Genomic DNA, 57,671 nt, shown 5'->3' on the forward strand with positions numbered 1-57,671 from the left:
CGATTATGCGGGATACTTACACAAATTGTAAAGATTAACTTACTCTGTTTATATTCTGACTGTCTGGTTATATCTCAGTGGATATGTAAAATTAATAACAGCTGGTGATCATTCAGTAGTTGACTATAGAAAATTCGCCAGCCGGTCACAGACACGCATCTTTACAGGGCGTGTCTGCGTTTTTTGTTGTGATGTATATAGTAGTACTGGTGAATTATGAGCAATCTGAATCCATGCCTGGCGTGTGGTGCCTGTTGTGCATTTTTCCGCGTCTCTTTTTACTGGGCCGAAGCAGATGATGCAGGCGGCACTATTCCGGCTCATCTTACTGAGCAAATATCCCCTTACCACCGATGTATGATCGGTACTAACCAGAAGGATCCGCGTTGTGTTGCCCTGGCTGGAACGCCTGGAAAAAACGCATCTTGCACCATATACAAGAATCGCTCATCGACATGCCGAGAATTCGCCATGTCTGGCGAGGATGGGGAGATTAATGAGGCATGTAATCGCGCCCGCGCAAAATATGGGCTGCCGCCAATTTAAAAACATTTTTCATTTTTAATGAGCGCTATAAAACTGCGTATCCATGATTATATTCTGATGTAACATGCCCAGTGCCCGAGTATCAAGAATTAAAAGTCATATATTCCTGATACCGGGCAACGTTTTGCTGAAACCTGTAATTTTAAAAATACAGGTTTCAAAAACTATTCTTGATGTTTCACGTAATAATTAACAGGCATTACATTCTGATATAAACGATATAGCATATATTTATTTTAGACTGTAAACCATTACGCTTTTCGAACAGTATTCACCCGCTGGATGAACCTTTGCCGTTACTCATGAGATAATAAAAATCAGTAATTTCGATTAGTATTACTTTTTAGAGTTTTTTATAATAAATTGAATATATTATTTTTATAACATTCTTTAAGAGTAAGAAATCTGCCATAAAGACAGATTTCTTTAATTCATAATTAGAGATTTGCAACGTTATGATATACTTTTTGAACATCATCGTCATCTTCGAGGGCATCAATAAGTCCTTCAAAGATTTCTAAATCTTCTGGTGAAAGCTCAACTTCTGATTGAGCAATCATTTCTAATTCTGTTGTTGAGAACTTAGTAATTCCAGCTGCTTTTAGAGCTGCAATTCCTTTGTGAAGGTCCGTAGGCTCAGTATAAATGACGATGTTTCCTTCTTCTTCGGTCACATCACGAACATCCACTTCAGCTTCAAGCAAAATTTCAAAAATACGGTCAGGGTCAGTTCCTTCAAATACAATTACGCCAGTATTGTCAAACATATAGCTGACAGACCCGGCCGCTCCAATATTCCCGCCTTTTTTATTGAAGATTGTACGAACGTTAGCAATCGTACGGTTAACATTTGAGGTCAACGTTTCAGCGATAATCATTGAACCACTGGGTCCAAAGCCTTCATAACGTCCTTGTACGAACGTTTCGTCTCCGCCACCTTTGGCTTTATCAATAGCTTTATCAATAACGTGTTTGGGAACTTGTGCCTGCTTCGCACGTTCAATAACGAACTTTAAGGAAGTGTTTAATTCTGGGTCCGGTTCACCTTGTTTAGCCGCAGCATAGATTTCCACACCGAATTTTGCATATACTTTAGACGTTGCACCGTCTTTAGCCGTTTTTTTTGCAACAATATTGGCCCATTTACGTCCCACTGGAATAATCTCCTCGAAATTTATTCACATTAATAACAGATTGATAACCTGCGTTTTTCGTCATATTATATCATAACATGAAAAATTTCGTCTATGAGAATTAAAAACAGGCTAAATGTATGGCATCGCTTTAATTTTTCACTAATTAAGAATGTTTGATTTAATTACAATTTTTTATTTTTAATAATTTAAATACTGTAATAACGCCTAAGATAAAAATAGCGTAATAATCCCGACCAATCATCTGGAAACCATTTTTAGAATAGAACTAAATATTTTCGAGTGTGCATCAATAATAATTACCAACAGCTAATAAATTCTTAATCACCTAACTACGATATAAACATTATCTCCCCAAAAAATCCTATGGAGTTTTGATAACTATTGACGTGCTAATACAGAAAACGGGCGTGTTATACGCCCGTTTAAATATTTAACACATGTAGTGATTACATGTTCTTGATGATCGCATCACCAAATTCTGAACATTTCAGCAGTTTAGCGCCTTCCATCAGACGTTCGAAGTCATAGGTTACGGTCTTCGCATTGATTGCGCCTTCCATACCTTTAACAATCAGGTCTGCGGCTTCAGTCCAGCCCATATGGCGTAACATCATCTCTGCGGAGAGAATAATAGAGCCAGGGTTTACTTTGTCCTGACCGGCATATTTCGGCGCAGTACCGTGGGTAGCTTCAAACAGGGCGCATTCGTCACCGATGTTTGCGCCAGGGGCGATACCGATACCGCCAACCTGCGCTGCCAGGGCGTCAGAAATGTAGTCACCGTTCAGGTTCATACAGGCGATAACATCATATTCAGCCGGACGCAGCAGGATCTGTTGCAGGAACGCATCAGCGATCACGTCTTTAATGACGATCTCTTTGCCGGTATTCGGGTTTTTAACTTTCAGCCACGGGCCACCGTCGATCAGTTCACCGCCAAACTCTTCACGCGCCAGCTGGTAGCCCCAGTCTTTAAACGCGCCTTCGGTGAACTTCATGATGTTGCCTTTGTGTACCAGGGTCACAGAGTCACAGTCGTTAGCAATTGCGTATTCAATCGCGGCACGGACCAGACGTTTGGTGCCTTCTTCAGAACACGGCTTGATACCGATACCGCAATGTTCCGGGAAGCGAATTTTCTTCACGCCCATCTCTTCACGCAGGAATTTAATCACTTTCTCAGCGTCAGCAGAGTCAGCTTTCCATTCGATACCCGCATAAATGTCTTCCGAGTTTTCACGGAAGATAACCATATCGGTCAGTTCAGGGTGTTTAACCGGGCTTGGGGTGCCCTGATAGTAACGTACCGGACGCAGGCAGATGTAGAGATCCAGTTCCTGGCGCAGGGCAACGTTGAGAGAACGAATGCCGCCACCAACCGGAGTGGTCAGCGGGCCTTTAATAGCAACGCGATATTCACGAATCAGATCGAGGGTTTCAGCAGGCAGCCAGACATCCTGACCATAAACCTGTGTGGATTTTTCACCGGTGTAAATTTCCATCCAGGAGATTTTACGCTCGCCTTTATAGGCTTTCTCGACTGCAGCGTCGACCACTTTCAGCATGGCTGGGGTTACATCTACACCGATTCCATCACCTTCAATGTAAGGGATAATCGGGTTTTCAGGAACGTTGAGTTTGCCGTTTTGCAGGGTGATCTTCTTGCCTTGTGCCGGAACAACTACTTTACTTTCCATTCACCTCTCCTTCGAGCGCTACTGGTTTGCTCGTCTGCCACCACGTTGCATATGCGTTTGCGTCCTGCGATACGGATGCTTTAGAGCAATTTTTTGTTAATGATTTGTAATTGGCTTGTCAATACTACCCTATTGTTTGCCGTCATGAAAGATGCGCGTTATTAGGCTATAATGCGGCAATTCATAATCTCTGAAAATACCATGCAAAAAACTTCTTTTAGACCAAAGACAGTATTTTCCCGACCTTCAAATAAAGTATTAAATATCAATTATTTACACCAGATTTTAAGCAATAAAAAACCACCAGAGATAACTAACAGGGTGCTATTTGGTCAAAATTTGACATTACTCGATTCAGCGACTAACTCACTTTGAGCACTATAGGGAAAATTATCAAAAGTCATGGTTGAAGCGACAAGCAACGAGTAAATTATGGCATCCACCCTTTTTGAGGTTCACATGAAACGCTTTGCACTGATAGCTGTGACACTCGTTGCCTTACTGGTTCAGGTTCTGCATCTGCTGCAACCGAAGGAATCAACTTCAAGTACCAGAAACACTATATAACAATGGAGTGTTGAAAAATGGATACTACCGAAGAACGCAATGGAACATATTTCTACAGAGGACACCCGAACCTGTCCAAAATAGAACTACTCAACGTCATATTCCTTGAAGCATTCTGTAAGGAATTGGGGATTGATTCGGTATCAGGTGCAGCAATCTTATCTGGTCAACCGTGGCTGAGTACAAGAGCGAAGCCGCAAGGGGCAACCCTGGGAACAAGTGTTGTCTCAAAGTATGCGCGTATACTGATGAGAGATGCACGCATGCCTTTTGGTATTTCTTTTCATACACCAGTGGGTGTAAGGATGCAGAAATCTAATAAGCTTGCTGCAATCATCGCTCGTTGGGTTCCGTGGATTGGTTGGGCTTCACTGTCGATGAGTCTTTACAGGGTTTCGACTCGTACCCAGGGAAAATACAATCTGATTGCCAAACATCAAGACCGTATTAAGTGGACTTCCTTCTAATGGCGACAACAATCACAGTCAAAGTTTTAGCCCTGTTCCGTGATGAGATTCCAGGTTATCAGGATGACCACGGGAAGGAAATTCCGTTAGAACTGGACTCTGATTTGTTCGACTATCCACGAGATGATTTAGAGGACGCTATACGGAAATACAAAGAGAGGTTTGGGATTAACCTGGATAATCTGGACTGGTCTTTGTACCTTCCGTGGGAGTCTGCGCCATTGCTTCAACGATGGTTCAGGCTCAAGCAGGAAGAGGTAGAAGCAACACGTTTACCGTTAACTGTACGGATGTTTGCAGAATCAGCAGAAGCGGGAAAATGGCTCTATCAGTAGAATGAAAAAAGGGGGCCGCAATGCCCCTCTTATTACTACTGATGATGGTAGTAGTAAAGCATCATCCTTAACTTGAACAGTGAAGTGCTGTCACCCATCAGTAATACAGAAACACTATTTTCTATCCCAGTATTTATTCAATTCATCAATGTAAAATGTGTTCATTGGGTCATATTTATCACCATGCAGCCACACAACCGCTGCTCACTAACCAAGGTATTGATGAAACCGCGCTGAAGAGCCTGAACCCTGAACCTCTAACGAGTACCTTAAAAGTCCAATGCAATCCGACACTGTGCTACCCTCTGCGTATAGCTCTATTTGGAATTTACCATGAAATACTTTAGCGATTCTAAATCTTCTTTTAGAAAAAAACAGGTTAGTCGACTAAACCCGCAACACTCCACTAAGCGCAAGCCAGAAAACCAGCCCACACGTGTGATCCTGTTTAATAAACCTTACGATGTCCTGCCACAGTTCACCGATGAAGCCGGGCGCAAAACATTAAAAGAATTCATCCCGGTTCAGGGTGTTTATGCGGCAGGTCGTCTTGACCGCGATAGCGAAGGGTTATTGGTGCTGACCAATAATGGTGCGCTACAGGCGCGTTTAACCCAGCCAGGTAAACGCACTGGAAAAATCTATTACGTGCAGGTGGAAGGCATTCCCACGGAAGACGCACTTGAAGCCTTGCGCAATGGCGTAACCTTAAATGATGGCCCTACCCTGCCCGCGGGCGTGGAATTGGTTGAAGAGCCGGAGTGGTTATGGCCGCGTAATCCGCCGATTCGTGAACGTAAAAGTATTCCCACCAGCTGGCTGAAGATTACTTTATATGAAGGACGTAATCGCCAGGTGCGCCGCATGACCGCCCATGTCGGTTTCCCTACACTGCGACTGATTCGCTATGCCATGGGCAATTACACACTGGATAATCTCGCTAACGGCGAATGGCGAGAAGCAACAGAATAAGGATGCACAATGTTTAAACCGCACGTTACCGTCGCCTGCGTGGTACACGCAGAAGGCAAATTTTTAGTCGTTGAAGAGACGATTAATGGTAAAGCGTTATGGAACCAACCGGCGGGGCATCTGGAAGCGGATGAGACGCTAGTGGACGCGGCCGCGCGTGAGCTGTGGGAAGAAACCGGCATCAGCGCGCAACCGCAACACTTTATCCGCATGCATCAGTGGATTGCGCCAGATAAAACGCCGTTTTTGCGTTTCCTGTTTGCTATTGAGCTTGAGCAAATTTGCCCGACGCAACCTCATGACAGCGATATCGACTGCTGCCGTTGGGTCAGAGCCGAAGAAATTTTACAGGCATCAAATCTGCGCTCACCGCTGGTAGCGGAAAGTATTCGTTGTTATCAAAGCGGGCAACGCTATCCGCTGGAGATGATTGGCGATTTTAACTGGCCTTTTACAAAGGGTGTCATCTAAAAGGCTGCGTGATAGAATACGCCGCCTTGAAGTTCAATGTCGTGAGTAATCCAATGTCTGAAACCGCAAAAAAAGTGATCGTCGGCATGTCCGGCGGTGTCGATTCCTCCGTTTCTGCCTGGCTGTTGCAACAACAGGGATATCAGGTCGAAGGCCTGTTTATGAAGAACTGGGAAGAAGACGACGGTGAGGAATATTGCACAGCGGCAGCGGATCTGGCTGATGCCCAGGCTGTCTGCGACAAGCTCGGCATTGAACTGCACACCGTTAACTTTGCTGCCGAGTACTGGGACAACGTCTTCGAACTGTTCCTTGCCGAATATAAAGCCGGTCGCACGCCGAATCCGGATATTCTCTGCAACAAAGAGATCAAATTTAAAGCCTTCCTCGAATTTGCCGCCGAAGATTTAGGTGCCGATTATATCGCTACCGGTCATTACGTTCGTCGGGCCGATGTCGATGGCAAGAGCCGCCTGCTGCGTGGTCTGGACAGCAATAAAGACCAGAGCTACTTCCTTTATACGCTCAGCCATGAGCAGATTGCGCAAAGCCTGTTCCCGGTCGGCGAACTGGAAAAACCGCAGGTGCGTAAGATTGCAGAAGATCTCGGTCTGGTTACCGCGAAGAAAAAAGATTCTACCGGTATCTGCTTTATCGGCGAGCGTAAATTCCGCGAGTTCCTGGGCCGCTATCTTCCGGCGCAACCGGGCAAAATCATTACCGTCGATGGCGATGAAATCGGCGAGCACCAGGGGCTGATGTATCACACTCTTGGCCAGCGTAAAGGTCTGGGTATCGGTGGCACCAAAGAAGGCACCGAAGAACCGTGGTACGTGGTCGATAAAGACGTCGAAAACAACATTCTGATTGTTGCGCAGGGCCATGAACACCCGCGTCTGATGTCTGTCGGTCTGATTGCCCAGCAGCTGCACTGGGTCGATCGTGAACCTTTCACCGGTACTATGCGTTGCACGGTAAAAACCCGCTATCGCCAGACCGACATCCCATGCACCGTCAAGGCGCTGGACGACGATCGCATTGAAGTGATTTTTGATGAACCCGTTGCTGCCGTCACGCCCGGCCAGTCTGCCGTCTTCTATAACGGCGAGGTGTGCCTCGGCGGCGGTATTATTGAGCAGCGTTTGCCGCTGCCGGTCTGATTATTGTCTTTAATTACAACAAGGAAGCAGTGAACGTGGCAAAGAATTACTATGACATCACCCTCGCCCTGGCCGGAATTTGTCAGTCGGCACGCCTGGTGCAACAACTCGCTCACCAGGGGCATTGTGATGCCGATGCGCTACACGTCTCACTCAACAGTATTATTGATATGAACCCCAGCTCCACGTTGGCGGTTTTTGGCGGCAGCGAAGCCAATCTGCGCGTCGGGCTGGAAACCCTGCTTGGCGTGCTCAATGCCAGCAGTCGCCAGGGCTTAAACGCTGAGTTAACCCGCTACACTCTTAGCCTTATGGTACTTGAGCGCAAACTTTCCTCAGCGAAAGGTGCGCTCGACACTCTGGGCAACCGGATCAACGGCCTGCAACGCCAGCTCGAACACTTCGATTTACAGTCCGAAACGCTGATGAGCGCGATGGCTGCTATCTATGTTGATGTGATTAGCCCGCTTGGCCCGCGCATTCAGGTCACCGGTTCCCCTGCTGTACTGCAAAGCCCACAAGTGCAGGCGAAAGTTCGCGCAACCCTGCTGGCAGGCATTCGCGCCGCCGTGCTCTGGCACCAGGTCGGCGGCGGACGTCTGCAATTGATGTTTTCTCGTAATCGCCTGACCACTCAGGCAAAACAAATTCTTGCTCATTTAACCCCGGAGTTGTGATCTATGGAATTATCCTCACTGACCGCCGTTTCCCCTGTCGATGGACGCTACGGCGATAAAGTCAGCGCGCTGCGCGGGATTTTCAGCGAATATGGTTTGCTGAAATTCCGTGTACAAGTTGAAGTACGTTGGCTGCAAAAACTGGCCGCGCACGCAGCGATCAAGGAAGTTCCTGCTTTTGCTGCCGACGCAATCGGTTACCTTGATGCAATTGTCGCCAATTTCAGCGAAGAAGATGCCGCACGCATCAAAACCATCGAGCGTACCACTAACCACGACGTTAAAGCGGTTGAGTATTTCCTGAAAGAAAAAGTGGCGGAGATCCCGGAACTGCACGCGGTTTCTGAATTCATCCACTTTGCCTGTACTTCGGAAGATATCAATAACCTCTCCCACGCATTAATGCTGAAAACCGCGCGTGATGAAGTGATCCTGCCATACTGGCGTCAACTGATTGATGGCATTAAAGATCTCGCCGTTCAGTATCGAGATATCCCGCTGCTGTCTCGTACCCACGGTCAGCCAGCCACGCCGTCAACCATCGGTAAAGAGATGGCAAACGTCGCCTACCGTATGGAGCGCCAGTACCGCCAGCTTAACCAGGTGGAGATCCTCGGCAAAATCAACGGCGCGGTCGGTAACTATAACGCCCACATCGCCGCTTATCCGGAAGTTGACTGGCATCAGTTCAGCGAAGAGTTCGTCACCTCGCTGGGTATTCAGTGGAACCCGTACACTACGCAGATTGAACCGCACGACTACATTGCCGAACTGTTTGATTGCGTTGCGCGCTTTAACACCATCCTGATCGACTTCGACCGTGACGTCTGGGGTTATATCGCCCTTAACCACTTCAAACAAAAAACCATCGCTGGTGAGATTGGTTCTTCCACCATGCCGCACAAGGTTAACCCAATCGACTTTGAAAACTCCGAAGGGAACCTGGGGCTTTCCAACGCGGTATTGCAGCACCTGGCAAGCAAACTGCCGGTTTCCCGCTGGCAGCGTGACCTGACCGACTCAACCGTGCTGCGTAATCTTGGCGTGGGTATCGGTTATGCGCTGATTGCTTACCAGTCCACCCTGAAAGGTGTGAGCAAACTGGAAGTGAACCGTGATCATCTGCTGGATGAACTGGATCACAACTGGGAAGTGTTGGCAGAACCAATCCAGACGGTAATGCGCCGTTACGGGATTGAGAAGCCGTACGAGAAGCTGAAAGAGCTGACTCGTGGAAAGCGCGTTGACGCCGAAGGTATGAAGCAATTTATCGACGGTCTGGCGCTGCCGGAAGAAGAGAAAGCACGCCTGAAAGCAATGACTCCGGCTAACTATATTGGTCGTGCCATCACGATGGTTGATGAACTGAAATAAGCCTCGTATCAGTGCCGGATGGTGATGCCGTCCGGCCTGTTTATTAAGATAATCCGCTTTTCTATTTATACTTCCCTTCCCCACTGGTTTATTTAATGTTTACCCCCACAACCACATAATCGCGTTACACTATTTTTATAATTAAGACAGGGAGAAATAAAAATGCGCGTACTGGTTGTCGAAGACAATGCGTTGTTACGTCACCATCTTAAAGTTCAGATTCAGGACGCTGGTCATCAGGTCGATGACGCAGAAGATGCCAAAGAAGCAGATTATTATCTCAACGAACATTTACCAGATATTGCGATTGTCGATCTCGGTTTGCCTGACGAAGATGGTTTGTCGCTGATCCGTCGCTGGCGTAGTAATGATGTTTCACTGCCAATTCTGGTATTAACCGCTCGTGAAAGCTGGCAGGACAAAGTTGAAGTATTAAGCGCCGGTGCTGACGATTACGTGACTAAACCCTTTCATATTGAAGAAGTAATGGCTCGGATGCAGGCATTGATGCGGCGTAATAGCGGTCTGGCTTCACAGGTTATTTCACTGCCGCCGTTTCAGGTTGATCTTTCCCGTCGCGAATTATCCATTAGTGACGAAGTGATCAAACTGACCGCATTTGAATACACCATTATGGAAACCTTAATCCGTAACAACGGCAAAGTTGTCAGTAAAGATTCATTGATGCTACAGCTCTACCCGGATGCCGAACTGCGGGAAAGTCATACCATTGATGTCCTGATGGGCAGGCTGCGCAAAAAAATTCAGGCGCAATACCCGCACGAGGTGATTACCACCGTTCGCGGCCAGGGTTATCTTTTCGAATTGCGCTGATGAAAAAATTACTGCGTGTTTTTTCCCCGCTCTCGCTGCGGGTACGTTTTCTGTTGGCGACGGCGGCGGTAGTACTGGTGCTTTCACTTTCCTACGGTATGGTTGCCCTAATCGGTTATAGCGTCAGTTTCGATAAAACGACGTTTCGTCTGTTACGCGGCGAGAGCAATTTATTCTACACACTGGCGAAATGGGAAAACAATAAGCTACATGTCGAACTGCCGGAAAATATCGACAAGCAAAGCCCCACTATGTCTCTGATTTATGACGAGAACGGAAAACTATTGTGGGCGCAGCGTGATGTTCCCTGGCTGATGAAAATGATCCAGCCTGACTGGCTGAAATCCAATGGTTTTCACGAAATAGAGGCTGACGTGAACGATACCAGCCTGCTACTAAGTAACGATCTCTCTATTCAGCAGCAGTTGCAGGAAGTTCGGGAAGACGACGACGATGCAGAAATGACTCACTCGGTCGCCGTTAATGTCTATCCGGCGACGGCGCGAATGCCAAAACTCACCATTGTGGTGGTCGATACCATTCCCGTAGAGCTTAAAAGTTCGTATACGGTATGGAGCTGGTTTCTCTATGTACTCCTGGCCAACCTGTTGTTAGTGATCCCGTTACTGTGGGTCGCCGCCTGGTGGAGCTTACGCCCTATTGAAGCGCTGGCGCGAGAAGTCCGCGAACTGGAAGAACACCACCGCGAATTGCTCAACCCTACAACGACGAGAGAACTCACCAGCCTGGTGGGTAACCTGAACCGACTTTTAAAAAGCGAGCGTGAGCGTTACGACAAATACCGCACTACGCTCACAGACCTGACTCACAGCCTGAAAACGCCTCTGGCGGTGCTACAAAGTACGCTACGTTCTTTGCGAAGCGAAAAGATGAACGTCAGTGAGGCGGAACCCGTGATGCTGGAACAAATTAGCCGTATCTCGCAACAAATTGGTTACTACCTACACCGCGCCAGTATGCGTGGAGGGACATTACTTAGCCGCGAACTACATCCAGTTGCCCCGATGTTAGACAATCTCACATCGGCACTAAATAAAGTTTATCAGCGTAAAGGCGTCAATATTTCCCTCGATATCTCGCCAGAAATCAGCTTTGTCGGTGAGCAGAACGATTTTGTTGAGGTCATGGGCAATGTACTGGATAACGCCTGTAAGTATTGCCTCGAGTTTGTCGAAATCTCCGCAAGGCAAACTGACAAGCATCTCTACATCGTGGTCGAAGATGATGGTCCGGGGATCCCACAAAGTAAGCGTGAGGTGATTTTCGACCGTGGTCAGCGTGTTGATACCTTACGCCCTGGGCAAGGCGTGGGGCTGGCGGTCGCTCGTGAAATTACTGAACAATATGACGGAAGAATCATCGCCGGAGAGAGCATGCTCGGCGGTGCGCGAATGGAGGTGATTTTTGGTCGCCAGCATTCCGTGCCGAAGGATGAATAAATATGTCCTTTCTTCACGCATTACAGTATGCATCCGTTATAATCGGTTGCAGATACCCGCCTATGGACGCTTAACATGGAATACCAACTAACCCTTAATTGGCCCGATTTTCTTGAACGCCACTGGCAGAAACGTCCCGTGGTGTTAAAACGCGGCTTTAATAATTTTATTGACCCCATTTCTCCCGACGAGCTGGCGGGTCTGGCGATGGAAAGTGAAGTCGACAGTCGGCTGGTCAGTCATCAGGATGGCAAATGGAAGGTCAGTCACGGGCCATTCGAAAGCTATGACCATCTGGGCGAAACCAACTGGTCATTGCTGGTCCAGGCGGTTGATCACTGGCATGAACCGGCCGCCGCGCTGATGCGTCCGTTCCGTGAATTACCAGACTGGCGCATTGACGACCTGATGATCTCGTTTTCCGTGCCTGGTGGCGGCGTCGGTCCGCATCTCGATCAGTACGATGTGTTTATTATTCAGGGTACAGGTCGCCGTCGCTGGCGGGTAGGTGAAAAGCTGCATATGAGGCAGCACTGCCCTCACCCGGATCTGTTACAGGTTGATCCGTTTGAAGCGATTATTGATGAAGAGCTGGAGCCAGGCGATATTCTTTATATTCCGCCCGGATTCCCGCACGAAGGCTACGCGCTGGAAAATGCGATGAACTATTCCGTAGGTTTTCGAGCGCCGAATACGCGGGAACTGATCAGCGGATTTGCCGATTACGTGCTGCAACGTGAGCTGGGCGGTAATTACTACAGCGATCCGGATGTCCCACCGCGCGATCATCCGGCTGACGTTTTACCGCAGGAAATGGATAAGCTGCGTGAGATGATGCTTGAGTTGATCAACCAGCCAGAACACTTTAAGCAGTGGTTTGGCGAGTTTATATCCCAGTCACGCCATGAACTGGATATCGCTCCGCCAGAGCCACCGTATCAACCCGATGAAATCTACGACGCGCTGAAACAAGGTGATGTACTGGTGCGTCTGGGTGGTCTGCGCGTCTTGCGCATTGGCGACGATGTTTATGCCAATGGTGAGAAAATTGATTCCCCGCACCGTCCGGCGCTGGATGCACTCGCCAGCAATATTGCACTGACCGCCGAGAATTTTGGCGACGCACTGGAAGATCCGTCATTCCTCGCGATGCTCGCGGCGCTGGTCAATAGCGGGTATTGGTTCTTCGAAGGGTAAATTTGAATTGAAGCCGGATGCGGCATCATATGCCGCATCCAATTTCGCTTACTTCCGTTTCGCCGTTAACTCGGCAATACGTACAATCACTTGCACCGCTTTTTCCATTCCTTCCAGAGTGACAAACTCATGTTTGCCATGATAGTTATAACCGCCGGTAAACAGGTTCGGGCATGGTAATCCCATAAACGACAACTGCGCGCCGTCAGTACCACCACGGATCGGTTTCAGATCTGGTTCAATATCGCAATCGCGCATCGCCTGCTGGGCAATATCAAGAATATGCGGATGCTCAACGACTTTCTCGCGCATGTTGTAGTAACTGTCTTCAATCACCAGTTCAATGTAGCAATCCGGGTGTAACCCTTTGCCCACCTTCTTGGCAATTTCCATCATTTTACGTTTACGCGCTTCAAATTGTTTACGGTCGAAATCACGGATGATGTAGTGCATATCGGCGCGCTCAACAGTGCCTTTCATGCTTGTCAGGTGATAGAAACCTTCATAACCTTCCGTAGCTTCCGGGCTTTCATCTGCCGGTACTTCCGCATGAATGCGTGCCGCCAGCGACAGCGCATTCACCATCACACCTTTTGCCGTACCTGGGTGAACATTGTTGCCGACGATTTTGATATTCACCGAAGCAGCGTTGAAGTTTTCAAACTCCAGTTCACCTACGCCACCACCATCTACGGTGTAAGCCCAGCGGGCATCAAAGGCTTCAACATCAAAATGTTTCGCCCCTTTACCCACTTCTTCATCTGGCGTAAAGGCAACACGAATATCGCCATGCGGAATATTTTTCTGCTGCAATACCGCCAGCGCGGTCATGATTTCTGCAATACCTGCTTTGTCGTCAGCACCCAACAATGTTTTACCGTCAGTGGTGATCAGCGTCTGTCCCAGTAGTTGATGCAGTACCGGGAACATGACCGGTGACAGGACTTCGTCGCCGACGCCCAACGCAATGTCACCGCCGCGATAGTTTTCAACAATCTGCGGGTTCACATTTTTACCGCTGCAATCCGGTGAGGTATCCACATGAGAAATAAAGCCAATTGCCGGAATATCGCCAGGAACGTTAGCCGGTAGCGTCGCCATCAACGTTCCTTTCTCACTTAAGGTCACATTGATAAGACCCATTTCTTCCAGCTGATCTTTCAGCAGATGCAATAATTTCCACTGGCCTTCCGTGCTGGGAACTTGTCTCACCCCCGCTTTTGATTGGGTATCGAGAGACACGTAGTTCAAAAAACGCTCAAGTAGTTTATCCATGTAGTCACCCTCACTTTTCGTGACAACATTATTAAGAAGCAGGAAAAGACAAATATTGCGTCAGGTCACTTTTACCCCTGCAATCGGGAATATTTATCAACATTACCTTAATGAATATAAAGCTAAGCCAGTAATTCACAACAAGGATTGGCGATCCAAGTAGTTTGCCGTAGAATTACGGCCCTCTTTAAGAGTCACCAAGGTGGTTAACCACAAACCCCGCTTCGGTAAGCCATCCGTTGCGTTTACATGGGACAGAGTAAAAAATTGAATAAACAACCGAGTTCGCTTTCACCGCTGGTGCAATTGGCGGGAATTCGCAAATGCTTTGATGGTAAAGAAGTTATCCCTCAACTGGATCTGACTATCAACAATGGCGAGTTCCTCACGCTGCTTGGCCCTTCTGGCTGCGGTAAAACAACCGTTCTTCGCCTGATTGCAGGTCTGGAAACTGTTGATTCCGGACGCATCATGCTGGATAACGAGGACATCACCCACGTTCCGGCGGAAAACCGCTATGTGAACACCGTTTTCCAAAGCTACGCGCTATTCCCCCACATGACTGTATTCGAAAATGTGGCCTTTGGTCTGCGTATGCAAAAAACCCCTGCCGCTGAAATTACGCCTCGCGTTATGGAAGCTTTGCGGATGGTGCAACTGGAAAACTTTGCCCAACGCAAACCGCATCAACTCTCAGGAGGTCAACAGCAACGCGTCGCCATTGCCCGCGCAGTGGTTAACAAGCCTCGCCTGCTGCTGCTTGATGAGTCGCTCTCGGCGCTGGATTACAAGCTGCGCAAACAGATGCAGAACGAGCTGAAAGCGTTACAGCGTAAACTTGGCATTACCTTCGTCTTCGTGACTCACGATCAGGAAGAAGCGCTCACCATGTCAGACAGGATTGTGGTGATGCGCGATGGTCGTATTGAGCAGGATGGTACACCGCGCGAAATTTACGAAGAGCCGAAAAATTTATTTGTTGCCGGATTCATTGGCGAGATCAATATGTTCAACGCCACGGTGATCGAGCGACTCGACGAGCAGCGCGTACGGGCTAACGTTGAAGGTCGCGAGTGTAATATCTACGTTAACTTCGCCGTTGAACCGGGGCAAAAACTGCATGTTCTGCTGCGCCCGGAAGACTTACGTGTTGAAGAGATTAACGACGACAACCATGCTGAAGGGCTGATTGGCTACGTTCGCGAGCGTAACTACAAAGGCATGACACTGGAGTCGGTTGTCGAACTGGAAAATGGCAAGATGGTGATGGTCAGCGAATTCTTCAATGAAGACGATCCTGACTTTGACCACTCTCTCGACCAAAAAATGGCCATTAATTGGGTAGAAAGCTGGGAGGTCGTACTGGCTGATGAAGAACACAAGTAAGTTCCAGAATGTAGTGATTGTCACTATTGTCGGTTGGCTTGTGTTGTTTGTCTTTCTGCCCAACCTGATGATCATTGGCACCAGCTTTTTGACCCGCGACGACGCCAGCTTCGTCAAAATGGTCTTTACGCTGGAAAACTACACACGCCTGCTCGATCCGCTCTATTTTGAAGTGCTATTGCACTCGCTGAATATGGCGCTGATCGCCACCCTCGCCTGCCTGGTGCTGGGCTATCCGTTTGCCTGGTTTCTGGCGAAGCTGCCACACAAGGTGCGTCCGCTGCTGCTGTTTCTGCTGATTGTTCCCTTCTGGACCAACTCACTGATTCGCATCTACGGGCTGAAAATTTTCCTCAGCACCAAAGGCTATCTCAACGAGTTTTTGCTCTGGCTGGGCGTTATCGACACACCAATTCGTATCATGTTCACGCCCAGTGCGGTGATTATCGGTCTGGTTTACATTCTGCTACCGTTTATGGTGATGCCGCTGTACTCCAGTATCGAAAAACTGGATAAGCCGTTGCTTGAGGCGGCGCGCGATCTCGGTGCCAGCAAGTTACAGACTTTTATCCGCATCATTATTCCACTGACGATGCCGGGGATTATTGCCGGATGTCTGCTGGTGATGCTGCCAGCGATGGGCCTGTTCTATGTGTCCGACCTGATGGGCGGTGCGAAAAACCTGCTGATCGGTAACGTCATCAAGGTACAGTTCCTCAATATTCGTGACTGGCCGTTTGGTGCAGCCACCAGCATTACGCTGACTATCGTAATGGGCCTGATGTTGCTGGTTTACTGGCGCGCTTCTCGTCTGCTGAATAAAAAGGTGGAACTCGAATGATCGGTCGACTGCTTCGCGGCGGTTTTATGACCGCTATCTACGCGTACCTGTATATTCCAATCATTATTTTGATTGTGAACTCTTTCAACAGCTCGCGCTTTGGCATCAACTGGCAGGGTTTTACCACTAAATGGTATAGCCTGCTGATGAACAACGACAGTCTGTTGCAGGCAGCTCAGCATTCATTGACGATGGCGGTGTTTTCAGCGACGTTTGCTACGCTTATCGGTTCACTGACTGCAGTTGCGCTGTACCGTTATCGCTTTCGCGGTAAGCCGTTCGTTAGCGGAATGCTGTTTGTGGTGATGATGTCGCCAGATATTGTGATGGCGATTTCGCTGCTGGTGCTGTTTATGCTGCTGGGTATTCAGCTTGGCTTCTGGTCGCTGCTGTTCTCGCATATCACCTTCTGCCTGCCATTTGTGGTGGTGACGGTGTATTCGCGCCTGAAAGGTTTTGACGTGCGAATGCTGGAAGCGGCGAAAGATCTCGGTGCCAGTGAATTTACCATTCTGCGAAAAATCATCCTGCCACTGGCAATGCCAGCGGTGGCGGCGGGCTGGGTGTTAAGCTTTACCCTGTCGATGGACGATGTGGTGGTTTCTTCGTTCGTCACCGGACCAAGCTATGAAATTCTGCCGTTAAAAATTTATTCGATGGTCAAAGTCGGCGTATCGCCGGAAGTTAACGCGCTGGCAACCATATTACTGGTGCTGTCGCTGGTGATGGTTATTGCCAGCCAGCTTATTGCTCGTGATAAAACGAAAGGTAACACAGGGGACGTTAAATGAAAAAATGGTCACGCCACCTGCTCGCGGCGGGTGCTCTGGCACTGGGCATGAGCGCCGCTCACGCCGATGACAACAACACGCTGTATTTCTACAACTGGACCGAGTACGTGCCGCCAGGACTGCTCGAACAGTTCACCAAAGAAACCGGTATTAAGGTTATTTATTCGACTTACGAGTCGAACGAAACCATGTACGCCAAACTGAAAACGTACAAAGACGGTGCCTATGACCTGGTGGTTCCTTCAACCTATTATGTTGATAAAATGCGTAAAGAAGGGATGATCCAGAAGATCGACAAGTCGAAGTTAAGCAACTTCAGCAACCTCGATCCAGAAATGCTCAACAAGCCGTTTGACCCAAATAACGACTACTCTATTCCGTATATCTGGGGTGCGACGGCGATTGGCGTTAACGGTGATGCGGTGGACCCGAAATCCGTTACCAGCTGGGCCGATTTGTGGAAGCCTGAGTACAAAGGTAGCCTGCTGCTGACCGACGATGCCCGTGAAGTGTTCCAGATGGCGCTGCGTAAGCTGGGCTATTCCGGTAACACCACCGATCCAAAAGAGATTGAAGCTGCATACAACGAGCTGAAAAAACTGATGCCAAACGTGGCAGCGTTTAACTCCGATAACCCGGCAAACCCGTACATGGAAGGCGAAGTTAACCTCGGCATGATCTGGAACGGCTCTGCTTTCGTTGCACGCCAGGCGGGAACGCCAATTGACGTGGTGTGGCCGAAAGAAGGCGGCATTTTCTGGATGGACAGTCTGGCAATTCCGGCAAATGCCAAAAACAAAGAAGGCGCGCTGAAACTGATCAACTTCCTGCTGCGCCCGGATGTGGCAAAACAGGTTGCCGAAACTATCGGTTATCCAACGCCAAACCTCGCAGCACGCAAGCTGTTAAGCCCGGAAATAGCGAACGACAAGACGCTCTATCCGGATGCTGAAACTATTAAACATGGCGAATGGCAAAGTGACGTTGGCCCAGCCAGCAGCATTTATGAAGAGTATTATCAGAAGCTGAAAGCAGGACGTTAATTTAGCAAACGGGCGGTGGTATTACCGCCCGTTTTTTATTTAGCAAGGATGTGGCTTATGAGCCAGGACAGTAGAGTTTTATCCCGCTCTTTCGTCGGTATTGTGGTCCGCTCGTAGGCCTGATAAGCGTAGCGCATCAGGCAATTGCTCATGATTTATAATCCCTTCAGCAACTTCTCAACAAACTCAGGCACCACCTGACTTGCCGGGCCGTAATATTTCTCGGCAAATTCATTACCGACCTGGCTCGGTTCGAGATTGAGTTCAACTGTATGCGCGCCATGCAGCTTCGCTTCGTGGACAAACCCGGCAGCCGGATAAACATGCCCGGATGTGCCAATAGCAATGAAAATATCGGCCATCGACAACGCCATATAAATTTCATCCATGCCAAGTGGCATTTCGCCAAACCATACTACGTGTGGGCGCAGCGGAGCCGGGAACTGGCAGCAATGACATTTGTCTTCTGGCGTAACGTCTCTGGTCCAGTCGAGTACCTGACCACTTTGCGAACAACGAACTTTCAGCAGTTCCCCATGCATATGAATCACATTGGTATTACCTGCGCGTTCATGTAGGTTGTCGATATTCTGCGTCACCAGTAAAAAGCGATCGCCGAGGGCGTCTTGCAGTTTAGCCAACGCAAGATGCGCGGCGTTAGGCTGAATTTCTGGCTGCTGCAGCTGTCGGCGACGGGCGTTATAAAACGCTTGCACCAGTTCAGGATCGCGATCGAAACCTTCCGGCGTTGCCACATCTTCAACCCGATGTTCTTCCCACAGGCCATCTGCGGCGCGGAAGGTACGAATACCTGATTCCGCAGAAATTCCTGCCCCTGTCAGTACGAGTACTCTTGGTTTTTCCATTGCTTCCGGCACCACTTTATCTCTGAAAAAAATACGCTGACGCAAACGCTCGCGCAGGCGGCGTTTATTTTTACGAAAACGACTTAACCGATGACCCCGACGCGACAGCATAGCAACCTCTGTTGATTAATCGGTGAGATGTAGGAAAGCCGCACCACGCATTCCTCCCGCATCACCGTGGCGCGCGCGTTCAATGCGCGGAACACGAGCTACAGGTAAGAGATGACGAGGCAGCCTTTCCGCCAGTTGCGTTGTGATTGCCGGGAAATTCGATAAGCCACCACCAATGACCACCAGGTCGGGATCAACAATGGTCAGGATATTTCCCAGACAAACCGCTAATAAATCCAGATAACGCTCTACGTGCGCCCTTGCCTGCTCATCACCTTGATCATAACGCGCGATGATCTCGGGGGCTTGCAACGGTTGATGATAATAGTGTTGATACAGCCACGCAAAACCGCGACCAGACAGATAATTTTCAATGCAGCCATGCTGGCCGCAACCACAGCGGCGTAGCGGGAAATCCAGCCCCATCATGGTTAACGCATCGACGGGAAGGCGCATATGCCCAAATTCACCAGTGATATAGCTTTTACCCGTTACTGGTTTACCGTTGAATACCAGCCCACCGCCAACGCCAGTCCCCAGGATCAGTCCCATCACCAACGGATATTGGGTAAATTCATCATCCCAGGCTTCAGAAAGGGCAAAGCAGTTGGCATCGTTATTAAGGCGTACATCGCGTTCAAGTCGTGCGCTCAGGTCGGCACGCAGCGGTTTACCACTGGCGGCGGGGACATTGGCGGCATACAGCGTGCCATCTTCTGTTTCCGGCATTCCCGGAATACCAATGCCGACAGAACCTTTACAGCTAAAACGCTGATCGGCTTCGGCCACCAGCTCACACACTGCATCTAAAAATGCGCCATAGCTGTCACGCGGTGTCGGCACCCGCTTTTCCCACTGCAAATGCCGACCGCTATCAAATACACCTAGCGCAATTTTCGTTCCACCAATATCAAACCCGTAATACATTGCCGCTCCTTGTTTTAATGTACTGCCTTTACTGGCCGCTAAGGACTCGCGCAGGGTCAATATTACTGGCGCGCCGCGCCGGATACCAACTTGCCAAAAGACTCAGCAACAATGCTGTGACCAGTACGTAGAAGACATCCAGCCAGTGCAGTTCCGATGGCAGGAAGTCAATAAAATAGATATCGCTGGACAGGAACTGATGACCGATCAAATCTTCAATCCACTCAATAATCGGGGTAAGTTGCAGTGAAACCACCACGCCGATAATCACGCCACACAGACTGCCAAACAGCCCTGCCAGTAATCCATACCAGACAAAGATGGCGCGAATTAAACCGTCTTTGGCGCCCAGCGTTCTTAATACTGCAATATCGCCACTCTTGTCTTTTACTGCCATGACTAACGTGGAGACAATGTTAAAACAGGCCACACCAATCACCAGAACCATTGCCAGATACATAATGGCGCGGATCATCTGGATATCACGATACATATAGCCGTAAGTACCAATCCAGCTCTTGATATAAACGTAGCTGTTGGTTACTTCACCCGCGTCGCGTACCAGTTTGTTGGCGTTAAAAACATCCGTCATTTTAAGGGCAATGCCTGACACACTGGAACCCATATCAAGATATTGTTGGGCATCCGCCAGCGGGATCATGGCAAAACTGTGATCGAGTTGGCCACTCAACTGCAAAATACCCGCAACGTGCAAACGCACACGTTTCGGCTGCATCAGTTTATGCTCGGGATTCGAGTTGGGGATCATGATCGACACCCAATCCCCCTGCTTCACTTTCAGCGCATCCGCCACCCCTTTGCCGATGATAATCTGCTGTTCGCCCGCTTTAAAATTGTTCCAGGCGTCGCCCTGGACAAACGAGGGCAGCGCGCTCAGACGTTGTTCCTGTTGCGGATCAACGCCTTTAACCTGCAGAGCGCGCAGATTCGCGCCGCTCTCCACCAGTCCGGTAAAATTGATATACGGCGCAGCGGCGGCAATTCCTGGCACTTTCTGCACTTTATCCAGGGCTTCCTGCCAGTTAGTCCACGGCTGATCTACCGCCTCAATTTCACCGTGCGGTACTACCGCCAGAATCCGGTTGTTCAGTTCGCGTTCAAAGCCGTTCATCGCGCTTAAGCCGACAATCAATACCGCCACGCCGAGGGCAATGCCAATGGTAGAAATGACGGAGATCAGCGACACCATGCCGCCACGCCGCCGTCCGCGACTAAAACGCAGGCCAATTAATAACGATAAAGGCATCGCCATTACTCCGCCCCCATCAGGCTCAGTTCCGCCGTCAGACGTCCATCACGCATTTCCAGTTGGCGGCTCATACGTTTCGCCAGTTGCAGGTCGTGAGTAACCACCAGGAAGGCGGTGCCCTGTAAGCGATTCAATTCCCCGAGCAACTGGAAGATGCTGTCGGCGTTACGTGCGTCAAGGTTACCGGTAGGTTCATCCGCCAGTACCAGGCGTGGGTTATTGACCAGCGCACGGGCAATCGCCACACGCTGGCGTTCACCGCCAGAAAGCTCTGACGGGCGGTGATTCGCGCGATGCTCCAGCCCCACCGCTTTTAGCATATCCAACGCTCGACTGTTGATTTCAGAGGGCTTTTTCTTGCCAATTAGCAGCGGCATAGCCACGTTTTCCAGGGCGGTAAAATCCGGCAGCAGGTGGTGGAACTGATAAATAAAGCCCAGCTTCTGGTTGCGCAGCTCTGCTTTCGCTGCCGACGACAGTTTGCTCATTGGCTGACCGTTAAAGATCACATCGCCGGAGGTTGGCGTATCCAGCCCGCCCAGCAGGTGCAGCAAGGTACTTTTACCGGAACCAGAGCTACCGACGATCGCCATCATTTCACCTTCGCCAACGCTGAAACTGACATTGTGCAGCACATCGGTTTGCACACTGCCTTCCTGATAGCGTTTGCACAGGTTGTCGCATTGCAACAGGATCTTATTCATAACGTAAAGCCTCAGCGGGTTGAGTGGCGGCAGCGCGCCATGAAGGGTAAAGCGTAGACAGCAGCGCGATAGCCATCGCCACCAGCGCAATAACAATGACCTGTAAAGGTTCGATAGCGACCGGCAGCGCCGCGCCATCAAGCAGGACGCCGATTATCGGCATCAGATTATTCAACTGGCTGGCAAGCAGTGCGCCAAGCGCCGCGCCGAGGATCGCACCTATTATCCCGGCGCTGGCCCCTTGCACCATAAAGACCATCATGATTTGACGCGGAGTCAGCCCCTGAGTCTGAAGAATTGCCACTTCGCCCTGCTTCTCCATCACCATTAGCCCCAGCGAGGTAATAATGTTAAACGCCGCAACGGCGACAATCAGGCTCAGTAACAAGCCCATCATATTTTTTTCCATACGCACGGCCTGGAACAGCTCGCCTTTACGGTCACGCCAGTCCTGCCATTTGCTGCCTTCTGGCAGTTTTTGCTGACTTAAAGAGTCAACTTTCAGTGGTTCATCCAGCCACAAACGCCAGCCGGTAATATTGCCTGCCGGATAGCGCATCAGACGCGAGGCATCCTCAATATTCACCAGCATTTCATAGCCATCGACTTCACTGTTAGCGGCAAAAGTACCAATCACATTGAACAGGCGCTGACTTGGAATACGCCCCATCGGCGTGAACTGGCTGGCAGATGGCACCATCACGCGGATTTGATCACCGCGATTGACACTCAACTGTGAGGCAAGCTGTTCACCGAGGATGACATTATATTTCCCCGGCTCGAGGTCAGTTTGTTTCACATTGACCAGATACGGCGTTAGTGGATCTTTTTGCGCCGGATCGATACCCAGCATCACCCCGACCGCCACGCTGCGCGCGCTTTGCAGTACCACATCACCGGTAGTAATAGGTGCGACGCGATTAACGCCGTCCAGTTTGACTGCCGTTTCCGGGAGTTGCTGCGGGTTAAGAGAGCCATGCTCAGAAGAGAGAATTGCCTGTGGCATCAGGCCAAGGATGTTGTTTTGCAGCTCGCGCTCAAAGCCGTTCATCACTGACAATACTGTGACCAGCGCCATCACCCCGAGGGTAATGCCGATGGTAGAAAGCCAGGAGACGAAACGACCGAAGCGATCCGCTGCACGCCCACGCATGTAACGCAGGCCAATAAATAGAGCGACAGGTTGGTACATGAAATCCGTCTGGTTGCTGTAGCAAAGACACGAGTATATAAGCGAAAGCAAGATGGGTAAACGTCTGAACTGTAAGTGATCGTCAGGGCTAATCTGAAAAGCCCCCGTAAATCAATCGGCTAAATTGCCATGTTTTATCATCAATCTTGCCGCCTGATCTTAATCTGAAAAATCATCCAATACAGACAGATACCCATTACACCTCGGGTCATAACCCGCAGGATCAACCGCATGTAAATTAAAAAAGAGCGTGTTGTCCTGATGAAACAAAAAGAGCTATGGATTAACCAGATCAAAGGGTTATGTATTTGTCTGGTGGTGATTTATCACTCGGTCATTACCTTTTATCCGCATATGACCACTTTTCAGCATCCGTTATCGGAAGTCCTGAGCAAATGCTGGATCTATTTCAATCTTTACCTTGCACCCTTTCGTATGCCGGTTTTTTTCTTTATATCCGGCTATTTGATTCGCCGCTATATCGACAGCGTACCGTGGGGAAATTGTCTCGATAAACGGATCTGGAACATCTTCTGGGTGCTGGCGCTTTGGGGCGTGGTGCAGTGGCTGGCGTTAAGTGCGCTGAACCAGTGGCTGGCACCTGAGCGCGATTTAAGCAATGCCTCCAATGCCGCGTATGCCGATTCCACCGGTGAGTTCCTGCACGGGATGCTCACCGCCAGCACCAGCTTGTGGTATCTGTATGCGTTAATTGTCTATTTCGTGGTATGTAAAATTTTTAGCCGTCTGGCGCTGCCACTATTCGCCTTGTTTGTACTGCTGAGTGTGGCGGTTAATTTCGTTCCCACGCCGTGGTGGGGAATGAACAGTGTGATCCGCAATTTGCCTTATTACAGCCTTGGCGCATGGTTTGGCGCAACAATAATGACCTGTGTTAAAGAGGTGCCGTTGCGCCGCCATCTGCTGATGGCTTCTTTGCTTACCGTTCTGGCGGTCGGTGCCTGGTTGTTTACTATCTCGCTGCTGTTGTCGCTTGTATCGATTGTGGTGATCATGAAGCTGTTTTATCAATACGAGCAACGTTTCGGTATGCGCTCCACCAGCCTGCTGAATGTGATTGGCTCCAACACCATTGCTATCTACACCACCCATCGCATTCTGGTTGAAATATTCAGCTTAACTCTGCTTGCGCAAATGAACGCAGCACGCTGGTCGCCGCAAGTCGAACTGACACTCCTGCTGGTTTATCCCTTTGTCAGTTTGTTCATCTGTACTGTTGCGGGCTTGCTGGTGAGAAAACTTTCACAGCGTGCATTCAGCGATCTGTTGTTCTCCCCGCCTTCACTGCCCGCTGCCGTCAGTTACTCCCGCTAAGCCATCGCCCCAGCTGGGGCGATTCAATTTGCTAAACCATGTCGATTACGGATAATGAACAGCATTGCTTATCAGAGATATGCCCCCATATGTTGAGGCATATCCTAACGAGAATCTGACAACCGTTATGCCTGAACAATATCGTTATACGCTGCCCGTCAAAGCGGGTGAGCAGCGTCTGCTGGGCGAGTTAACCGGCGCTGCCTGCGCGACGCTGGTGGCGGAAATTGCCGAACGTCACGCCGGTCCGGTGGTACTCATTGCACCAGATATGCAAAATGCTCTGCGTTTGCATGATGAAATCAGCCAGTTCACCGATCAGATGGTGATGAATCTGGCGGACTGGGAAACCCTCCCTTACGACAGTTTTTCGCCTCATCAGGACATTATCTCCTCGCGCCTTTCCACCCTTTACCAGCTACCGACGATGCAGCGTGGCGTACTGATTGTTCCGGTGAATACGCTTATGCAGCGCGTTTGCCCACACAGTTTTCTCCACGGTCATGCGCTGGTGATGAAAAAAGGTCAGCGCCTGTCACGAGATGCATTACGAACCCAACTGGACAGCGCCGGTTATCGCCATGTTGACCAGGTGATGGAGCACGGCGAATACGCCACGCGCGGCGCGTTGCTGGATCTCTTCCCGATGGGGAGTGAGCTGCCTTATCGTCTTGATTTCTTTGATGATGAAATCGACAGCCTGCGGGTGTTTGACGTCGACAGCCAGCGCACGCTGGAGGAAGTAGAAGCGATCAATCTGCTGCCCGCGCACGAATTTCCGACCGATAAAGCGGCAATTGAACTGTTCCGCAGCCAGTGGCGCGATACCTTCGAAGTGAAGCGCGATCCGGAACATATTTACCAGCAAGTGAGTAAAGGCACATTACCTGCCGGGATCGAGTACTGGCAGCCATTGTTCTTCAGCGAACCACTGCCGCCGCTGTTCAGTTATTTCCCTGCCAATACCTTGCTGGTGAATACTGGCGATCTGGAAAACAGTGCCGAACGTTTCCAGGCTGACACGCTGGCGCGTTTTGAGAATCGCGGCGTCGATCCGATGCGCCCACTGTTGCCACCACAATCGCTCTGGCTGCGGGTGGACGAGCTCTTCTCAGAGCTGAAAAACTGGCCCCGAGTGCAGCTAAAAACTGAACATTTACCGACAAAAGCCGCGAATGCCAATTTAGGTTTCCAGAAACTGCCAGATCTGGCCGTTCAGGCACAACAAAAAGCGCCGCTGGATGCGCTGCGTAAGTTCCTCGAGTCTTTCGACGGTCCGGTGGTGTTCTCGGTAGAAAGTGAAGGTCGCCGTGAAGCGCTGGGTGAACTGCTCGCGCGAATTAAAATTGCTCCGCAACGCATTATGCGTCTTGATGAAGCCAGCGACCGTGGACGTTATCTGATGATTGGCGCTGCAGAGCATGGTTTTGTAGATACGGTACGTAATCTTGCGCTGATTTGCGAAAGCGATCTGCTCGGTGAACGCGTTGCCCGTCGTCGTCAGGATTCTCGCCGCGCCATCAACCCCGATACACTGATCCGTAACCTCGCGGAACTGCATATTGGTCAGCCGGTGGTCCATCTGGAACACGGCGTCGGGCGCTATGCCGGAATGACCACGCTGGAAGCAGGCGGCATTACCGGCGAGTATTTGATGCTCACCTATGCCAACGACGCTAAATTGTATGTTCCGGTGTCGTCGCTGCATCTGATTAGCCGTTACGCGGGTGGTGCGGAAGAAAATGCCCCGCTGCATAAACTTGGCGGCGATGCGTGGTCACGCGCGCGGCAGAAAGCGGCGGAAAAAGTGCGTGATGTGGCGGCGGAATTGTTGGATATCTACGCGCAACGCGCCGCCAAAGAGGGCTTCGCGTTTAAACACGATCGTGAGCAGTATCAGTTGTTCTGCGACAGCTTCCCGTTTGAAACCACGCCGGATCAGGCACAGGCCATTAATGCGGTACTTAGCGACATGTGTCAGCCGCTGGCAATGGATCGTCTGGTGTGCGGCGATGTTGGCTTTGGTAAAACAGAAGTGGCGATGCGCGCCGCTTTCCTGGCGGTAGATAACCACAAGCAGGTGGCGGTGCTGGTGCCTACCACCCTTCTCGCGCAGCAGCATTACGACAACTTCCGCGACCGTTTCGCCAACTGGCCGGTACGCATCGAAATGATCTCCCGTTTCCGCAGCGCCAAAGAACAGACGCAAATCCTTGCGGAAGTAGCGGAAGGGAAAATCGATATTCTGATCGGTACGCACAAACTGCTGCAAAATGACGTTAAGTTTAAAGATTTAGGCCTGCTGATTGTCGATGAAGAACACCGCTTCGGGGTGCGTCATAAAGAGCGCATTAAAGCGATGCGGGCGAACGTGGATATTCTGACGCTTACCGCTACGCCGATCCCACGTACGCTGAATATGGCGATGAGCGGAATGCGTGACCTGTCGATTATCGCCACGCCGCCCGCCCGTCGTCTGGCGGTCAAAACGTTTGTCCGCGAGTATGACAGTCTGGTGGTCCGGGAGGCGATCCTGCGTGAAGTTCTGCGCGGCGGTCAGGTTTACTATCTCTACAATGATGTGGAAAACATCCAGAAAGCCGCCGAACGTCTGGCGGAACTGGTGCCAGAAGCGCGGATTGCTATCGGTCACGGGCAGATGCGTGAGCGCGAGCTGGAACGGGTGATGAATGATTTCCATCATCAGCGTTTCAACGTGCTGGTCTGTACCACAATTATCGAAACCGGGATCGACATCCCTACCGCCAACACCATTATCATCGAACGGGCGGATCACTTCGGTCTGGCGCAGCTGCACCAGCTGCGCGGTCGCGTCGGGCGTTCGCACCACCAGGCGTATGCGTGGCTGTTAACGCCGCATCCGAAAGCGATGACCACCGATGCACAAAAACGTCTTGAAGCGATTGCCTCGCTGGAAGATCTCGGTGCGGGTTTTGCGCTGGCAACGCACGATCTGGAGATTCGCGGCGCGGGTGAACTGCTTGGCGAAGAACAAAGCGGCTCAATGGAAACCATCGGTTTCTCGCTGTATATGGAGTTGCTGGAAAACGCCGTCGATGCACTGAAAGCCGGACGCGAGCCGTCGCTGGAAGATCTCACCAGCCAGCAAACAGAAGTCGAGCTGCGGATGCCGTCGCTATTGCCAGATGATTTCATTCCTGACGTGAATACGCGTTTGTCGTTCTATAAACGTATTGCCAGCGCCAAAACGGAAAACGAACTGGAAGAGATCAAAGTCGAGCTTATCGATCGCTTCGGTCTGCTGCCGGATCCGGCGCGTACCCTGCTGGATATTGCCCGTTTGCGCCAGCAAGCGCAGAAGCTGGGGATCAGGAAGCTGGAAGGTAATGAGAAAGGCGGCGTGATCGAATTTGCCGAGAAGAATCACGTGAATCCAGCCTGGTTGATTGGTTTGCTGCAAAAACAGCCGCAACATTACCGCCTTGATGGTCCGACGCGCCTGAAGTTTATTCAGGATTTGAGCGAGCGGAAAACGCGTATCGAATGGGTACGCCAGTTTATGCGTGAACTGGAAGAGAACGCGATCGCTTAATGGCAAATCGGGGGCGTTTCTGCGTCCCCATCCCCAACATTTACAAATTCTTTGCACTTCCCTGCACTATCCGACACAGCCACCATTCATAATTCATACTTATCTTTTTATTACAATAACCTTATATTTTTTATGGATTTTTGGTGATGATCAAAACGCGTTTTTCTCGCTGGCTGACGTTTTTTACGTTCGCCGCTACCGTGGCGCTGGCGCTACCGGCAACAGCCAATACCTGGCCGCTGCCGCCTGCGGGCAGTCGTCTGGTTGGCGAAAACAAATTTCATGTGGTGGAAAATGATGGTGGTTCGCTGGAAGCCATTGCCAAAAAATATAACGTCGGTTTTCTTGCGCTGTTACAGGCCAACCCCGGCGTTGATCCGTATGTACCACGCGCAGGTAGTGTGTTAACCATTCCGTTGCAAACTTTACTCCCGGATGCGCCGCGCGAAGGCATTGTGATCAACATTGCAGAGTTGCGTCTCTATTACTACCCCCCGGGCAAAAATTCGGTGACCGTGTACCCAATAGGCATTGGCCAATTGGGTGGCGACACGCTGACGCCAACGATGGTGACGACTGTTTCGGATAAACGTGCCAATCCGACCTGGACGCCTACGGCGAACATCCGCGCCCGTTATAAAGCGCAGGGAATTGAGTTGCCTGCGGTAGTTCCGGCTGGACCGGACAACCCAATGGGCCATCATGCGATTCGGCTGGCGGCCTATGGCGGTGTTTATTTATTGCACGGTACGAACGCCGATTTCGGCATTGGCATGCGGGTAAGTTCTGGCTGTATCCGTCTGCGTGATGACGATATCAAAACACTCTTTAGCCAGGTCACCCCAGGCACCAAAGTGAATATCATCAATACGCCGATTAAAGTCTCTGCCGAACCAAACGGCGCGCGTCTGGTAGAAGTGCATCAGCCACTATCAGAGAAGATTGATGACGATCCGCAGCTATTGCCGATTACGCTGAATAGCGCAATGCAATCATTTAAAGATGCAGCGCAAACTGACGCCGATGTCATGCAGCATGTGATGGATGTGCGTTCCGGAATGCCGGTAGATGTGCGCCGCCATCAACTGAGCTCACAAGCGCTGTAAATCCCGGATAAAAAAATCCCCGCGGCACAGCATGTCGCGGGGAAAAAAGCAGCAATAGCGGGCATTAATGAGGGTTAATGCTTATTTATAAATGACTGCCGTTCCGTGGAGGGTATTCGGACCGGTTACTGAAGTAATACGGAAAGATTTTGCACCCATCTCATCCGCTTTTTGTGCCAGTTGTTCTTCCAGCGATCCCAGATTTGTCCCCGCGTTAGCACTAATAGTGCCCACTTTTTGTTGTCCTTCTGGTGTTGCCTGAACTTCGACAGCAGCAAAGCTGGCAAATGACATGGAACTTAAAATCGCCGCAGCGATGAGGGTTTTTACGTTTTTCATAATAGTGGCCTTATGCAGATGAATGGCGTCGCAAGCAATTACTTAACGATCGATAACTAAATGATAGATGTGATCCAGATCACATACAAGAATTTTTTTATAACAATCATTAATTAAATTAAAAAACTTTAAATTTCAGTTAAATAGAGAGTTTTTATTTTTCTCTTTTCTGGACTGGTGAACGAAGGTGATTATTTTTATAATAACCATTCATTCACAGCCACCAGGTACAATGGCATCATGGCAACAGACTCAACACATTGTGTAAAAAAAAGCCGTGGCCGCCCAAAAGTGTTCGACAGGGACGCCGCGCTTGATAAGGCCATGAAATTGTTCTGGCAGCACGGTTATGAAGCGACTTCCCTTGCGGACCTCGTCGAAGCGACCGGAGCCAAAGCGCCAACGCTCTACGCGGAATTTACCAACAAAGAGGGGTTATTCCGCGCCGTACTCGACCGTTATATCGATCGCTTTGCCGCTAAGCATGAAGCGCAGTTGTTTTGTGAAGAAAAAAGCGTGGAGTCTGCACTGGCGGACTATTTCGCTGCCGTCGCCAGCTGCTTTACCAGCAAAGACACCCCCGCGGGTTGCTTTATGATTAACAACTGCACCACGCTTTCAGCGGATTCGGGCGATATTGCTCATACGGTGAAATCACGTCACGCAATGCAAGAACGCACCTTGCAGCAGTTTTTAAGTCAACGCCAGGCACGCGGGGAAATTCCCGCCCACTGTGACGTAACGCATCTTGCGGAATTTCTTAATTGTATTATTCAGGGGATGTCTATAAGCGCCCGTGAAGGCGCATCGCTGGAAAAACTGATGCAGATTGCCCGGACAACGCTGCGTTTATGGCCGGAACTGGCGAAGTAAGACGCAAAAAAAAGCCCCTCAGCCTGAGCGAATGAGGGGCTAAATTGCAGAGTACAGCCTTTTTATACTTTGTTATTCAGAACCAGTTGCCCGTTGTTATCTAATGGGATTTGCGAACCCGGATCGCTGTTCATCCGAATTTTGCCCTGCTGATCGCCAATCTTATAGGTCACGTCATAACCGAGCATTTTTTCTGACTTGTCATACACCGTTTTACAACGCTGCTGCGTGGTAGTGTAAGTATCGCTTTCCTGGAGAGAGCCCTGGATCTGGTTACCGGCATATCCACCACCCAGCGCCCCTACAACAGTGGCGACATCTTTACCACGACCACCACCAAACTGATGCCCTATCACCCCGCCAGCGACGGCCCCGAGGACCGAACCAGCAATGCGGTTTTCATCCTGCACCGGTCGGCGATGGGTCACCGTGACATTGCGGCACTCCTGACGCGGTGTTTTAACCGTTTCCTTGATTGGGGTTGCTGAAACAACCTGAGCGTATTGCGGGCCACGTTCAAACACGTTCAGACTGGCCACTGCCGCTACGCCAAGCGCAGCCGCTACACCAATCCCGATACCCGCCAACATTGATTTATTCACGGGAACACCTCCTTCTTTGCAGTTATGACAATCATGCAAGCGAAGGGGAAAAGCAGCTATCAGACAGAAGATGAAAAGCGTGGGAATAGCAGGAAAAGCTGAAGGATTCGGAGGAGTCTGAAGGAATGCCTGATGCGACGCTTAACGCGTCTTATCAGGCCTACCGCTCGTACCATTTGTCCAGGGCGGATAAGGCGTTTATGCCACATCCGCCAGTGTACGCCGATTAATGCAGTTTCAGACGCGGACGGATAACGCGGTTAATACTCCCCACCAGCATCATTAATCCGGTTTTAAAGTAGCCATGCAGCGCAATCTGATGCATTCGGTATAGCGAAATGTACACAAAGCGCGCAATACGTCCTTCAATCATCATTGAACCGCGCGTCAGGTTACCCATCAGGCTACCAACGGTGGAGAAGTTGGACAGCGATACCAAGGAACCGTGATCCTTATACTGATAATTTTTCAGCGGTTTACCGTTCATCTGCGCCAGAATGTTGTTCATTGCGCAGGTCGCCATCTGATGTGCGGCCTGAGCGCGCGGCGGTACAAAGCCCCCTTCCGGACGCGGGCATGACGCACAGTCGCCAATAGCGTAAATGTCTGGATCGCGCGTGGTTTGCAGCGTCGGTTCCACCACCAGTTGGTTGATACGGTTGGTTTCAAGACCACCAATATCTTTCAGGAAATCTGGTGCTTTTATCCCGGCAGCCCACACCATCAGATCGGCCTGAATATACTCACCATCTTTAGTGTGCAAACCGCCTTCATCGGCACTGGTAACCATAGTTTGCGTCAACACTCGAACGCCCAGTTTAGTTAACTCATTGTGAGCCGCGGCAGAGATACGCGGCGGCAGCGCTGGCAAAATTCGCTCTCCCGCTTCCACTAGAGTAACGTTCAGGGCTTCGTTGGTCAGCCCTTTGTAACCGTAACTGTGCAGTTGTTTCACGGCATTGTGCAATTCAGCAGAGAGCTCGACGCCGGTCGCGCCGCCGCCAACAATCGCAATATTCACTTTGCCATTGGCGCCCAGGTTAGCAGAAAACTTCAGGAACAGATTCAGCATCTCCTGATGGAAACGACGCGCCTGATGTGGGTTATCAAGGAAAATGCAGTTCTCTTTCACTCCCGGCGTGTTGAAATCGTTAGAAGTGCTACCCAGCGCCATCACCAGCGTGTCGTAAGCAATTTTCCGCTCTGGAACTAACAATTCGCCTTTTTCGTCGCGAAGTTCTGCAATGGTGATTGTTTTCGCTTCACGATCGATATCAACCACAGAACCCAGCTGGAACTGGAAACCATGATTACGGGCATGGGCCAGATAGCTCAGCGCATCGACGCCTTCATCGAGAGATCCAGTCGCCACTTCGTGCAACAACGGTTTCCACAGGTGACTGTGGTTACGATCGACCAAGGTAATTTTGGCTTTTTTCTTGCGCCCCAGCTTATCTCCAAGCTGTGTTGCCATTTCCAGCCCACCAGCACCGCCGCCGACAATCACAATCTTTTTCAATGGCGTAGTCAACGTGACCCCCTTAAATTTATTAACCAATTGTTAATTAATAGTTATTAACATAGCTCTTAATTAACAACAGGTTACAGCAATGAAAATCTTCTTAGCTATTGAGAATAACATGAATGGTGCATTGGTCATACCAAAATTGATGTTAATCAAGTTTTGTTGCTGAAAAGATAGGCGGATTTACCTGTTGAGATCAAAAAACACAGCTTATTGTTTATTATTTGAACGAATTCGGGAGAGTGATATAGGGTGAGGCGTATATGGAGGGCGTTTGGTAGGCCTGATAAGAAGCGCAACATCGCATCAGGCATTCATTGATGCTCGACTGTCGGATGCGGCGTGAACGCCTTATCCTACCTACAGAATCCGGAGCGCATCAGGTACCGACAAGGTTACCTGATGCGACGATGCCAATTACCCGAGAGTTTTGAATGCCTTAATGCGCTGCAAATGCGGAGAGATATTTTTGAATTTGTGCGTCTGTTCTTCGTCCCAGACAATCTCGTAATAATGATGCAATTCTTCAGATGTCCGCTGGCTGTTACGCGCTTCATCGTGACGCGACAAAATCACCAGGCAACGATCGCGATTCTTCTCACGGAAGTTGGTCACACACTTGGTAGCAATATCGGCATACTCTTCCGGGCGATCAATCTTCCCTTCCATGTTCTCATTAGGGAACAAATTGGGGTTGAAGATCACCTGACGGATATCACAGAGAAAACCAATCCGCTCAGCCCAATAACCGCCCAGACCAACACCACAAATGAGCGGGCGATCATCGACATTCAGTTGCAGCATTTTGTCCACTTCTTTGAGCAGATGCTGCATATCATGTTTCGGATGCCGGGTGCTGTAGCTTATTAGCCGTACATCCGGGTCAATAAACTGCAATTGTAAGACTTTCTCGTGGTTACCCGGACTGTTAGAGTCAAAACCGTGCAAATAGATAATCATCGCTTCCTCACATAAGCCAGGGTTAATGACCTGCCTTCTCTTCCTGCCAGCGTTCATGTAACTGATTCAGACGGGTGCTGATCTCTTTCCAGCGAGCCGAGTCCATCAGTTCCTGTCGCGAAAATGAACCTTTATGATACAAACGTGTAACACGTTCTGCCTTGATCGGTGACAGATTATCTAACACGCTGACGGCCCCTTTACGATTATTGCAGACCAGGATCATATCGCAACCTGCATCCAGTGATGCCTGTCCACGCTCGGCATAACTGCCCATAATCGCTGCACCTTCCATCGATAAATCGTCAGAGAAAATCACGCCGTCAAACCCCAGCTCCTGACGTAAAACAGTTTTCAGCCAGTGGGGAGAACCGCTCGCCGGACGCGGATCAACATCGCTGTAGATCACATGCGCGGGCATAATGGCATCGAGTTTATTTTCGCGAATTAACGTGCTGAAAACCGACATATCTTTGGCACGAATTTCCGCTTGCGGGCGTGGGTCGCACGGCGTCTCTTTGTGTGAATCTGCAGTTACGGCACCGTGGCCAGGAAAATGTTTACCGGTGGTTTTCATTCCGGCTTCATGCATCCCATCAATAAACCGACTGGCGATTGCCAGGGCTTTTTCTGGGTCGGCATGATAAGAACGTTCACCAATCGCCGCGCTAATATGTCCTACGTCCAGAACTGGGGCAAAGCTGATATCAATATCCATAGCGATCATTTCGCTGGCCATCAGCCAACCCGCCTCTTGCGCCAGCTTGCCGCCCTCTTCCATTCCCAACAGCGCAGCAAAGGATTGTGCTGCCGGTAAGCGGGTAAAACCTTCGCGAAAACGCTGCACGCGTCCACCTTCCTGATCTACCGCCACCACCAGGTGATTGCGTGAAGCTGCGCGGATCTGGCGGACCAGTTCGCGCAACTGTGCTGGATCATGATAGTTACGTGTAAAGAGAATCAGTCCTCCCACCAGCGGATGCGCAAGTATTTCGCGCTCTTCCGCATCCAGTTCATAACCTTCAACATCCAACATTACTGGACCCACACTGCTCTCCTTATTGTTTTATTGATAGCTGCCGCCAGGTGTCATTGGCCAGCCTGATAAATTGTTGATCGCCGGTTTGTTGCCAGCGGTACTCAAACCACCCTGCTTTCAGCATCAGTAACCAGGGAAACCAGCGCCTGACCTGATGCCACAAATGCGCCGGATTAATATTCGCCCGCGCGGCATAGTCATTAACTAATTGCCGGTGCTGCTCACTATTTTCCATCCACACCGCCGCCAGTTCCAGAGCGATATCGCCATCACCGGCATACTCCCAGTCAATGAGTTTTAACCCTGACACACTATGCACTAAGTTTCCGGCATGAACATCCATATGCAACGGGCTTAAACGTAATGGCTGTGGTTCCCTTATTTTGCGCAGCCGTTTTAATAGTCGCAGCCAACCCGCGGTCCGCCGTGCCGGATCGCTTCGCTGCCAGTACCGTTCCAGCAACGGCAGCAGGGTTATTCGCCAGCCAAAACGCGGTTGTTGATGCAGATAATACAGCAAGCCTGCCAGTTCGTCGGTATCCGGCAATTGCGTTTTTACCTCGCCGGGCAAATAGTCGACCACCATCCAGCCACGGAGATAGAGATGTGGCTTCGGTGCAAGGTATGCCGGTAATCTTGATAACGCCCGGTACTGGCGCAGAAACACGGACTGCGGCGCATCAGGATCGTGAGTCTGACGCACAACAAAACGCTGATCCTGATGTTCAATGAGAAAACTCCCGCCACTAAGTCCACTGTTAAACGTCGCGACGGGGTGATACTGCGGGAAATAGCGCGACAATAACTCGTCGCGCGTGATGGGATTATTGTTGCTGAACGGCACCTTTACCTGACCAGATAATTTCGCCCGTCTGCACCAGCATCAGCTGCATTTGCAGAGTCGGAGCGTTAACGTTGCCAGAGGCGCTGGAGTACAGCACGTAATGGGCCCCCACGTTGCGAGCAATACCAATGGCTTTACTACGAGTGCCTAAGCTGTCCTGCGGCGACAAACCTAACTGCTGCTTGGCCATCGAAAGCTGCTGGGCGGAAACGAGGGTAAATTTACCGTTATTAGCCAGTGCATTGCGCAGCGTTTCTGTCGCTTCCCCGGTATTCAAAGAACCATTGGTGCGGTTATTGACGCTATCAACCAGCAAGACGCTGCCTGCGGTCACGCCATCGGCCCCAAGCATCTTACCGACCATCGGCTGCATTGCGCCATTCCAGTCATAATGACGAATATGCGGCGCAGGCGGTGCGGTTTGGTCTTCGTGCTCAATTGGCCCTGGTTGCTCCGGGATCGTCGGCACTGATGGTACAGTGGGCACTGGCTGTTGCGGCTCGGCAGGTTGCTCCGGCGTAGGTTTCACCTCTTCTACCGGTGCGGGTTCACGTGGCCCCACACACCCGGCGAGAAACATCGCCAGCGCGGTAATTAAGGCGTAGCGACTCATTTTTGTCATCAAGATTCACCCCTTACAAATAAAGATAAAGTCTGACTTTGTGCGCCCCCAGAAAATTGGCGCTGCCGTACAGAGTCACCGCTGAACGTGCGGGAATGGTGACGCTGCGCGGCGTTTCCAGAGGGTGCATCTCAAGCCCCCTGGCGTCATACCAGTAAAAACGATAATGAACGGTAACGGGTTCTTGCCTTTCGTTATAAAGCGTCGAGGATGCTGAAGGCTGAATATCAGACGTTGAAAGAACGGGCTTTTCTGCGCTAATGCCCGCTGCCAGCAAAGATGACTCCATCACCAGTGACTGTTCATCATTCACCGGAATTTCCGGATGTGAGCGACAGCCCACCAGCAATAGCAACGCCAAAGACGCCAGTCCAAAGCATCCTTTTCTCATCGTTACAAGCCTTTATGCGCCAGCATTGGCCCCAACGGACGGCCACCCAGCAGGTGCATATGAATGTGATAGACCTCTTGTCCGCCATGACGGTTAGTATTCATGATCAAACGATAGCCATCTTCGGCAATACCTTCTTGCTCAGCGATTTTTGCCGCTACGGTGATCATACGCCCCAGCGCCTGCTCATGCTCGGCAGATACGTCGTTCACGGTAGGGATAAGGATGTTAGGAATGATCAGAATATGCGTTGGCGCTTGCGGCGAAATATCGCGAAACGCCGTTACCAGCTCATCCTGGTAGACGATATCGGAGGGGATCTCACGACGAATAATTTTGCTGAAAATAGTTTCTTCTGCCACGACACTTTCCTTTTTCAAATTGCCATGCGTTGCGCCATGCTACGCCGCGCTACACTGCGAGTATAGAGTATGGTCGAGTTAAACCTGCTCTTTCAACCTTAAGCCACGATTTATTAAGCAAAAAATCGTTTTACTGCCGTATACATCACCATTATTCCCATTTTCGCCTATGAATGGGTCGAAAACACCTTTCTCTTTGGTTTAGATTACAGCATCAATCGGCTACCGGCCCCTCCCTGCTACCACCTGTATTGCTTTGGCAGTTTCCTTCCACTGCTGGGCAAAATTGCTATGCGCAGGTGGCACTGTTCAACTGTTATTAGATAACCAAAAACGTCTCATTGCTGGGAATAATCTGCTCGACTACACCTACGATACCAACGTGAAAGGAACTATCATCCGGGGCGCAACACGCAATTTAATAATGCCCGGTCTGATTATCGACTGTAAAAAAGGCAGCCATTCGGCTGCCTTAGTCTCCCCAACGTCTTACGGATTAGTGGTTACGGATGTACTCATCCATTTCGGTTTTCAGGTTATCGGATTTCGTACCGAAAATCGCCTGAACACCAGAACCAGCAACCACTACGCCTGCTGCGCCCAGTTTCTTCAGGCCAGCCTGATCCACTTTGGACACATCCGCAACGCTAACACGCAGACGGGTAATACATGCGTCAAGGTTAGTGATGTTTTCTTTACCGCCAAACGCAGCAACCAGAGCCGGTGCCATTTCGCTGGTGCCGGCAGCTTTTGCATCTTCAGTTGCGTCTTCACGGCCCGGGGTTTTCAGATCCAGAGCTTTAATCAGCACACGGAAGATGGTGTAGTAAACAATCGCATAACCGATACCGACAATCGGGAACAGCCACAGCTTGCTGCTGTTACCAGACAGGACGATGAAGTCGATCAGACCGTGCGAGAACGATGTACCATCGCGCATACCCAGCAGGATACAGATCGGGAATGCCAGACCTGCCAGAATCGCGTGGATGATGTACAGGATCGGCGCAACGAACATGAAGGAGAACTCGATCGGCTCGGTAATACCGGTCAGGAACGAGGTCAGCGCTGCGGAGATCATGATACCGCCGACTTTAGCGCGGTTTTCTGGTTTAGCAGAGTGCCAGATAGCAATCGCGGCAGCCGGCAGGCCGTACATTTTGAACAGGAAGCCGCCAGACAGTTTACCCGCAGTCGGGTCACCCGCCATATAACGCGGAATGTCACCGTGGAATACCTGACCTGCGGCGTTGGTGTATTCACCAATCTGCATCTGGAAAGGTACGTTCCAGATGTGGTGCAGACCAAACGGTACCAGGCAGCGTTCGATGAAGCCGTAAATGCCAAACGCAACTACCGGGTTCTGGTAAGCAGCCCACTGGGAGAAGGTCTGAATAGCGGAACCAATTGGCGGCCAAATAAAGGACAGCACAACGCCAGTAAAGATGGCAGCCAGGCCAGAAATAATCGGCACAAAGCGTTTACCGGCAAAGAAGCCAAGATACTCAGGCAGCTTGATACGGTAGAAACGGTTAAACATGTACGCTGCGATCGCACCGGAGATGATCCCCCCGAGTACGCCCGTATCCGCCAGGTGTTTAGCGGCGATTTCTTCAGCAGGTAAATGCAGTACCAGCGGCGCAACCACGGCCATGGTTTTTACCATGATGCCATAGGCAACAACTGCGGCCAGCGCGGATACGCCATCGTTATTGGTAAAGCCGAGGGCGACACCAATTGCAAAAATCAGTGGCATGTTTGCAAAGACGGAACCGCCCGCTTCTGCCATAACATGCGATACAACGGCGGGCAGCCAGCTGAAGTTCGCGGAACCGACGCCCAGTAGAATACCTGCGATAGGCAGTACGGATACCGGCAGCATCAGCGATTTACCGACCTTTTGCAGGTTAGCAAATGCATTCTTAAACATAATTGAGAGTGCTCCTGAGTATGGGTGCTTTTAACGTTCTCACGCGTGACAAGGGGGGGAGAACCTTGCCGTGTACAGGGCGTCTAAGCGCCCTTTATTTATTACACAGAGTAAAATAATTCATTATCGATTTGTTTGACGGCTATCACGTTTCAACTTCGGACCTTTAGCGAAGTTGCACATATTGACAAAAGAAATGCCATGATGCATCAAACATGGTTATTCACCGCCCAATTTGCGGCGGTGAACTGTACTCGTTTTAGTAATTAATTACGAGCCTTAAAATAAATTCATTTAACGGATGGATTGAAGGCGGGAAGCGTCGATATGAAACAGGCGGGCGAAGTTATCGGTGGTTACCTGCGCCAGCTCTTCAACGGCAACACCTTTCAACACAGCCATGTATTCAGCAACATCACGAACCATTGCAGGTTGATTCTCTTTTCCTCGATGCGGCACAGGTGCCAGATAAGGCGCGTCAGTTTCTACCAGTAACCGGTCGAGCGGCACATAACGCGCGGCATCACGTAGTTGTTCTGCATTACGGAAGGTCACAATCCCGGAGAAGGAGATGTAAAATCCAAGATCCAGTAATTTGCCTGCCGTTTCTCTGTCCTCTGTAAAACAGTGTAGTACGCCACCGCAATCCGTCACCTTTTCTTCGCGCAGAATTGCCAGCGTATCGGCACGGGCGTCACGGGTATGGACGATAACCGGCTTGTTCAGTTCACGACCAATCTGGATATGGTTGATGAAAGACTCTTGCTGACGAACTTTAGTTTCCGGCGTGTAATAATAATCCAGCCCGGTTTCCCCGAGAGCAACAACGCCCTCTTCCGCCGCCAGGCGGCGTAAATCTTCCACATCATAGGGATCGTTCTGGTTGAGCGGATGCACGCCGCAAGAAAATACGACGTTATCACGTTCGCCTACCAGATCCCGCATATGCAGATAACCCGGTAATGTCGTGGCAACCACCAGACAAAATTTCACATCGCGCGCAGCGGCTTTCGCCAGGACGTCATCCACGTCCTTATGCAAAGATTCATAATCCAGACCATCGAGATGGCAGTGTGAGTCGACTAAAAACATGATGTCTCTCTTAAAGATGAGGAACCGGTAGCACAACGCCCGGTTGCAGGTAATGCTCAATACGCAGTAAAAGATCGGTGATAAGAAGCTCGCGGTTTACGCCAGTGACAGAAATTAACTGCTCACGGGTGTGACAAACATCCCCCAGTATAGCCTGCAGGCGAGAGGGAGAAAGCTGGTTTGCCAGCGCAGCAACAACGCCCGGCACATCAACATTGATAACCTGCGAAGCGCCATACTTGCGCTTGAGCGCATCCATCAACAGAGTAGCCAACCAGTGCAGGCGCGCCGGAGCTTGTTCGTGATTAAGTGTCGGCAACAGGGAATACCAGTCGCCAGATTGCACACTGTGAGCCAACGCCTGGCAAAGTGTTTCGCGGGCCTGCCAGGTATCTCCCTGAAACAACGCCAACGCCGCACCAGGCGAACCGGCGCTTAAGCGCAGTGCGGCAAGTAACGCGTCCTGTGACATTGTCACTTCACGTGAAAGCCAGGTCACGGCGTACTGTTCTGGCGGTGGTGCGAGGTAATGTAGCCGACAACGACTACGCAATGTCGCCAGTAAACGCTCAGGCTCCCGGGTAGCAAGGAAAAACCAGGTTTCTGCTGGCGGCTCTTCCAGCGTTTTTAGCAAAGCGTTCGCCGCAGCGTCGGTCAGCAAGGCGGCATCGGTTATCCAGACAACCTTAGCACCGCCTAAACGTGCGTGCTCATTCAGTTTTTCGGTGACTTCACGCACCGCATCAATGCCCAGCGCGTTCTTCCCTTTTTCGGGAGCAAGGGTGTAATAGTCGGGATGCGTTCCCGCCTGCATCAACTGACATCCACGACAGTGGCCGCAGCTTTTATGCCCCTCTGGTTGTTGGCACAGGAGATAACGGCTTAAAGCGTAGATTAAGGCATCATCGCCCATGCCTGGTAACGCCTGAATGAGTAGCGCATGGTGACCCCTTCCGGCCTGATAGCTGGCTACCAGTTTCTCGAAATCAGGTCTTAACCACGGATACCATCTCATGCGTTATGTTCCTTAACCCAGTGAGTCACGGTGGTCCGAATCGCCTCCATCACTGATTCCAGTGGCTGGGTGGCATCAATGGTGTAAATGCTTTTATCCTGTGCCGCCAGTTCAAGATAGCGAGCGCGAGTACGATTAAAGAAATCGAATGACTCCTGCTCAATGCGGTCCAGTTCGCCACGCGCACGGGCGCGTTTTAACCCCACTTCTGGAGTCACATCAAGATAAAGCGTCAAGTCAGGGCGAAAATCCCCCAGAACAGCATCACGCAGCGTTGCCAGCATATGCTGGTCAATTCCACGACCACCGCCCTGATACGCCTGAGTGGAGAGATCGTGCCGATCGCCAATCACCCAGGTGCCTTTCGCCAGCGCCGGTTTGATGACAGTTTCCACCAGCTGAACGCGCGCGGCATAAAACATCAGTACTTCGGCTTTATCGGTAATGACTTCATCGCCTACCGATTTGATATCCAGCACCAGGCTTCTTAATTTTTCCGCCAGCTGCGTACCGCCGGGTTCACGAGTGAAAACCATGTCGCGGATCCCCAGTTGCTCAAGCGTCTTAACCACCACGTTTCGCGCGGTGGTTTTGCCTGCGCCTTCGAGCCCTTCAATGACGATATACTTACTGCGCATTTTTTTCCTTAAGCACTTTCAGGTAATCCTGCACAGACTTGTTATGACTGGCAAGATTGGTATTAAACGTGTGACCGCCTTTACCATCGGCCACAAAATAGAGATACGGCGTTTTCGCCGGATGCGCAGCAGCCTGCAGCGAATCCGCCCCCGGCGTAGCAATCGCGCCTGGCGGCAGACCAGTAATGGTGTAGGTGTTATACGCTGTCGGCGTTTCCAGATCTGCACGAGAAAGTTTGCCATTATAACGCTCTCCCATCCCGTAAATCACCGTCGGGTCGGTTTGTAGGCGCATACCGATACGTAAACGGTTGATAAATACTGAGGCAACCTGATCGCGCTCGCTGGCAACGGCGGTTTCTTTTTCGATTATCGACGCCATCGTTACTAACTGGTTTTTATCTTTATACGGCAGACCATCCGCACGCCCATCCCAGGCACTATCGACCGCTTTCACCATTTTCTTGTGCGCTCGTTTGAGTAACGCGACATCAGTGGTATTAGCGGTATACATCCAGGTGTCTGGCCAAAACCAGCCTTCAATCCACTCCGGATTTTCAAGTTCCAGAGCCTGCGCCACGGTAGCGTATTTATCGTCGCTTAACGTGTGCTTGATATAGGGTGCCTCACGCAATTGTTTGAGGTAGTCGCTCAGACGCATTCCTTCTACCAGGCGTAGCGGAAACTGCGCTTCTTTCCCGCTTTTCAGCAGTTGCAACATTTCGCGCACGGTCATCTGCGGCGTAAAGCGATAAGTCCCGGCTTTGAAATGGGAAAGGTCCGGCTCAATACGCAGCAACCACTGAAAGACGCGGGGGCGATTGATGATTTTATCGGCATACAATTGTTCACCGAGAGCCATTCTTCCGGTTCCAGGTTTCAGGGTGAATATCGTCTCTTCTTTAATAAGTAATTTGCTGTCGGCAAGATGGCGAACCTTCCAGACGCCCACACCAGCGGCGATACCCAGTACCATCAGCAATAACAGGATAATGAATAACACTTTTTTCATGACTAATTCGGGTGCTCACAAAGTGGGGCTAAATATTCATATAGCGTTGTTGATGAAAAGAAGACATCATCACAGGCACGCACAGGCATAACTGGCATCAGCGCATTACAAACCATCATTTCATCTGCCTGCATCACGTCTTCCAATGAAGCTTGCACTTCGGCAATCTGATAGGAGGATTGTGCCAGTAAACGGATACAGAATTGTCGCATAATACCGTTAACTCCAGCCTGATCCAGACGCGGCGTGTAGACCACGTTGCCTTTACGCCAGAACAAATTAGCTGCACAGCATTCCGTAACCCACCCTTCACTGTCAAGAACCAGCGCCTCGTCGGCGTTTGTCTGCTCAAGATGAGAGCGAATTAACACTTGCTCAAGGCGATTAAGATGTTTAATTCCCGCAAGATGAGGATTGCGTCCCAGGCGTACCGGGCTTAGCGCCAGCAGTATTCCCTCTTTGCGTAAGCGGTCGTAATGCGTTGGGTAAGCCGTAACTGAGAGCATACGCGTTGCCGGTCCGCTGTTTAACGTACTGTACCCTCGCCCACCACTGCCACGACTGATCACCACTTTCAGCACTCCATTCTGCTGCTCTGCCGCCAGAGTCGCCATCTCGTGCTCAAGCTGCGTCCAGAAGTCACAAACGATCATTAACCGCTGACAGGCTTCCTGTAGTCGCGTCATGTGCGCGGATAATAAGCTGACTTTACCGTCGATAATTCTGGCTGTCGTGAAACAGCCATCGCCAAACTGTATAGCCCGATCGCTTGCTGCCAGTGAATCCTGTTTATGACCGTTAATTAAGAACATACCGGCTCCTTATAATAGGATTGTAAGTGTGGCAGCATGTTCACTGCGGAACAAGTCTGAATAAAATCTAAGAAAAAAGGCCCGCAAGCGGACCTTTTATGTAGGTGGGAAATGGCGACTTAGATCTTTTTGAAGATCAAAGAACCATTAGTGCCACCGAAGCCGAAAGAGTTACACAGGGTGTATTCCATTCCGCTTACCTGACGCGCTTCATGCGGCACAAAATCCAGATCGCAACCTTCATCTGGGTTATCCAGGTTGATGGTTGGCGGAACAGCCTGATCGCGCAGCGCCAGGATGGAGTAGATAGACTCTACTGCACCTGCTGCACCTAACAGGTGACCGGTCATGGATTTCGTGGAGCTTACCAGCACACGGCTTGCAGCTTCACCGAAGATAGTTTTCACGGCCTGCGCTTCGGCTTTATCGCCTGCTGGCGTAGAAGTACCGTGCGCATTAACGTAGCCAATCTGACCTGGCTCAATTCCTGCGTCACGCAGAGCATTTGCCATCGCCAGAGCTGCGCCTGCGCCGTTTTCCGGCGGCGACGTCATATGGTAGGCATCGCTGCTCATACCAAAGCCGACGACTTCAGCGTAAATTTTCGCTCCGCGTTTTTTCGCGTGTTCGTACTCTTCGAGCACCAGCATACCGGCGCCATCGCCCAGTACGAAACCATCACGCTCTTTATCCCACGGGCGGCTAGCCGCTTGCGGGTTATCATTGCGGGTAGATAATGCACGTGCCGCGCCGAAACCACCTACGCCCAGCGGCGTACTGGCTTTCTCTGCGCCACCTGCAACCATCACGTCAGCATCGCCATACGCGATAATACGCGCAGCATGGCCAATGTTGTGCACGCCGGAAGTACAGGCGGTCGCGATAGAAATGCTTGGGCCACGCAGGCCATACATGATAGTCAGATGACCTGCCACCATGTTCACAATCGTTGACGGAACGAAGAATGGGCTGATCTTACGTGGACCACCGTTCATCAGAGATGTGTGGTTTTCTTCGATCAATCCGAGTCCGCCAATCCCGGAGCCAATAGCGGCACCAACACGGGTTGCGTTCTCTTCCGTTATTTCAAGGCCAGAATCCTGCATGGCCTGAACGCCAGCGACAATTCCATATTGAATGAAGGCATCCATCTTGCGCTGTTCTTTGCGCGAGATGATGTCATCACAGTTAAAATCCTTTACTAAGCCAGCAAATTTCGTTGCATAGGCGCTAGTATCGAAATGGTCGATTAGGCTGATGCCACTCTGACCGGCAAGCAGAGCTTTCCAGGTAGACTCTACGGTATTGCCGACAGGAGACAACATGCCCAGTCCGGTCACAACTACACGACGCTTAGACACGTTTGTCCTCCAGGGAGGGAAAAAATGATTCTAGTGGGACAAAAAAAAAGAAAAAACTCAGGCGGTCGAACGACCGCCTGGAGATGTTCACTTACGCCTGGTGGCCGTTGATGTAATCAATGGCAGCCTGAACGGTGGTGATTTTCTCAGCTTCTTCGTCCGGAATCTCAGTATCAAACTCTTCTTCCAGAGCCATTACCAGCTCAACGGTGTCAAGAGAATCCGCGCCCAGGTCTTCAACGAAAGAAGCATTGTTGGTAACTTCTTCCTGCTTAACGCCCAGCTGTTCGCCGATAATTTTCTTAACGCGTTCTTCGATAGTGCTCATACTCTTAAATTTCCTATCAAAACTCGCTTTCGCGATGGTTTTCGTAGTGTATAAAATGTTGAAAAATTTGCAACTAAATCCCGGCAGGTCTTACCACGATTTTACGTTATTTTGAGGCCATACCCCCCAACAACGCAAATCATTTTGCACTTATTATTACTCATAACCACGCAGACTGCGCGCAACATGAGCATTTTGTGCAAATCGCGGTCAGACCATGTACATCCCGCCGTTCACATGCAAAGTTTCACCCGTGATGTAAGCTGCTTCGTCGGATGCCAGGAATGCAACCGCGTTGGCGATTTCCTGTGCGCCGCCGAGACGACCCGCAGGAACCTGCGCCAGGATACCCGCACGCTGGTCATCGCTCAGCGCACGTGTCATGTCCGTTTCAATAAAGCCCGGAGCAACAACGTTTACAGTAATACCGCGTGACGCAACTTCGCGCGCCAGTGATTTACTGAAGCCGATCAAGCCCGCTTTCGCCGCAGCGTAGTTGGCCTGACCGCCATTTCCCATGGTACCAACCACAGAACCGATAGTGATAATACGACCATGACGCTTTTTCATCATAGCGCGCATTACCGCTTTTGACAGACGGAAAACAGATGAAAGGTTGGTTTCGATAATATCGTTCCACTCTTCATCTTTCATTCGCATTAACAGGTTATCACGAGTGATACCGGCATTATTGACCAGGATATCGACTTCACCAAATTCTGCGCGAATTTTTTCCAGAACAGATTCGATAGATGCCGGGTCGGTCACATTCAACATCAGACCTTTACCGTTGGCGCCTAAATAATCACTGATCGCCTGAGCGCCGCTTTCACTGGTCGCAGTACCGATAACTTTCGCGCCACGAGCCGCGAGCGTTTCAGCGATTGCACGGCCAATCCCGCGGCTAGCACCGGTTACCAGTGCGATTTTTCCTTCAAAATTCATGTTGTTCCTCTTTTAAAGCTCGAGCGCCGCTGCCATCGCTGAAGGTTCGTTCAGCGCCGAGGCGGTCAGGGTGTCGACAATACGTTTTGTCAGGCCAGTAAGCACTTTGCCCGGCCCCACTTCATAAAGATGCTCAACGCCTTGCGCTGCCATGTATTCAACGGATTTCGTCCACTGAACAGGGTTATACAGCTGACGTACCAGCGCATCACGAATGGCATCGCCATTGGTTTCGCACTTGACATCAACGTTATTCACAACCGGAACGGTCGGCGCGTTAAAGGTGATTTTTGCTAATTCAACCGCCAGTTTGTCGGCAGCGGGTTTCATCAGCGCACAGTGAGAAGGTACGCTCACCGGCAACGGCAGCGCACGTTTTGCGCCCGCAGCTTTACAGGCAGCGCCAGCACGTTCAACCGCTTCTTTGTGACCGGCGATAACCACCTGGCCCGGAGAGTTGAAGTTTACCGGAGAAACGACCTGACCTTCTGCTGCTTCTTCACAAGCTTTCGCAATAGACGCATCATCCAGACCGATGATTGCCGCCATTGCGCCAGTCCCTTCCGGCACAGCTTCCTGCATAAACTTGCCGCGCATCTCAACCAGACGCACCGCATCAGCAAAATCAATCACACCAGCGCAAACCAGCGCGGAGTATTCACCCAAGCTGTGACCGGCCATCATTGCCGGTGCTTTACCGCCTTGCTGCTGCCATACGCGGTATAGTGCAACAGAGGCAGTCAACAGCGCTGGCTGAGTTTGCCAGGTTTTATTCAGTTCTTCGGCTGGCCCCTGCTGGGTCAGCGCCCACAGGTCATAGCCCAGCGCCGCAGAAGCTTCAGCAAAGGTTTCTTCGACAATTGGATAGCTCGCCGCCATATCAGCCAGCATGCCAACGGTTTGAGAACCCTGACCAGGGAACACAAATGCAAATTGCGTCATGTTTAAATCCTTATCCTAGAAACGAACCAGCGCGGAGCCCCAAGTGAATCCACCGCCAAAGGCTTCAAGCAGAACCAACTGCCCCGGCTTAATACGCCCGTCGCGTACGGCTTCATCCAGCGCGCACGGTACAGAAGCGGCAGAGGTATTACCGTGGCGATCCAGCGTCACGACGACATTGTCCATGGACATGCCGAGTTTTTTCGCCGTTGCGCTGATAATACGCAGGTTTGCCTGATGCGGAACCAGCCAGTCCAGTTGGGAACGGTCAAGATTATTTGCTTCCAGCGTCTCATCAACGATGTGCGCCAGTTCCGTTACCGCGACCTTGAAGACTTCGTTGCCCGCCATGGTCAGATGAATTGAATTCTCTGGATTCACACGGTCGGCGTTTGGCAGCGTCAGTAATTCACCATAACTACCATCGGCATGCAGATGGGTAGAGATGATTCCCGGCTCTTCAGAGGCAGCCAACACCGCAGCGCCCGCGCCATCGCCAAAAATGATAATGGTCCCGCGATCGGTGGGATCACAGGTGCGCGCCAGTACATCGGAACCGACGACCAGAGCATACTTCACCGCGCCAGATTTCACGTATTGATCTGCCACGCTCAATGCATAGGTAAAACCTGCGCAGGCTGCGGCAACGTCAAACGCCGGGCAGCCTTTGATGCCCAGCATGCTTTGGATCTGACATGCTGCACTCGGGAAGGCGTGGGTGGCAGAAGTCGTAGCCACAACAATCAGGCCAATCTGGTCTTTATCGATGCCTGCCATTTCAATTGCACGCGTTGCCGCTTCGAAGCCCATGGTTGAAACGGTTTCGTTTGGCGCAGCAATATGGCGTTCGCGGATACCGGTACGAGTAACGATCCACTCGTCAGAAGTATCCACCATTTTTTCCAGATCGGCGTTTGTCCGCACTTGTTCGGGCAGATAGCTGCCAGTACCAATAATCTTCGTATACATGTACGCTCAGTCACTTTTCGGTTATATACCGTCACTTGCAAACTGCGAGTTCGCTGGCAGCGTCCTGCTACCGCAGAGTTCCGCTTTTGCCATCGTCCAGCAGCTCAAAACCAGCTGGGTATACAGATTTCAGGCGAGCGGCAATTCGCTGAGGAACTTGTCGCTGCACCGCCTGCACTGCCTGTTCAATCGCGACCGCAAAAGCTCGCTGATTGGCCGCACCATGACTTTTTATCACCGTGCCGCGCAATCCTAACAGACAGGCGCCGTTATACTGGTCGGGGTTGAGGTGACTGAATCGCCTCGTCAGGCTCTTTTGTAGCCAACGCTTTAATAACAGTAGCCACCACGACCGTTTTTTTCCTTCACCCTGAGATTTCAGCAGAGAAAGGAACATCCTGACAACACCTTCCATCGTCTTTAATGTGACATTTCCTGTAAAGCCGTCACAGACCAACACATCTGTCTTGCCAGTTAATAACTCATTGGCTTCAAGATAGCCGATATAATTGATAGAAGGGATTGTTTTCAGCACAGCTGAGGCATCCTGAATGCTGTCAAGACCCTTCACTTCTTCTTCACCAATATTGAGCAATGCCACGCGAGGATTGGGAATTTCCACCACCTCTTCAGCCAAAACAGAGCCCATAATGGCGAATTGCACCAACATTGTGCTATCACAATCGACGTTGGCCCCTAAATCAAGGACCACCGTTTTGCCCTTTTGCTGATGCGGCAGCACCGTCACCAACGCCGGACGCTCAATCCCCTCAAGGGGCTTGAGTAATAATTTTGCCAGTCCCATCAACGCTCCGGTATTACCGGCGCTGACGCAGGCTTGTGCTCTACCTTCTTTAACCAACTCCAGTGCCACGCGCATTGAGCTACCACGACTGGCGCGAATAGCTTGCGAAGGCCGGGCATCACTGGCGATAACTGACTGCGCAGGAATAATCTGCAGACGCGAACGTTGTTCAAAGTCAGCTTTAGCAAGTAATGGCGTGATGGCGTCGGGATTGCCGACTAAAAGAAGAGTGAGTTGCGAATTAGAATTCAGTGCCTGCAAAGCTGCAGGCACTGTCACGGAAGGGCCGAAATCCCCTCCCATGACATCTAACGCCAGGGTTAGACGTGTCAAGGTATCGTCGCCGCCCGGTTTGGTCTTTCCCCAGTTGCCTGGGGAAAATCCTCACTAAGCTTCATCACGCAGACGCGTGATTACTTAGCGATGACCTTGCGGCCGCGGTAGTAACCGTCGGCAGTGATGTGGTGACGCAGGTGTTTTTCACCAGAAGTTTTGTCTACAGACAGGCTGGTGACTGCGGTCAGCGCGTCATGGGAACGACGCATGCCACGTTTGGAACGGGTTGGTTTATTCTGTTGTACGGCCATGGACCTTACTCCTCAATTACGGTTTATCCCCGATCCAACGGGGAGCACCAATTACTTACGCTTTAAGCTGGCTAATACGGCAAATGGGTTTGGTTTTTGCGCTTCTTCAGGCAGTTCACCAAAGACCATGTCCGCTTCGGACACTTCACAGTGTTCAGAATCATGCACCGGAACTACCGGCAAGGCGAGGATGATTTCATCTTCAACCATTGCAAGCAGATCGATTTCACCGAATTCGTTAACCTCAATCGGTTCATACGCTTCCGGCAGTGCTTCAGCCTGTTCGTCTGAACGCACAGGACTAAAACAATACGTTGTGTAGACCTGATGAGTAAACGGCTTCCCGCAACGCTGACACTCGAGCGTTACCGTCACCTTCGCATCGCCGTTTAACACCGCGAGACGTTGGTTATCGATAGCGAACGACATGGAGCATTCCACATCACTGTCCACACTGACCACAGATTCGGCGACGCGCTCAACCTGATCAGGAGTATAAATACCCTGGTAATCAAGGCGTTTTTGAGCCGTACGAACCGGATCGAGAGTCAGGGGTAATTTTACCTTTTGCATAGGGCGCGCATATTAACTTTGTAACGTCATAGAGTCAAAGAAAAAGGCAGCCTGTGGTTGCCTTTTGCCAATAATTCGCACACATTGCGGGTTACTGCTTTATTTTCGTTCAGTGCTGACAACGAACATCAACCTGCAAAACGAAGCGCATAGTTTAAAATGGCTATCATCAATACGCTATATCTGATGGAAAAAAATATGCCTAAACTTATTTTAGCCTCCACATCGCCCTGGCGCCGCGCCCTACTGGAAAAACTGCAAATCTCTTTCGAATGTGCCGCACCGGAGGTCGACGAAACCCCACGCAGCGACGAATCACCGCGCCAGTTGGTACTTCGACTGGCGCAGGAAAAAGCGCAATCCCTGGCGTCACGTTATCCGGATCATTTAATTATTGGTTCTGATCAGGTGTGTGTACTGGACGGTGAAATCACTGGCAAACCGTTAACGGAAGAAAATGCCCGTCTGCAATTACGCAAAGCCAGTGGCAATATTGTCACCTTCTATACCGGGCTGGCGTTGTTTAATTCGGCGAATGGGCATCTGCAAACAGAAGTGGAACCCTTTGACGTCCATTTCCGTCACCTGAGCGAGGCGGAGATTGATAATTACGTGCGTAAAGAGCATCCCCTGCACTGCGCAGGCAGCTTTAAGAGTGAGGGGTTTGGTATTACGCTGTTTGAGCGCTTAGAGGGGCGTGACCCTAACACGCTGGTTGGTTTGCCGCTTATCGCGCTCTGTCAGATGTTGCGCCGGGAAGGGCAAAACCCGTTGATGGGGTAGTTTTTTTGCGCCGGATGCGTTTACATCGCATCCGGCAATCGGTGCTGGCTGCCTGATGCGGCGTAAACGCCTTATCAGACCTACCGCTCATTATCAGGTTTATATGCTCGTATTAGCGCACGTTACGCAGCTTCTGCAAACAACGCTTCAAACCATCATCCATTGGCGCTTCGATACGCATCACCTCACCCGTTCCCGGATGGGTAAACTTCAACGCTGCCGCATGCAGGAACAGACGATTTAAGCCCGTACCTGCGTCAGTGAGCTGCTTGTCGAATTCGCGGTCGCCGTAACGATCGTCAAACGCAATCGGATGACCGGCATACTGAGTATGCACACGGATCTGATGAGTACGTCCGGTGACCGGGCTACAACGCACCAGGGTGGCAAACGCATAGCGTTCCTCAACTTTAAAACGCGTTTCGGATGGTTTACCTTCCTGGCTCACACGCACAATACGCTCGCCGCTTTGCAAAATATTCTTCAGCAATGGCGCTTGTACACTCTTCACGTGTGACTGCCACTGACCACGCACCAGCGCCAGGTAATCTTTCTGCATGCCTTTTTCACGTAACTGCTCATGCAGTGAACGTAACGCCGAGCGTTTTTTCGCCACCAGCAGCACGCCTGAAGTGTCCCGGTCAAGTCGATGCACCAGTTCGAGGAACCGCGCCTCCGGGCGCAGCGCCCGCAAACCTTCAATAACGCCGAAACTTAAACCGCTGCCACCATGTACCGCCGTGCCGGACGGTTTATTCAGCACCAGGATATGATCATCTTCATATAAGATGACATCCGCCAGCGCCGCCACTTTTTGCAAATGTGGCGACACCGCATCTTCTTCCCGTTCGGCAACGCGAACTGGCGGAATACGCACTTCATCGCCAGCTTCGAGTTTATATTCAGGCTTAATACGTTTTTTGTTCACCCGTACTTCACCTTTACGCAAAATACGGTAGATCATACTTTTTGGTACACCTTTCAGTTGGGTACGCAAAAAGTTATCGATACGTTGCCCTGCTTCGTCAGCAGTGATGGCAACGATTTTTACGGATGGAGTCTCTGTTTTCATGGTGGGCGATTCTAAATAGCCAGCCGGATTCGCGCCACTCATTTTTCTATGCTTATATTTAGTTTTGCACCTTATTACTTCGCAGGGTGATCACCTAATTGGTGGTTATTAAACCAATCGCCAGCAAGAAGTGAAAAAACTGTGAGTAAGTGGGTGATAAATGGTAAAAGTCATCTTGCTATAACAAGGCTTGCAATGGAATAATGAGAACGTTTCCGTGTCCAACCTTGTTAAAACAAGAAATTTTACGGAATAACCCATTTTGCCCGACCGATCATCAACGCAGCAATGGCGTAAGACGTATTGATCTTTCAGGCAGTTAGCGGGCTGCGGGTTGCAGTCCTTACCGGTAGATGGAAATATTTCTGGAGAGTAATACCCAGTCTGTTTCTCTGATAATTGCGCTGTTTTTCCGCATGAAAAGCAGGCAACCGACACTCTGCGCCTCTTTGAGCTGACGATAACCGTGAGGTTGGCGACGCGACTAGACACGAGGCCATCGGTTCACACCCGGCAAGGCGTTACTTTGCCCGCAGCTTAGTCGTCAATGTAAGAATAATGAGTAAGTTACGATGAAAAGAATGTTAATTAACGCAACTCAGCAGGAAGAGTTGCGCGTTGCCCTTGTAGATGGGCAGCGTCTGTATGACCTGGATATCGAAAGCCCGGGGCATGAGCAGAAAAAGGCTAACATCTACAAAGGTAAAATCACCCGCATTGAACCGAGTCTGGAAGCTGCTTTTGTTGATTACGGCGCTGAACGTCACGGTTTCCTCCCTCTAAAAGAAATTGCCCGCGAATATTTCCCAGCTAACTACAGTGCTCATGGTCGCCCCAACATTAAAGATGTGTTGCGTGAAGGCCAGGAAGTTATTGTGCAGATTGATAAAGAAGAACGCGGCAACAAAGGGGCTGCGCTGACTACCTTTATCAGCCTTGCGGGTAGCTATCTGGTTCTGATGCCGAACAACCCGCGCGCGGGTGGCATTTCTCGTCGTATCGAAGGCGACGACCGTACCGAATTAAAAGAAGCACTAGCAAGCCTGGAACTGCCGGAAGGCATGGGGCTTATCGTGCGTACTGCCGGCGTCGGCAAATCTGCCGAGGCGCTGCAATGGGATTTAAGCTTCCGTCTGAAACACTGGGAAGCCATCAAAAAAGCAGCTGAAAGCCGCCCTGCTCCGTTCCTGATTCACCAGGAAAGTAACGTAATCGTTCGCGCATTCCGCGATTATTTACGCCAGGACATCGGTGAAATTCTTATCGATAACCCGAAAGTGCTCGAACTGGCACGTCAGCATATTGCTGCGTTAGGTCGCCCGGACTTCAGTAGCAAAATCAAACTGTACACCGGTGAAATTCCGCTGTTCAGCCACTACCAGATTGAATCGCAGATTGAGTCCGCCTTCCAGCGTGAAGTCCGTCTGCCGTCCGGTGGTTCCATTGTTATCGACAGCACCGAAGCATTAACCGCCATCGACATCAACTCCGCACGTGCAACTCGCGGCGGCGATATCGAAGAAACTGCGTTTAACACCAACCTGGAAGCTGCTGATGAAATTGCTCGTCAGCTGCGTCTGCGTGACCTCGGTGGTCTGATTGTTATCGATTTCATCGACATGACGCCAGTACGCCACCAGCGTGCGGTAGAAAACCGTCTGCGCGAAGCAGTGCGTCAGGACCGTGCTCGTATTCAAATCAGCCATATTTCTCGCTTCGGCCTTCTGGAGATGTCCCGTCAGCGTCTGAGTCCGTCGCTGGGTGAATCCAGTCATCACGTTTGTCCGCGTTGTTCCGGTACTGGCACCGTGCGTGACAACGAATCCCTGTCGCTCTCTATTTTGCGTCTGATTGAAGAAGAAGCGCTGAAAGAGAACACTCAGGAAGTCCATGCCATTGTTCCTGTGCCAATCGCTTCTTACCTGCTGAACGAAAAACGTTCTGCGGTAAATGCCATTGAAACCCGTCAGGACGGCGTGCGCTGTGTGATTGTGCCAAACGATCAGATGGAAACTCCGCACTACCACGTGCTACGCGTGCGTAAAGGGGAAGAAACGCCGACCTTAAGCTACATGCTTCCAAAACTGCATGAAGAAGCGATGGCGTTGCCGTCTGAAGAAGAGTTCGCGGAACGTAAGCGTCCTGAACAACCTGCACTGGCAACCTTTGCTATGCCGGATGTGCCACCAGCGCCAGCTCCGGCTGAACCTGTAGCGCCTGCAGCAGCCCCGGCGCCTAAAGCGGCACCGGCAACGCCAGCAGCTCCGGCACAACCGGGTCTGTTGAGCCGCCTGTTCAGTGTACTGAAGTCGCTGTTCAGCGGCGGTGAAGAAACCAAACCGGCCGAGCAACCTGCACCAAAAGAGGAAGCGAAACCGGAACGCCAACAGGATCGCCGTAAGCCTCGTCAGAACAACCGCCGTGATCGTAATGAACGCCGCGACACGCGTAGCGAACGTACGGAGGGTAGCGATAATCGCGAAGAAAACCGTCGTAATCGTCGCCAGGCGCAGCAGCAAACCGCTGAGACTCGTGAGAGCCGTCAGCAGGCTGATGTAACGGAAAAAGCGCGTACTACTGACGAACAGCAAGCGCCGCGTCGTGAACGTAGCCGTCGCCGTAACGATGATAAACGTCAGGCGCAACAAGAAGTGAAGGCGCTGAATGTTGAAGAGCAATCTGTTCAGGAAACCGAACAGGAAGAACGTGTACGCCCGGTTCAGCCGCGTCGTAAACAACGTCAGCTGAATCAGAAAGTGCGCTATGAACAAAGCGTTACGGAAGAAGTGGTCACTGCACCGGTGGTTGAAGAAACTGTTGCTGCCGAGCCTGTTACTCAGGAAGCACAAACCCCGAGCACTGAACTGGTGAAAGTACCGCTGCCAGTGGTTGCACAAACTGCGCCAGAACAGCAAGAAGAGAATAATGCCGATAACCGTGACAACGGTGGTATGCCGCGTCGTTCTCGTCGCTCGCCTCGTCACCTGCGCGTGAGTGGTCAGCGTCGTCGTCGCTATCGTGACGAGCGTTATCCGTCCCAGTCACCAATGCCGTTAACCGTAGCGTGCGCATCTCCGGAACTGGCCTCTGGCAAAGTCTGGATCCGCTATCCGGTTGTACGTCCGCAAGATGTACAGGTTGAGGAGCAACGCGAACAGGAAGAAGTGCAGGTACAGCCGATGGTGACAGAAGTCCCTGTTGCTGCCGCTGTCGAACCAGTTGTTGCCGCGCCGGCTGTTGAAGAGGTGGCTGAAGTTGTAGAAACACCTGTTCAGGTTGCAGAACCGCAACCAGAAGTTGTTGAAACAACGCATCCTGAAGTGATTGCCGCAGCGGTAACTGAACAACCTCAGGTGATTGCCGAGGCCGATGTTGCCGTAGCGCAGGACGTTGCAGAGCACGCAGAACCGGTAGTTGAACCACAGGAAGAGACGGCAGACATTGAAGAAGTTGCCGAAACTGCCGAGGTTGTGGTTGCCGAACCTGAAGTTGTAGCTCAACCTGCTGCCCCGGTAGTCGCCGAAGTCGCAGCTGAAGTTGAAACGGTAGCTCCTGTTGTATCCGAGGTAATCGTTGAACATAACCACGCCACTGCGCCGATGACTCGCGCTCCGGCACCGGAATATGTTCCGGAAGCACCGCGTCACAGTGACTGGCAGCGCCCGACCTTTGCCTTCGAAGGTAAAGGTGCCGCAGGTGGTCATGCAGCAACGCATCATGCATCTGCTGGCCCTGCGCGTCCGCAACCTGTTGAGTAAAACTTAACTCAAAGTGAACAAGCCCTGGCAACCGCCGGGGCTTTTTTATTTCATCTTTGAATCAACATATTAAAATTCATCGAATGGCATCCTTGCTAACCAACAATGCAAAATAGGCAAAAAAATGCCCGCCCCGGCGATCCCAGAGCAGGCAGACAAAACATACCCAGTTTCAAGATATGTTTAAAAACGAGCTTATTTGTTGAGCTGGAAGAGCGACAATCCTTGCATATCAGTAAACGCTTTGTACGACGCCTGCAACGCCGTTTGCTGCATGATGTAAGATGAAATAGTTGCATTCCAGTCCACATCAACCAGATCGCTCATCTGCTGTGTTTGCCCTAAAGCGCGATCGCTACCTAATGAATCCAACGACTCCAGTTCATTCAGTTGCGTGCCGAGTTCTGCGCGTACGGTCAGGACATTATTCAGTGAGTTTTTCAGACCACGATTGGTTTTATCCAATGCCGCAGCGGCGGTTTCTTTATCCGCTTCGCTATCCGCGACAGGCGTTTTTAGCGCCGCGATGGCGCTATCCAGCATAGCAAACAGATTAGTTTCAGAATCGCTACCGTCAGGTTCCGCTACCGAGTTGCTGGTGATGCTGTTGAAAATTTTGTCACCAGTATGCCCTATCACCATCGAACGAGAGGCATCGACCTGTTGCTTAATACTTTCTGTTCCACCGACATAATCACCATCAGCCTCACTAAACGGCGCGGATTCTGTTTTATAACCGGCAAAAATGTAGCGCCCGTTCCCATCCGTGGTATTCGCCAGATTTAACAACTGGTCGCGGATCCCTTGAATATCCGTTGCCAACGATGCCCGGTCATCATCACTCAACGTGCCGTTGCTGGCGTAGACAATTTTTTCCTGGGCATTCTGGATCGCAGTCGTCACCTGGCCAAGAACGCTTTCTTCCAGCGACACTTTTTGAGTCGCGAAAGTCCGCGCCAGCGTGTACTGGCTGTTTTGCGCCTGCGCCTGGGAGAGAACCACGGCTTGTGATGCAGCAATGGGATCGTCAGAAGGGTTAACGACTCGCTTACCCGTCGACATCTGTTCGCCGTACTTCATCCATTCCGCCTGAGAATTGGTGATACCACGCATATTTTGCTGGTACATCATCTGGGTACTGAAACGCATCTTATCTCCCCTTAGCGAATGTTAATCAGCGCATCAAAAATGGCGTTCGCCGTCTGCAGAACCTGTGCATTGGCCAGGTAATACTGCTGAAAACGTTGCAGGTTGCCATACTCTTCATCGAGATTGACGCCAGAAATAGACTGCTGCTGATTAGAAAGTTGCGTCACCACATTACTTTGTGTGGTACTGCTGGTTTTCAACGTGGCGGTTTTATTCCCGATATCGCTAACCAACGAGGCATAGGCGTCGTTAAAGGATTTCGCCCCACCGACCGTTTTGCCGTTAGTTTGCAAATCCAGCAGCGCCTGACCATTGCGGTTGTCGCTTTCACCGGCAGTTTCATCGCTGGCCATGGCGATTTTCGCTTCGTCAGTGATTAATACATCCATATTGACGATGGCATCGCTTACCGGTTTCAACGTGAAGCTGTCGTTCGGTTTTGGCGTTCCGGTGAAGGTCAGTTCCAGACCATCAAACGAGACTTTGCCGTCGGCATCCGGCGCCACCGTAAAAGTAGTATTGCTGGACAGTCGGGTGACCTGCCACTGATTATCTTTGAACGAGATTTTGTAATCTGTCGCCAGCACAGCGGAACTATCGGTTACCGTAGCACCGATCGCGGAGCTACCTTTGTTTTTGATATTTTCCAGAACAGCGGGCTTACCAATAGCAAAGAAATCCTCCCCTCCTTTACCATTGGCATCATACCCCTTGTTATGTTGGGCATTGAAAGCCTCGGCAAATGCCAGCGCCAGTTGCCCGAGCGTATTGCGCGTCTGGTCAAGATCCTGAGAACGAAACGTCAGAATGCCGCCCAGCGACCCCGTATTCAGCAATTTCTCCGGGATCTCGATATTTTCCGCCGTCCCGTCAACATAAGCGACGGTCGTACGAGAAGGATCGGCGCTGGACGGGACAGCAGCAAGCTGACGTGCCGAACTGCCTTGAACCAGCGAGTAACCATTGGCCATGGTGATATTGTAAGTACCGCCATCCTGAACGCTGACC

General features: G+C 50.7%; 55 protein-coding genes (1 of these 55 running past the window's edge). 21 read left to right on the forward strand and 34 right to left on the reverse strand.

Annotation, left to right across the window (positions count from 1 at the left end; all coding sequences use genetic code 11):
* Positions 1 to 216: 216 nt before the first annotated feature.
* Positions 217 to 546, forward strand: a complete 330-nt coding sequence (locus D9742_RS04500) for a YkgJ family cysteine cluster protein (RefSeq protein ID WP_130236123.1) — start codon at positions 217 to 219, stop codon at positions 544 to 546.
* A gap of 437 nt (positions 547 to 983) precedes the next feature.
* On the opposite strand, the gene D9742_RS04505 is transcribed toward D9742_RS04500, so the two are convergent.
* Both D9742_RS04505 and icd read right to left on the reverse strand, forming a co-directional pair.
* Positions 984 to 1,700, reverse strand: a complete 717-nt coding sequence (locus tag D9742_RS04505; RefSeq protein ID WP_130236124.1) for a YebC/PmpR family DNA-binding transcriptional regulator — start codon at positions 1,698 to 1,700, stop codon at positions 984 to 986.
* 449 nt (positions 1,701 to 2,149) lie between these two features.
* The gene (icd, locus tag D9742_RS04510; RefSeq protein ID WP_130236125.1) at positions 2,150 to 3,400 is read right to left on the reverse strand and encodes an NADP-dependent isocitrate dehydrogenase; all 1,251 of its coding nucleotides are present in this window, start codon (positions 3,398 to 3,400) and stop codon (positions 2,150 to 2,152) included.
* Between the two features lie 584 nt (positions 3,401 to 3,984).
* On the opposite strand from icd, the gene D9742_RS04515 reads away from it, so the two are divergent.
* From D9742_RS04515 to roxA, 10 genes are all read left to right on the forward strand, one after another.
* Positions 3,985 to 4,434 carry an STM2901 family protein gene (locus tag D9742_RS04515; RefSeq protein ID WP_130236126.1) on the forward strand — a complete coding sequence of 150 codons (450 nt, stop codon included), beginning with the start codon at positions 3,985 to 3,987 and terminating at the stop codon, positions 4,432 to 4,434.
* Positions 4,434 to 4,769 carry a DUF1493 family protein gene (locus D9742_RS04520; RefSeq protein WP_130236127.1) on the forward strand — a complete coding sequence of 112 codons (336 nt, stop codon included), beginning with the start codon at positions 4,434 to 4,436 and terminating at the stop codon, positions 4,767 to 4,769. The genes D9742_RS04515 and D9742_RS04520 overlap by 1 nt, the downstream gene beginning before the upstream one ends.
* Before the next feature lie 333 nt (positions 4,770 to 5,102).
* Positions 5,103 to 5,741, forward strand: coding sequence for a 23S rRNA pseudouridine(2457) synthase RluE (rluE, locus tag D9742_RS04525; protein ID WP_130236128.1), 639 nt, complete (start codon positions 5,103 to 5,105; stop codon positions 5,739 to 5,741).
* Between the two features lie 9 nt (positions 5,742 to 5,750).
* The gene (gene nudJ, locus D9742_RS04530) at positions 5,751 to 6,212 is read left to right on the forward strand and encodes a phosphatase NudJ (RefSeq protein WP_130236129.1); all 462 of its coding nucleotides are present in this window, start codon (positions 5,751 to 5,753) and stop codon (positions 6,210 to 6,212) included.
* Positions 6,213 to 6,265: 53 nt separating this feature from the next.
* A complete protein-coding gene (gene mnmA, locus D9742_RS04535; protein ID WP_001353282.1) occupies positions 6,266 to 7,372 on the forward strand; it encodes a tRNA 2-thiouridine(34) synthase MnmA in 1,107 nt (368 codons plus the stop codon).
* A 35-nt stretch (positions 7,373 to 7,407) separates the two neighbouring features.
* On the forward strand, positions 7,408 to 8,049 hold the full coding sequence (gene hflD, locus D9742_RS04540; protein ID WP_001297479.1) for a high frequency lysogenization protein HflD: 642 nt from the start codon (positions 7,408 to 7,410) through the stop codon (positions 8,047 to 8,049).
* A gap of 3 nt (positions 8,050 to 8,052) precedes the next feature.
* Complete coding sequence (gene purB / locus D9742_RS04545) at positions 8,053 to 9,423, forward strand: adenylosuccinate lyase (RefSeq protein WP_000423729.1); 1,371 nt, start codon at positions 8,053 to 8,055, stop codon at positions 9,421 to 9,423.
* Between the two features lie 162 nt (positions 9,424 to 9,585).
* Entirely contained in the window at positions 9,586 to 10,257 is a 672-nt protein-coding gene (phoP, locus tag D9742_RS04550; RefSeq protein ID WP_130205589.1) for a two-component system response regulator PhoP, read from the forward strand.
* Entirely contained in the window at positions 10,257 to 11,717 is a 1,461-nt protein-coding gene (phoQ, locus tag D9742_RS04555; RefSeq protein WP_130236130.1) for a two-component system sensor histidine kinase PhoQ, read from the forward strand. The genes phoP and phoQ overlap by 1 nt, the downstream gene beginning before the upstream one ends.
* Positions 11,718 to 11,792: 75 nt before the next feature.
* Entirely contained in the window at positions 11,793 to 12,914 is a 1,122-nt protein-coding gene (gene roxA / locus D9742_RS04560) for a [50S ribosomal protein L16]-arginine 3-hydroxylase (protein ID WP_130236131.1), read from the forward strand.
* 48 nt (positions 12,915 to 12,962) lie between these two features.
* Here roxA and pepT read toward each other — a convergent pair whose 3' ends face one another.
* A complete protein-coding gene (gene pepT, locus D9742_RS04565) occupies positions 12,963 to 14,189 on the reverse strand; it encodes a peptidase T (protein ID WP_130205583.1) in 1,227 nt (408 codons plus the stop codon).
* 249 nt (positions 14,190 to 14,438) lie between these two features.
* On the opposite strand from pepT, the gene potA reads away from it, so the two are divergent.
* From potA to potD, 4 genes are read left to right on the forward strand one after another with little or no spacing between them, the layout of a single operon-like run.
* Complete coding sequence (gene potA, locus D9742_RS04570) at positions 14,439 to 15,575, forward strand: spermidine/putrescine ABC transporter ATP-binding protein PotA (RefSeq protein WP_130236132.1); 1,137 nt, start codon at positions 14,439 to 14,441, stop codon at positions 15,573 to 15,575.
* A complete protein-coding gene (potB, locus tag D9742_RS04575; protein WP_064528621.1) occupies positions 15,559 to 16,416 on the forward strand; it encodes a spermidine/putrescine ABC transporter permease PotB in 858 nt (285 codons plus the stop codon). The genes potA and potB overlap by 17 nt, the downstream gene beginning before the upstream one ends.
* Complete coding sequence (potC, locus tag D9742_RS04580; RefSeq protein ID WP_000580316.1) at positions 16,413 to 17,207, forward strand: spermidine/putrescine ABC transporter permease PotC; 795 nt, start codon at positions 16,413 to 16,415, stop codon at positions 17,205 to 17,207. The genes potB and potC overlap by 4 nt, the downstream gene beginning before the upstream one ends.
* Positions 17,204 to 18,250 carry a spermidine/putrescine ABC transporter substrate-binding protein PotD gene (gene potD, locus D9742_RS04585; protein ID WP_130236133.1) on the forward strand — a complete coding sequence of 349 codons (1,047 nt, stop codon included), beginning with the start codon at positions 17,204 to 17,206 and terminating at the stop codon, positions 18,248 to 18,250. The genes potC and potD overlap by 4 nt, the downstream gene beginning before the upstream one ends.
* Before the next feature lie 155 nt (positions 18,251 to 18,405).
* On the opposite strand, the gene cobB is transcribed toward potD, so the two are convergent.
* Genes cobB through lolC form a run of 5 tightly spaced genes read right to left on the reverse strand, consistent with a single transcriptional unit; the run spans position 18,406 to position 23,320 of the window.
* Positions 18,406 to 19,227 (reverse strand): Sir2 family NAD+-dependent deacetylase, encoded by an 822-nt coding sequence (gene cobB / locus D9742_RS04595; RefSeq protein WP_130236134.1) that lies wholly within the window; start codon positions 19,225 to 19,227, stop codon positions 18,406 to 18,408.
* A 15-nt stretch (positions 19,228 to 19,242) separates the two neighbouring features.
* Complete coding sequence (gene nagK / locus D9742_RS04600; RefSeq protein WP_130236135.1) at positions 19,243 to 20,154, reverse strand: N-acetylglucosamine kinase; 912 nt, start codon at positions 20,152 to 20,154, stop codon at positions 19,243 to 19,245.
* Between the two features lie 28 nt (positions 20,155 to 20,182).
* Positions 20,183 to 21,427, reverse strand: coding sequence for a lipoprotein-releasing ABC transporter permease subunit LolE (lolE, locus tag D9742_RS04605; protein ID WP_130236136.1), 1,245 nt, complete (start codon positions 21,425 to 21,427; stop codon positions 20,183 to 20,185).
* On the reverse strand, positions 21,427 to 22,128 hold the full coding sequence (gene lolD / locus D9742_RS04610; RefSeq protein ID WP_130236137.1) for a lipoprotein-releasing ABC transporter ATP-binding protein LolD: 702 nt from the start codon (positions 22,126 to 22,128) through the stop codon (positions 21,427 to 21,429). The genes lolE and lolD overlap by 1 nt, the downstream gene beginning before the upstream one ends.
* Complete coding sequence (gene lolC / locus D9742_RS04615; RefSeq protein WP_005022106.1) at positions 22,121 to 23,320, reverse strand: lipoprotein-releasing ABC transporter permease subunit LolC; 1,200 nt, start codon at positions 23,318 to 23,320, stop codon at positions 22,121 to 22,123. The genes lolD and lolC overlap by 8 nt, the downstream gene beginning before the upstream one ends.
* Positions 23,321 to 23,581: 261 nt before the next feature.
* On the opposite strand from lolC, the gene D9742_RS04620 reads away from it, so the two are divergent.
* From D9742_RS04620 to ldtC, 3 genes are all read left to right on the forward strand, one after another.
* Positions 23,582 to 24,655 carry an acyltransferase family protein gene (locus D9742_RS04620; RefSeq protein WP_001612821.1) on the forward strand — a complete coding sequence of 358 codons (1,074 nt, stop codon included), beginning with the start codon at positions 23,582 to 23,584 and terminating at the stop codon, positions 24,653 to 24,655.
* A 127-nt stretch (positions 24,656 to 24,782) separates the two neighbouring features.
* Positions 24,783 to 28,229 carry a transcription-repair coupling factor gene (gene mfd, locus D9742_RS04625; RefSeq protein WP_130236138.1) on the forward strand — a complete coding sequence of 1,149 codons (3,447 nt, stop codon included), beginning with the start codon at positions 24,783 to 24,785 and terminating at the stop codon, positions 28,227 to 28,229.
* A gap of 143 nt (positions 28,230 to 28,372) precedes the next feature.
* On the forward strand, positions 28,373 to 29,335 hold the full coding sequence (gene ldtC, locus D9742_RS04630) for a L,D-transpeptidase LdtC (protein ID WP_165382756.1): 963 nt from the start codon (positions 28,373 to 28,375) through the stop codon (positions 29,333 to 29,335).
* An 81-nt stretch (positions 29,336 to 29,416) separates the two neighbouring features.
* Here ldtC and bhsA read toward each other — a convergent pair whose 3' ends face one another.
* The gene (bhsA, locus tag D9742_RS04635; RefSeq protein ID WP_000800147.1) at positions 29,417 to 29,674 is read right to left on the reverse strand and encodes a multiple stress resistance protein BhsA; all 258 of its coding nucleotides are present in this window, start codon (positions 29,672 to 29,674) and stop codon (positions 29,417 to 29,419) included.
* Between the two features lie 240 nt (positions 29,675 to 29,914).
* On the opposite strand from bhsA, the gene comR reads away from it, so the two are divergent.
* Entirely contained in the window at positions 29,915 to 30,547 is a 633-nt protein-coding gene (gene comR, locus D9742_RS04640) for a TetR family copper-responsive transcriptional repressor ComR (protein WP_130236139.1), read from the forward strand.
* A gap of 62 nt (positions 30,548 to 30,609) precedes the next feature.
* On the opposite strand, the gene D9742_RS04645 is transcribed toward comR, so the two are convergent.
* The 22 genes from D9742_RS04645 to yceD form a co-directional block, all read right to left on the reverse strand.
* Positions 30,610 to 31,149 carry a glycine zipper 2TM domain-containing protein gene (locus D9742_RS04645; RefSeq protein ID WP_130236140.1) on the reverse strand — a complete coding sequence of 180 codons (540 nt, stop codon included), beginning with the start codon at positions 31,147 to 31,149 and terminating at the stop codon, positions 30,610 to 30,612.
* Positions 31,150 to 31,375: 226 nt separating this feature from the next.
* Positions 31,376 to 32,680 (reverse strand): NADH-quinone dehydrogenase, encoded by a 1,305-nt coding sequence (gene ndh, locus D9742_RS04650; RefSeq protein ID WP_064528597.1) that lies wholly within the window; start codon positions 32,678 to 32,680, stop codon positions 31,376 to 31,378.
* A gap of 411 nt (positions 32,681 to 33,091) precedes the next feature.
* A complete protein-coding gene (gene ycfP, locus D9742_RS04655) occupies positions 33,092 to 33,634 on the reverse strand; it encodes an alpha/beta hydrolase YcfP (RefSeq protein ID WP_130236141.1) in 543 nt (180 codons plus the stop codon).
* A gap of 22 nt (positions 33,635 to 33,656) precedes the next feature.
* Positions 33,657 to 34,682, reverse strand: a complete 1,026-nt coding sequence (gene nagZ, locus D9742_RS04660; RefSeq protein ID WP_130236142.1) for a beta-N-acetylhexosaminidase — start codon at positions 34,680 to 34,682, stop codon at positions 33,657 to 33,659.
* A 10-nt stretch (positions 34,683 to 34,692) separates the two neighbouring features.
* Positions 34,693 to 35,517, reverse strand: coding sequence for a thiamine kinase (gene thiK / locus D9742_RS04665; RefSeq protein ID WP_130236143.1), 825 nt, complete (start codon positions 35,515 to 35,517; stop codon positions 34,693 to 34,695).
* A complete protein-coding gene (gene lpoB / locus D9742_RS04670) occupies positions 35,498 to 36,139 on the reverse strand; it encodes a penicillin-binding protein activator LpoB (protein ID WP_130236144.1) in 642 nt (213 codons plus the stop codon). Before lpoB ends, thiK begins: the two co-directional genes overlap by 20 nt.
* A 13-nt stretch (positions 36,140 to 36,152) precedes the next feature.
* A complete protein-coding gene (locus tag D9742_RS04675; protein ID WP_130205557.1) occupies positions 36,153 to 36,530 on the reverse strand; it encodes a YcfL family protein in 378 nt (125 codons plus the stop codon).
* Positions 36,531 to 36,532: 2 nt separating this feature from the next.
* Positions 36,533 to 36,892 carry a purine nucleoside phosphoramidase gene (hinT, locus tag D9742_RS04680; RefSeq protein WP_054445830.1) on the reverse strand — a complete coding sequence of 120 codons (360 nt, stop codon included), beginning with the start codon at positions 36,890 to 36,892 and terminating at the stop codon, positions 36,533 to 36,535.
* A gap of 496 nt (positions 36,893 to 37,388) precedes the next feature.
* Positions 37,389 to 38,822, reverse strand: coding sequence for a PTS glucose transporter subunit IIBC (ptsG, locus tag D9742_RS04685; RefSeq protein ID WP_000475697.1), 1,434 nt, complete (start codon positions 38,820 to 38,822; stop codon positions 37,389 to 37,391).
* Positions 38,823 to 39,116: 294 nt separating this feature from the next.
* Positions 39,117 to 39,914: a metal-dependent hydrolase gene (locus D9742_RS04690; protein ID WP_130236145.1), complete on the reverse strand. Its 798-nt coding sequence runs from the start codon at positions 39,912 to 39,914 to the stop codon at positions 39,117 to 39,119.
* A gap of 10 nt (positions 39,915 to 39,924) precedes the next feature.
* Entirely contained in the window at positions 39,925 to 40,929 is a 1,005-nt protein-coding gene (holB, locus tag D9742_RS04695; protein ID WP_130236146.1) for a DNA polymerase III subunit delta', read from the reverse strand.
* Positions 40,926 to 41,567 (reverse strand): dTMP kinase, encoded by a 642-nt coding sequence (tmk, locus tag D9742_RS04700; protein ID WP_130236147.1) that lies wholly within the window; start codon positions 41,565 to 41,567, stop codon positions 40,926 to 40,928. Before tmk ends, holB begins: the two co-directional genes overlap by 4 nt.
* On the reverse strand, positions 41,557 to 42,579 hold the full coding sequence (gene yceG / locus D9742_RS04705; RefSeq protein ID WP_130236148.1) for a cell division protein YceG: 1,023 nt from the start codon (positions 42,577 to 42,579) through the stop codon (positions 41,557 to 41,559). The genes tmk and yceG overlap by 11 nt, the downstream gene beginning before the upstream one ends.
* 2 nt (positions 42,580 to 42,581) lie before the next feature.
* Positions 42,582 to 43,391: an aminodeoxychorismate lyase gene (gene pabC / locus D9742_RS04710; RefSeq protein WP_130236149.1), complete on the reverse strand. Its 810-nt coding sequence runs from the start codon at positions 43,389 to 43,391 to the stop codon at positions 42,582 to 42,584.
* A 119-nt stretch (positions 43,392 to 43,510) separates the two neighbouring features.
* Positions 43,511 to 44,752 carry a beta-ketoacyl-ACP synthase II gene (gene fabF, locus D9742_RS04715; protein ID WP_130236150.1) on the reverse strand — a complete coding sequence of 414 codons (1,242 nt, stop codon included), beginning with the start codon at positions 44,750 to 44,752 and terminating at the stop codon, positions 43,511 to 43,513.
* Between the two features lie 91 nt (positions 44,753 to 44,843).
* On the reverse strand, positions 44,844 to 45,080 hold the full coding sequence (gene acpP / locus D9742_RS04720) for an acyl carrier protein (RefSeq protein ID WP_000103754.1): 237 nt from the start codon (positions 45,078 to 45,080) through the stop codon (positions 44,844 to 44,846).
* Positions 45,081 to 45,290: 210 nt separating this feature from the next.
* Positions 45,291 to 46,025, reverse strand: coding sequence for a 3-oxoacyl-ACP reductase FabG (fabG, locus tag D9742_RS04725; protein WP_130236151.1), 735 nt, complete (start codon positions 46,023 to 46,025; stop codon positions 45,291 to 45,293).
* A 12-nt stretch (positions 46,026 to 46,037) separates the two neighbouring features.
* Complete coding sequence (gene fabD / locus D9742_RS04730; protein WP_000191372.1) at positions 46,038 to 46,967, reverse strand: ACP S-malonyltransferase; 930 nt, start codon at positions 46,965 to 46,967, stop codon at positions 46,038 to 46,040.
* Positions 46,968 to 46,982: 15 nt separating this feature from the next.
* Positions 46,983 to 47,936 (reverse strand): beta-ketoacyl-ACP synthase III, encoded by a 954-nt coding sequence (gene fabH / locus D9742_RS04735; protein ID WP_130205541.1) that lies wholly within the window; start codon positions 47,934 to 47,936, stop codon positions 46,983 to 46,985.
* A 67-nt stretch (positions 47,937 to 48,003) separates the two neighbouring features.
* Positions 48,004 to 49,074, reverse strand: coding sequence for a phosphate acyltransferase PlsX (gene plsX, locus D9742_RS04740; RefSeq protein ID WP_074399521.1), 1,071 nt, complete (start codon positions 49,072 to 49,074; stop codon positions 48,004 to 48,006).
* Positions 49,075 to 49,154: 80 nt separating this feature from the next.
* Positions 49,155 to 49,328: a 50S ribosomal protein L32 gene (rpmF, locus tag D9742_RS04745; RefSeq protein ID WP_000290727.1), complete on the reverse strand. Its 174-nt coding sequence runs from the start codon at positions 49,326 to 49,328 to the stop codon at positions 49,155 to 49,157.
* A 51-nt stretch (positions 49,329 to 49,379) separates the two neighbouring features.
* Entirely contained in the window at positions 49,380 to 49,901 is a 522-nt protein-coding gene (gene yceD / locus D9742_RS04750; RefSeq protein ID WP_001174481.1) for a 23S rRNA accumulation protein YceD, read from the reverse strand.
* Between the two features lie 198 nt (positions 49,902 to 50,099).
* Here yceD and yceF point away from each other — a divergent pair, with 198 nt between their 5' ends.
* The gene (yceF, locus tag D9742_RS04755; protein ID WP_130236152.1) at positions 50,100 to 50,684 is read left to right on the forward strand and encodes a 7-methyl-GTP pyrophosphatase; all 585 of its coding nucleotides are present in this window, start codon (positions 50,100 to 50,102) and stop codon (positions 50,682 to 50,684) included.
* Positions 50,685 to 50,796: 112 nt separating this feature from the next.
* On the opposite strand, the gene rluC is transcribed toward yceF, so the two are convergent.
* Positions 50,797 to 51,756, reverse strand: a complete 960-nt coding sequence (rluC, locus tag D9742_RS04760; RefSeq protein WP_130236303.1) for a 23S rRNA pseudouridine(955/2504/2580) synthase RluC — start codon at positions 51,754 to 51,756, stop codon at positions 50,797 to 50,799.
* A gap of 572 nt (positions 51,757 to 52,328) precedes the next feature.
* On the opposite strand from rluC, the gene rne reads away from it, so the two are divergent.
* Positions 52,329 to 55,514: a ribonuclease E gene (gene rne, locus D9742_RS04770; RefSeq protein WP_130236153.1), complete on the forward strand. Its 3,186-nt coding sequence runs from the start codon at positions 52,329 to 52,331 to the stop codon at positions 55,512 to 55,514.
* 195 nt (positions 55,515 to 55,709) lie between these two features.
* Here rne and flgL read toward each other — a convergent pair whose 3' ends face one another.
* Positions 55,710 to 56,663, reverse strand: coding sequence for a flagellar hook-associated protein FlgL (gene flgL, locus D9742_RS04775; RefSeq protein ID WP_130236154.1), 954 nt, complete (start codon positions 56,661 to 56,663; stop codon positions 55,710 to 55,712).
* An 11-nt stretch (positions 56,664 to 56,674) separates the two neighbouring features.
* A protein-coding gene (gene flgK / locus D9742_RS04780) for a flagellar hook-associated protein FlgK (RefSeq protein ID WP_130236155.1) crosses the window boundary here: on the reverse strand, positions 56,675 to 57,671 show its 3' portion. Its footprint extends 647 nt past the window's final position; only the last 997 of its 1,644 coding nucleotides appear in the window; its start codon lies off the right edge, out of view — the gene reads right to left on this strand; it ends in the stop codon at positions 56,675 to 56,677.

Origin of the sequence: Escherichia sp. E1V33 (genome assembly GCF_004211955.1) — a bacterium.
GTDB lineage: Bacteria > Pseudomonadota > Gammaproteobacteria > Enterobacterales > Enterobacteriaceae > Escherichia.

What these genes read in the sequence shown, in the direction of transcription:
- D9742_RS04500 (WP_130236123.1), top strand. Translation starts at nt 217, where the DNA reads ATGAGCAATCTGAATCCATGCCTGGCGTGTGGTGCCTGTTGTGCATTT.
- icd (WP_130236125.1), bottom strand. Translation starts at nt 3,400, where the DNA reads ATGGAAAGTAAAGTAGTTGTTCCGGCACAAGGCAAGAAGATCACCCTG.
- D9742_RS04515 (WP_130236126.1), top strand. Translation starts at nt 3,985, where the DNA reads ATGGATACTACCGAAGAACGCAATGGAACATATTTCTACAGAGGACAC.
- D9742_RS04520 (WP_130236127.1), top strand. Translation starts at nt 4,434, where the DNA reads ATGGCGACAACAATCACAGTCAAAGTTTTAGCCCTGTTCCGTGATGAG.
- rluE (WP_130236128.1), top strand. Translation starts at nt 5,103, where the DNA reads ATGAAATACTTTAGCGATTCTAAATCTTCTTTTAGAAAAAAACAGGTT.
- nudJ (WP_130236129.1), top strand. Translation starts at nt 5,751, where the DNA reads ATGTTTAAACCGCACGTTACCGTCGCCTGCGTGGTACACGCAGAAGGC.
- mnmA (WP_001353282.1), top strand. Translation starts at nt 6,266, where the DNA reads ATGTCTGAAACCGCAAAAAAAGTGATCGTCGGCATGTCCGGCGGTGTC.
- purB (WP_000423729.1), top strand. Translation starts at nt 8,053, where the DNA reads ATGGAATTATCCTCACTGACCGCCGTTTCCCCTGTCGATGGACGCTAC.
- phoP (WP_130205589.1), top strand. Translation starts at nt 9,586, where the DNA reads ATGCGCGTACTGGTTGTCGAAGACAATGCGTTGTTACGTCACCATCTT.
- phoQ (WP_130236130.1), top strand. Translation starts at nt 10,257, where the DNA reads ATGAAAAAATTACTGCGTGTTTTTTCCCCGCTCTCGCTGCGGGTACGT.
- roxA (WP_130236131.1), top strand. Translation starts at nt 11,793, where the DNA reads ATGGAATACCAACTAACCCTTAATTGGCCCGATTTTCTTGAACGCCAC.
- pepT (WP_130205583.1), bottom strand. Translation starts at nt 14,189, where the DNA reads ATGGATAAACTACTTGAGCGTTTTTTGAACTACGTGTCTCTCGATACC.
- potA (WP_130236132.1), top strand. Translation starts at nt 14,439, where the DNA reads ATGGGACAGAGTAAAAAATTGAATAAACAACCGAGTTCGCTTTCACCG.
- potB (WP_064528621.1), top strand. Translation starts at nt 15,559, where the DNA reads ATGAAGAACACAAGTAAGTTCCAGAATGTAGTGATTGTCACTATTGTC.
- potC (WP_000580316.1), top strand. Translation starts at nt 16,413, where the DNA reads ATGATCGGTCGACTGCTTCGCGGCGGTTTTATGACCGCTATCTACGCG.
- potD (WP_130236133.1), top strand. Translation starts at nt 17,204, where the DNA reads ATGAAAAAATGGTCACGCCACCTGCTCGCGGCGGGTGCTCTGGCACTG.
- cobB (WP_130236134.1), bottom strand. Translation starts at nt 19,227, where the DNA reads ATGCTGTCGCGTCGGGGTCATCGGTTAAGTCGTTTTCGTAAAAATAAA.
- nagK (WP_130236135.1), bottom strand. Translation starts at nt 20,154, where the DNA reads ATGTATTACGGGTTTGATATTGGTGGAACGAAAATTGCGCTAGGTGTA.
- lolE (WP_130236136.1), bottom strand. Translation starts at nt 21,427, where the DNA reads ATGGCGATGCCTTTATCGTTATTAATTGGCCTGCGTTTTAGTCGCGGA.
- lolD (WP_130236137.1), bottom strand. Translation starts at nt 22,128, where the DNA reads ATGAATAAGATCCTGTTGCAATGCGACAACCTGTGCAAACGCTATCAG.
- lolC (WP_005022106.1), bottom strand. Translation starts at nt 23,320, where the DNA reads ATGTACCAACCTGTCGCTCTATTTATTGGCCTGCGTTACATGCGTGGG.
- D9742_RS04620 (WP_001612821.1), top strand. Translation starts at nt 23,582, where the DNA reads ATGAAACAAAAAGAGCTATGGATTAACCAGATCAAAGGGTTATGTATT.
- mfd (WP_130236138.1), top strand. Translation starts at nt 24,783, where the DNA reads ATGCCTGAACAATATCGTTATACGCTGCCCGTCAAAGCGGGTGAGCAG.
- bhsA (WP_000800147.1), bottom strand. Translation starts at nt 29,674, where the DNA reads ATGAAAAACGTAAAAACCCTCATCGCTGCGGCGATTTTAAGTTCCATG.
- comR (WP_130236139.1), top strand. Translation starts at nt 29,915, where the DNA reads ATGGCAACAGACTCAACACATTGTGTAAAAAAAAGCCGTGGCCGCCCA.
- ycfP (WP_130236141.1), bottom strand. Translation starts at nt 33,634, where the DNA reads ATGATTATCTATTTGCACGGTTTTGACTCTAACAGTCCGGGTAACCAC.
- lpoB (WP_130236144.1), bottom strand. Translation starts at nt 36,139, where the DNA reads ATGACAAAAATGAGTCGCTACGCCTTAATTACCGCGCTGGCGATGTTT.
- D9742_RS04675 (WP_130205557.1), bottom strand. Translation starts at nt 36,530, where the DNA reads ATGAGAAAAGGATGCTTTGGACTGGCGTCTTTGGCGTTGCTATTGCTG.
- ptsG (WP_000475697.1), bottom strand. Translation starts at nt 38,822, where the DNA reads ATGTTTAAGAATGCATTTGCTAACCTGCAAAAGGTCGGTAAATCGCTG.
- D9742_RS04690 (WP_130236145.1), bottom strand. Translation starts at nt 39,914, where the DNA reads ATGTTTTTAGTCGACTCACACTGCCATCTCGATGGTCTGGATTATGAA.
- holB (WP_130236146.1), bottom strand. Translation starts at nt 40,929, where the DNA reads ATGAGATGGTATCCGTGGTTAAGACCTGATTTCGAGAAACTGGTAGCC.
- tmk (WP_130236147.1), bottom strand. Translation starts at nt 41,567, where the DNA reads ATGCGCAGTAAGTATATCGTCATTGAAGGGCTCGAAGGCGCAGGCAAA.
- yceG (WP_130236148.1), bottom strand. Translation starts at nt 42,579, where the DNA reads ATGAAAAAAGTGTTATTCATTATCCTGTTATTGCTGATGGTACTGGGT.
- pabC (WP_130236149.1), bottom strand. Translation starts at nt 43,391, where the DNA reads ATGTTCTTAATTAACGGTCATAAACAGGATTCACTGGCAGCAAGCGAT.
- acpP (WP_000103754.1), bottom strand. Translation starts at nt 45,080, where the DNA reads ATGAGCACTATCGAAGAACGCGTTAAGAAAATTATCGGCGAACAGCTG.
- fabG (WP_130236151.1), bottom strand. Translation starts at nt 46,025, where the DNA reads ATGAATTTTGAAGGAAAAATCGCACTGGTAACCGGTGCTAGCCGCGGG.
- fabD (WP_000191372.1), bottom strand. Translation starts at nt 46,967, where the DNA reads ATGACGCAATTTGCATTTGTGTTCCCTGGTCAGGGTTCTCAAACCGTT.
- fabH (WP_130205541.1), bottom strand. Translation starts at nt 47,936, where the DNA reads ATGTATACGAAGATTATTGGTACTGGCAGCTATCTGCCCGAACAAGTG.
- rpmF (WP_000290727.1), bottom strand. Translation starts at nt 49,328, where the DNA reads ATGGCCGTACAACAGAATAAACCAACCCGTTCCAAACGTGGCATGCGT.
- yceD (WP_001174481.1), bottom strand. Translation starts at nt 49,901, where the DNA reads ATGCAAAAGGTAAAATTACCCCTGACTCTCGATCCGGTTCGTACGGCT.
- yceF (WP_130236152.1), top strand. Translation starts at nt 50,100, where the DNA reads ATGCCTAAACTTATTTTAGCCTCCACATCGCCCTGGCGCCGCGCCCTA.
- rluC (WP_130236303.1), bottom strand. Translation starts at nt 51,756, where the DNA reads ATGAAAACAGAGACTCCATCCGTAAAAATCGTTGCCATCACTGCTGAC.
- rne (WP_130236153.1), top strand. Translation starts at nt 52,329, where the DNA reads ATGAAAAGAATGTTAATTAACGCAACTCAGCAGGAAGAGTTGCGCGTT.
- flgL (WP_130236154.1), bottom strand. Translation starts at nt 56,663, where the DNA reads ATGCGTTTCAGTACCCAGATGATGTACCAGCAAAATATGCGTGGTATC.